This window comes from Clostridium subterminale, assembly GCF_039521425.1.
Classification (GTDB): Bacteria; Bacillota; Clostridia; order Clostridiales; family Clostridiaceae; genus Clostridium_J; species Clostridium_J subterminale.
In genome coordinates, this window is sequence record NZ_BAAACI010000002.1 from 173,014 (window position 1) to 230,684 (window position 57,671).

Annotated in this window: 56 protein-coding genes, 8 tRNA genes and 2 riboswitches (2 of these 66 only partly in view); of the genes, 10 read left to right on the plus strand and 54 right to left on the minus strand. The window is 30.6% G+C overall.

The features are described from left to right. Together ABDZ93_RS06680 and ABDZ93_RS06685 are read left to right on the plus strand one after the other, a co-directional pair. A protein-coding gene (locus ABDZ93_RS06680) for a GIY-YIG nuclease family protein (RefSeq protein WP_343824872.1) crosses the window boundary here: on the plus strand, positions 1–183 show its 3' portion. Its footprint begins 57 nt before the window's first position; the window shows 183 of its 240 coding nt (coding positions 58–240); its start codon lies off the left edge, out of view; it ends in the stop codon at positions 181–183. A gap of 140 nt (positions 184–323) precedes the next feature. After that, positions 324–959, plus strand: a complete 636-nt coding sequence (locus ABDZ93_RS06685; protein ID WP_343824874.1) for a DUF2238 domain-containing protein — start codon at positions 324–326, stop codon at positions 957–959. Between the two features lie 68 nt (positions 960–1,027). On the opposite strand, the gene ABDZ93_RS06690 is transcribed toward ABDZ93_RS06685, so the two are convergent. The 6 genes from ABDZ93_RS06690 to ABDZ93_RS06715 all read right to left on the minus strand — a co-directional run bounded on the left by ABDZ93_RS06690 (position 1,028) and on the right by ABDZ93_RS06715 (position 5,769). Continuing rightward, complete coding sequence (locus ABDZ93_RS06690; RefSeq protein WP_343824876.1) at positions 1,028–2,179, minus strand: MGDG synthase family glycosyltransferase; 1,152 nt, start codon at positions 2,177–2,179, stop codon at positions 1,028–1,030. Between the two features lie 222 nt (positions 2,180–2,401). Next, on the minus strand, positions 2,402–2,932 hold the full coding sequence (locus ABDZ93_RS06695; protein ID WP_343824878.1) for a hypothetical protein: 531 nt from the start codon (positions 2,930–2,932) through the stop codon (positions 2,402–2,404). Positions 2,933–2,987: 55 nt separating this feature from the next. Then, positions 2,988–3,659: a hydrolase gene (locus ABDZ93_RS06700; RefSeq protein ID WP_343824880.1), complete on the minus strand. Its 672-nt coding sequence runs from the start codon at positions 3,657–3,659 to the stop codon at positions 2,988–2,990. 431 nt (positions 3,660–4,090) lie between these two features. Further along, positions 4,091–4,166: transfer RNA gene (locus ABDZ93_RS06705), tRNA-Trp, on the minus strand. 83 nt (positions 4,167–4,249) lie between these two features. After that, on the minus strand, positions 4,250–4,810 hold the full coding sequence (locus ABDZ93_RS06710) for a DUF3867 domain-containing protein (RefSeq protein ID WP_343825137.1): 561 nt from the start codon (positions 4,808–4,810) through the stop codon (positions 4,250–4,252). Between the two features lie 338 nt (positions 4,811–5,148). Then, positions 5,149–5,769, minus strand: coding sequence for a CBS domain-containing protein (locus ABDZ93_RS06715; RefSeq protein ID WP_343824882.1), 621 nt, complete (start codon positions 5,767–5,769; stop codon positions 5,149–5,151). A 296-nt stretch (positions 5,770–6,065) separates the two neighbouring features. On the opposite strand from ABDZ93_RS06715, the gene ABDZ93_RS06720 reads away from it, so the two are divergent. From ABDZ93_RS06720 to rimI, 4 genes are all read left to right on the plus strand, one after another. Next, positions 6,066–7,319 (plus strand): HD-GYP domain-containing protein, encoded by a 1,254-nt coding sequence (locus ABDZ93_RS06720; protein WP_343824884.1) that lies wholly within the window; start codon positions 6,066–6,068, stop codon positions 7,317–7,319. A 234-nt stretch (positions 7,320–7,553) separates the two neighbouring features. After that, complete coding sequence (tsaE, locus tag ABDZ93_RS06725) at positions 7,554–8,012, plus strand: tRNA (adenosine(37)-N6)-threonylcarbamoyltransferase complex ATPase subunit type 1 TsaE (RefSeq protein WP_343824886.1); 459 nt, start codon at positions 7,554–7,556, stop codon at positions 8,010–8,012. Next, entirely contained in the window at positions 8,009–8,716 is a 708-nt protein-coding gene (gene tsaB, locus ABDZ93_RS06730) for a tRNA (adenosine(37)-N6)-threonylcarbamoyltransferase complex dimerization subunit type 1 TsaB (RefSeq protein WP_343824888.1), read from the plus strand. Before tsaE ends, tsaB begins: the two co-directional genes overlap by 4 nt. Continuing rightward, positions 8,709–9,155 (plus strand): ribosomal protein S18-alanine N-acetyltransferase, encoded by a 447-nt coding sequence (rimI, locus tag ABDZ93_RS06735; protein ID WP_343824890.1) that lies wholly within the window; start codon positions 8,709–8,711, stop codon positions 9,153–9,155. The genes tsaB and rimI overlap by 8 nt, the downstream gene beginning before the upstream one ends. Positions 9,156–9,280: 125 nt before the next feature. Here rimI and ABDZ93_RS06740 read toward each other — a convergent pair whose 3' ends face one another. After that, on the minus strand, positions 9,281–9,910 hold the full coding sequence (locus ABDZ93_RS06740; protein ID WP_343824892.1) for an ECF transporter S component: 630 nt from the start codon (positions 9,908–9,910) through the stop codon (positions 9,281–9,283). Positions 9,911–10,222: 312 nt separating this feature from the next. Continuing rightward, a riboswitch (FMN riboswitch) is annotated at positions 10,223–10,336 on the minus strand. A gap of 276 nt (positions 10,337–10,612) precedes the next feature. Beyond that, positions 10,613–12,787: a Tex family protein gene (locus ABDZ93_RS06745; protein WP_343824894.1), complete on the minus strand. Its 2,175-nt coding sequence runs from the start codon at positions 12,785–12,787 to the stop codon at positions 10,613–10,615. A gap of 285 nt (positions 12,788–13,072) precedes the next feature. On the opposite strand from ABDZ93_RS06745, the gene ABDZ93_RS06750 reads away from it, so the two are divergent. Continuing rightward, positions 13,073–14,416, plus strand: a complete 1,344-nt coding sequence (locus ABDZ93_RS06750) for a M28 family metallopeptidase (RefSeq protein ID WP_343824896.1) — start codon at positions 13,073–13,075, stop codon at positions 14,414–14,416. Positions 14,417–14,421: 5 nt separating this feature from the next. Here the strand turns inward: ABDZ93_RS06750 and prfB are convergent. From prfB to ABDZ93_RS06825, 15 genes are all read right to left on the minus strand, one after another. Continuing rightward, positions 14,422–15,529, minus strand: a protein-coding gene (gene prfB / locus ABDZ93_RS06755; RefSeq protein WP_343824898.1) for a peptide chain release factor 2 whose coding sequence is annotated in 2 segments (ribosomal slippage) — positions 14,422–15,450 and positions 15,452–15,529 — 1,107 coding nt in all. Because the reading frame shifts where the segments join, the coding sequence is not laid out codon by codon here. 2 nt (positions 15,530–15,531) lie between these two features. After that, complete coding sequence (gene secA / locus ABDZ93_RS06760) at positions 15,532–18,033, minus strand: preprotein translocase subunit SecA (protein WP_343824900.1); 2,502 nt, start codon at positions 18,031–18,033, stop codon at positions 15,532–15,534. Between the two features lie 255 nt (positions 18,034–18,288). Then, positions 18,289–18,819 carry a ribosome hibernation-promoting factor, HPF/YfiA family gene (hpf, locus tag ABDZ93_RS06765; protein WP_343824902.1) on the minus strand — a complete coding sequence of 177 codons (531 nt, stop codon included), beginning with the start codon at positions 18,817–18,819 and terminating at the stop codon, positions 18,289–18,291. Between the two features lie 595 nt (positions 18,820–19,414). After that, positions 19,415–20,095 (minus strand): ComF family protein, encoded by a 681-nt coding sequence (locus tag ABDZ93_RS06770; protein ID WP_343824904.1) that lies wholly within the window; start codon positions 20,093–20,095, stop codon positions 19,415–19,417. After that, entirely contained in the window at positions 20,068–21,090 is a 1,023-nt protein-coding gene (locus ABDZ93_RS06775; RefSeq protein ID WP_343824906.1) for a hypothetical protein, read from the minus strand. The genes ABDZ93_RS06770 and ABDZ93_RS06775 overlap by 28 nt, the downstream gene beginning before the upstream one ends. A gap of 14 nt (positions 21,091–21,104) precedes the next feature. Then, positions 21,105–23,312: an SF1B family DNA helicase RecD2 gene (gene recD2 / locus ABDZ93_RS06780; protein WP_343824907.1), complete on the minus strand. Its 2,208-nt coding sequence runs from the start codon at positions 23,310–23,312 to the stop codon at positions 21,105–21,107. 238 nt (positions 23,313–23,550) lie between these two features. Beyond that, entirely contained in the window at positions 23,551–24,726 is a 1,176-nt protein-coding gene (metK, locus tag ABDZ93_RS06785; RefSeq protein ID WP_343824909.1) for a methionine adenosyltransferase, read from the minus strand. 97 nt (positions 24,727–24,823) lie between these two features. Further along, a riboswitch (SAM riboswitch) is annotated at positions 24,824–24,926 on the minus strand. 212 nt (positions 24,927–25,138) lie between these two features. Further along, positions 25,139–25,223: transfer RNA gene (locus ABDZ93_RS06790), tRNA-Tyr, on the minus strand. 5 nt (positions 25,224–25,228) lie between these two features. Continuing rightward, positions 25,229–25,303: transfer RNA gene (locus tag ABDZ93_RS06795), tRNA-Thr, on the minus strand. A gap of 41 nt (positions 25,304–25,344) precedes the next feature. After that, positions 25,345–25,420: transfer RNA gene (locus ABDZ93_RS06800), tRNA-Val, on the minus strand. Between the two features lie 3 nt (positions 25,421–25,423). Next, a tRNA-Tyr gene (locus tag ABDZ93_RS06805) sits at positions 25,424–25,508 on the minus strand. Positions 25,509–25,514: 6 nt separating this feature from the next. Next, positions 25,515–25,589: transfer RNA gene (locus ABDZ93_RS06810), tRNA-Thr, on the minus strand. 42 nt (positions 25,590–25,631) lie between these two features. Beyond that, positions 25,632–25,707 (minus strand) — tRNA-Val (locus tag ABDZ93_RS06815). Positions 25,708–25,710: 3 nt separating this feature from the next. Then, positions 25,711–25,795 (minus strand) — tRNA-Tyr (locus tag ABDZ93_RS06820). Between the two features lie 368 nt (positions 25,796–26,163). Beyond that, complete coding sequence (locus ABDZ93_RS06825) at positions 26,164–26,814, minus strand: hypothetical protein (protein ID WP_343824911.1); 651 nt, start codon at positions 26,812–26,814, stop codon at positions 26,164–26,166. A gap of 97 nt (positions 26,815–26,911) precedes the next feature. Between ABDZ93_RS06825 and yyaC the strand changes: the two genes are divergently transcribed. After that, positions 26,912–27,442, plus strand: coding sequence for a spore protease YyaC (gene yyaC, locus ABDZ93_RS06830; protein WP_343824913.1), 531 nt, complete (start codon positions 26,912–26,914; stop codon positions 27,440–27,442). A 449-nt stretch (positions 27,443–27,891) separates the two neighbouring features. Here yyaC and mreB read toward each other — a convergent pair whose 3' ends face one another. From mreB to ABDZ93_RS06905, 15 genes are all read right to left on the minus strand, one after another. Next, on the minus strand, positions 27,892–28,926 hold the full coding sequence (mreB, locus tag ABDZ93_RS06835) for a rod shape-determining protein (protein WP_343824914.1): 1,035 nt from the start codon (positions 28,924–28,926) through the stop codon (positions 27,892–27,894). Between the two features lie 96 nt (positions 28,927–29,022). Then, a complete protein-coding gene (spoIIID, locus tag ABDZ93_RS06840; RefSeq protein ID WP_035135408.1) occupies positions 29,023–29,277 on the minus strand; it encodes a sporulation transcriptional regulator SpoIIID in 255 nt (84 codons plus the stop codon). Between the two features lie 121 nt (positions 29,278–29,398). Beyond that, a complete protein-coding gene (locus tag ABDZ93_RS06845; protein ID WP_343824917.1) occupies positions 29,399–30,091 on the minus strand; it encodes a peptidoglycan DD-metalloendopeptidase family protein in 693 nt (230 codons plus the stop codon). 137 nt (positions 30,092–30,228) lie between these two features. Further along, complete coding sequence (gene spoIID / locus ABDZ93_RS06850) at positions 30,229–31,338, minus strand: stage II sporulation protein D (protein WP_343824918.1); 1,110 nt, start codon at positions 31,336–31,338, stop codon at positions 30,229–30,231. A 141-nt stretch (positions 31,339–31,479) separates the two neighbouring features. Beyond that, on the minus strand, positions 31,480–32,733 hold the full coding sequence (gene murA, locus ABDZ93_RS06855) for a UDP-N-acetylglucosamine 1-carboxyvinyltransferase (RefSeq protein ID WP_343824919.1): 1,254 nt from the start codon (positions 32,731–32,733) through the stop codon (positions 31,480–31,482). Between the two features lie 28 nt (positions 32,734–32,761). Next, the gene (locus ABDZ93_RS06860; RefSeq protein ID WP_343824921.1) at positions 32,762–33,466 is read right to left on the minus strand and encodes a hypothetical protein; all 705 of its coding nucleotides are present in this window, start codon (positions 33,464–33,466) and stop codon (positions 32,762–32,764) included. A gap of 267 nt (positions 33,467–33,733) precedes the next feature. Continuing rightward, positions 33,734–34,000 carry a F0F1 ATP synthase subunit epsilon gene (locus tag ABDZ93_RS06865; RefSeq protein WP_343824923.1) on the minus strand — a complete coding sequence of 89 codons (267 nt, stop codon included), beginning with the start codon at positions 33,998–34,000 and terminating at the stop codon, positions 33,734–33,736. 23 nt (positions 34,001–34,023) lie between these two features. After that, the gene (atpD, locus tag ABDZ93_RS06870) at positions 34,024–35,415 is read right to left on the minus strand and encodes a F0F1 ATP synthase subunit beta (protein WP_343824924.1); all 1,392 of its coding nucleotides are present in this window, start codon (positions 35,413–35,415) and stop codon (positions 34,024–34,026) included. Positions 35,416–35,649: 234 nt separating this feature from the next. Next, positions 35,650–36,513, minus strand: coding sequence for an ATP synthase F1 subunit gamma (gene atpG / locus ABDZ93_RS06875; protein WP_343824926.1), 864 nt, complete (start codon positions 36,511–36,513; stop codon positions 35,650–35,652). A gap of 32 nt (positions 36,514–36,545) precedes the next feature. Next, the gene (atpA, locus tag ABDZ93_RS06880; protein ID WP_343824928.1) at positions 36,546–38,060 is read right to left on the minus strand and encodes a F0F1 ATP synthase subunit alpha; all 1,515 of its coding nucleotides are present in this window, start codon (positions 38,058–38,060) and stop codon (positions 36,546–36,548) included. 35 nt (positions 38,061–38,095) lie between these two features. Next, a complete protein-coding gene (locus ABDZ93_RS06885) occupies positions 38,096–39,142 on the minus strand; it encodes a F0F1 ATP synthase subunit delta (RefSeq protein WP_343824930.1) in 1,047 nt (348 codons plus the stop codon). Between the two features lie 2 nt (positions 39,143–39,144). Beyond that, positions 39,145–39,624: a F0F1 ATP synthase subunit B gene (locus ABDZ93_RS06890; RefSeq protein WP_343824932.1), complete on the minus strand. Its 480-nt coding sequence runs from the start codon at positions 39,622–39,624 to the stop codon at positions 39,145–39,147. Positions 39,625–39,760: 136 nt separating this feature from the next. Continuing rightward, complete coding sequence (gene atpE, locus ABDZ93_RS06895; RefSeq protein WP_035135390.1) at positions 39,761–40,009, minus strand: ATP synthase F0 subunit C; 249 nt, start codon at positions 40,007–40,009, stop codon at positions 39,761–39,763. A 96-nt stretch (positions 40,010–40,105) separates the two neighbouring features. Further along, positions 40,106–40,786, minus strand: a complete 681-nt coding sequence (locus ABDZ93_RS06900; protein ID WP_343824935.1) for a F0F1 ATP synthase subunit A — start codon at positions 40,784–40,786, stop codon at positions 40,106–40,108. Between the two features lie 4 nt (positions 40,787–40,790). Next, entirely contained in the window at positions 40,791–41,165 is a 375-nt protein-coding gene (locus ABDZ93_RS06905; protein ID WP_343824937.1) for an ATP synthase subunit I, read from the minus strand. A 921-nt stretch (positions 41,166–42,086) separates the two neighbouring features. Here ABDZ93_RS06905 and ABDZ93_RS06910 point away from each other — a divergent pair. Further along, entirely contained in the window at positions 42,087–42,635 is a 549-nt protein-coding gene (locus ABDZ93_RS06910) for an NADH peroxidase (protein ID WP_343824939.1), read from the plus strand. Between the two features lie 172 nt (positions 42,636–42,807). Here the strand turns inward: ABDZ93_RS06910 and upp are convergent, their stop codons facing one another. The 9 genes from upp to ABDZ93_RS06955 form a co-directional block, all read right to left on the minus strand. Beyond that, the gene (upp, locus tag ABDZ93_RS06915; protein ID WP_343824941.1) at positions 42,808–43,437 is read right to left on the minus strand and encodes a uracil phosphoribosyltransferase; all 630 of its coding nucleotides are present in this window, start codon (positions 43,435–43,437) and stop codon (positions 42,808–42,810) included. A 21-nt stretch (positions 43,438–43,458) separates the two neighbouring features. Further along, positions 43,459–43,908 (minus strand): ribose 5-phosphate isomerase B, encoded by a 450-nt coding sequence (gene rpiB, locus ABDZ93_RS06920; protein ID WP_343824942.1) that lies wholly within the window; start codon positions 43,906–43,908, stop codon positions 43,459–43,461. A 14-nt stretch (positions 43,909–43,922) separates the two neighbouring features. After that, complete coding sequence (locus ABDZ93_RS06925) at positions 43,923–44,972, minus strand: L-threonylcarbamoyladenylate synthase (RefSeq protein ID WP_343824944.1); 1,050 nt, start codon at positions 44,970–44,972, stop codon at positions 43,923–43,925. Positions 44,973–45,000: 28 nt separating this feature from the next. Beyond that, a complete protein-coding gene (locus tag ABDZ93_RS06930; RefSeq protein WP_343824946.1) occupies positions 45,001–45,747 on the minus strand; it encodes a ZIP family metal transporter in 747 nt (248 codons plus the stop codon). Positions 45,748–45,792: 45 nt separating this feature from the next. Next, entirely contained in the window at positions 45,793–46,377 is a 585-nt protein-coding gene (locus ABDZ93_RS06935; RefSeq protein WP_343824948.1) for a hypothetical protein, read from the minus strand. 32 nt (positions 46,378–46,409) lie between these two features. Next, on the minus strand, positions 46,410–47,486 hold the full coding sequence (prfA, locus tag ABDZ93_RS06940) for a peptide chain release factor 1 (protein WP_343824950.1): 1,077 nt from the start codon (positions 47,484–47,486) through the stop codon (positions 46,410–46,412). A 74-nt stretch (positions 47,487–47,560) separates the two neighbouring features. Further along, positions 47,561–48,412 (minus strand): peptide chain release factor N(5)-glutamine methyltransferase, encoded by an 852-nt coding sequence (gene prmC / locus ABDZ93_RS06945; RefSeq protein ID WP_343824952.1) that lies wholly within the window; start codon positions 48,410–48,412, stop codon positions 47,561–47,563. Between the two features lie 22 nt (positions 48,413–48,434). Then, complete coding sequence (locus ABDZ93_RS06950; protein ID WP_343824954.1) at positions 48,435–49,343, minus strand: DUF1385 domain-containing protein; 909 nt, start codon at positions 49,341–49,343, stop codon at positions 48,435–48,437. Positions 49,344–49,419: 76 nt separating this feature from the next. Beyond that, a complete protein-coding gene (locus ABDZ93_RS06955; RefSeq protein WP_343824956.1) occupies positions 49,420–50,019 on the minus strand; it encodes a thymidine kinase in 600 nt (199 codons plus the stop codon). Positions 50,020–50,247: 228 nt separating this feature from the next. Between ABDZ93_RS06955 and rpmE the strand changes: the two genes are divergently transcribed. Further along, complete coding sequence (gene rpmE, locus ABDZ93_RS06960) at positions 50,248–50,457, plus strand: 50S ribosomal protein L31 (RefSeq protein WP_035135372.1); 210 nt, start codon at positions 50,248–50,250, stop codon at positions 50,455–50,457. A gap of 96 nt (positions 50,458–50,553) precedes the next feature. Here rpmE and rho read toward each other — a convergent pair whose 3' ends face one another. The 7 genes from rho to ABDZ93_RS06995 all read right to left on the minus strand — a co-directional run. Further along, complete coding sequence (rho, locus tag ABDZ93_RS06965) at positions 50,554–52,044, minus strand: transcription termination factor Rho (RefSeq protein WP_425544759.1); 1,491 nt, start codon at positions 52,042–52,044, stop codon at positions 50,554–50,556. 407 nt (positions 52,045–52,451) lie between these two features. Next, complete coding sequence (locus ABDZ93_RS06970; RefSeq protein WP_343824960.1) at positions 52,452–53,390, minus strand: sigma-54 interaction domain-containing protein; 939 nt, start codon at positions 53,388–53,390, stop codon at positions 52,452–52,454. A 76-nt stretch (positions 53,391–53,466) separates the two neighbouring features. After that, on the minus strand, positions 53,467–53,883 hold the full coding sequence (locus ABDZ93_RS06975) for a YwiB family protein (RefSeq protein WP_343824962.1): 417 nt from the start codon (positions 53,881–53,883) through the stop codon (positions 53,467–53,469). 115 nt (positions 53,884–53,998) lie between these two features. Beyond that, entirely contained in the window at positions 53,999–54,979 is a 981-nt protein-coding gene (locus tag ABDZ93_RS06980; RefSeq protein WP_343824964.1) for a tRNA 4-thiouridine(8) synthase ThiI, read from the minus strand. Positions 54,980–55,162: 183 nt separating this feature from the next. Then, positions 55,163–56,185: a D-alanine--D-alanine ligase family protein gene (locus tag ABDZ93_RS06985; RefSeq protein WP_343824966.1), complete on the minus strand. Its 1,023-nt coding sequence runs from the start codon at positions 56,183–56,185 to the stop codon at positions 55,163–55,165. 120 nt (positions 56,186–56,305) lie between these two features. Further along, positions 56,306–57,037, minus strand: coding sequence for a stage II sporulation protein R (gene spoIIR, locus ABDZ93_RS06990; RefSeq protein ID WP_343824968.1), 732 nt, complete (start codon positions 57,035–57,037; stop codon positions 56,306–56,308). A gap of 113 nt (positions 57,038–57,150) precedes the next feature. Beyond that, positions 57,151–57,671: the 3' portion of a Ger(x)C family spore germination protein gene (locus ABDZ93_RS06995; protein ID WP_343824970.1), read on the minus strand. Its footprint extends 658 nt past the window's final position; 521 of the gene's 1,179 nt are visible here — the last part of the coding sequence; its start codon lies beyond the right edge, outside the window — the gene reads right to left on this strand; its stop codon occupies positions 57,151–57,153.

The following is a 57,671-nucleotide window of genomic DNA, read 5'->3' on the forward strand; positions in this document are numbered from 1 at the left end:
ACTAATTTAGGTAGAAGGCTTAAATGCCATAATAGCGGTAAGGGCGCTAAATACACCAGATGCAGATTACCTGTAGAAATTGTATACTATGAAAATTTACCTGACAAATCTTCAGCTTTAAAAAGAGAATGTGAAATAAAAAAACTTTCTAGAGCAGAAAAACTTATTCTTATAGAAAAATAATACAACTAATTTAATTATATTAATTTCATATGTTATAATGTTAAATTAGCTTATATTTTTGTTATGTTTTTGAAATATTATATATGAAATATATTTATTCTTATTTTAGTTACTTTCAAAAATAACATGGAGGGAAACCTATGAAAAATACAAAACTTTCTTTTGCTTTATTTTTCAAGTGGATATTTAGAGCAATTTTATTAGTGCTATTTATTTATTACTCAATTGTAAAAGTGGGTAATAACGCCAATTATATTATCAATATTCTAATAATTTTTGTCACTTCTTTTATACCAGATATAACTTTAAATTTATTTAAAGTTAAAATGTCTAATTTACCTGATTTTCTATTACAATTCTTTATATTTTTAGCTCTACTTTTAGGCCGAATGTATAATATGTACTCAATACTACCTTGGTGGGACTTATTTCTTCATTTTGCTTCAGGTGTTCTTTTAGGATTTTTAGCTTTAGCTATTTTAAAGCCCCTTATAGGTGAAAGTAATCTTAAAATCTTACCACCATTATTTATAGGTATATATATATTACTCTTTACGATTTCTGGAGCTGCTCTATGGGAATTTTGGGAATTTGCGGGAGATCAACTGTTTGGGTTTGATTCTCAGCTTAATAGTCTTATGGATACTATGACTGATATGATAGTTGGTTCTTTAAGTGGAGTTATACTATCTATAATGGGATTTTTACACATGAAAAATGGCTCATTCAAATTTTTAGATGAATTTATTAATGCCGTTACAAAATTACACAAATAAGACTAACTACTTATAATTTAAAGCAAAAGACCAAGGCTTTAAAAACCTTGGTCTTAATTATTTAAGTTCTAAGCAATTTCCGAATTGCTTTCAGCCTCATTCTCTTTAATTAATCTTCTTATAAGTTCTAGTAACTCAATGGTTGAATTTGATTTATCAAAAGTCATACAATTTTCTTTAATCTCTTTTAACTTGTCTTTATCCTTAAGCAAAGCCTCTATAGCTTCAATACAATTATCACCGCTGCCTATAGATATGGACATTCCATGATCTAATAAAAACTTTGCATTTGCTTCTTCTTGTCCTGGTATTGCATCAAAAGTAATTAAAGGAAGATTTGCTGCTAAAGCTTCTGATACTGTCAATCCTCCTGGTTTAGTAATTAAAACATCTGCTAAGTTCATATATCTATGCACTTCATTGGTGAACTTAATAAGCTTTGTTTGTTTATTACTAAACTTAATCTGCTCTTTAATTTTATTATATAATCTTCTATTATTACCCGTTAGAATTATAATTTGAAAATCCATAGGAATATTACTTATATTCTTATAAATTTTTTCTATATTATATACCCCGAAGCTTCCAGCCATCACTAACACTGTCATTCTATTTTCGCATAAACCTAGCTCATCTAACAGTATTTTTTTATCTTCTTCATCTTGATGAAAAAAACCACTATATACAGGAATTCCATAAGGATGAACTTTTTCAGGTGCAACTCCTCTATCTATCATACCTTCTATCATGTCTTCACATGCTACACAATATTCATCTACATTAGGTTTTATCCATGTATTATGTGGAGCATAATCAGTCATTATACATATTGATGGCACTTTTATACTTTTATTTCCCTTTAATATAGAAATCATTTCTGTAGGAAAGGGATGGGTAGTAATGATTACATCCGGAGCAAATTCCTCTATTAATGGCAACAATTTTTTTGAAAATAAAAAAATTAATTTTGTCACTAAACATGTTAAAATGCCAGACTTGTCCGTTAAACTATATAAATTCTTATACAAGGCATTTAAATACTTTGCCAGTACTATATATCCTTTAGTTACTATTTTATTTATAAATGGATTAACATACTCTAAGGTATCTACTACTTTTATTTTAGCACCTAACTCATTTTCTAAAATATATGATTCTAAAGCTTTTGATGCTTTTAGATGTCCTCCACCAGTAGATGCAGATAAAATAAGAATATTCATATTTACAATCCTCTCTCTATTTACTTCACATGGTTTTATGTAGTAAATTTAACTATTCCATTTTACCACACCTATTATACTTTAGTCCAATTAATTAAATCTAACATAATCCACTTAAAATCATAAATATTTCATCTACTATTCATCAATTCATACAAATTTCATACTACTTTCATTAAAAAACATCTGGGAATAGAATATACTAAGTATAAATGATTAATATTACTTATATTTTTCTTTAGACAACTCTAATACTATAGATAAAATGTTCTTTTCTATTGTATTCAAAACTTCTATCAAAGTATCTACACAGGATTCTATTTTTTCAGAAGTAGTACCATAATTTTCTCTATCTTTTAATTCTACTACTATTACCTGGGATAATTTAAGCACATTTTGTGCATATTCATTTATCTTTTTGTCATTAATATAACCATTTACAAATTTATAATTATTTATAATCTCTTCAAATTCTATTATAAATTCGTCTCTATAATAACTTTCTACATTTATCCAATTGGGAATTGTGTTATTTCTAATTTTATCTCCAAAGATCTTAATTTTTTTATTCAGTTCAAATAGTTCCTTATAACTTTTTATTTTATCATTATTAATATCTATAGCACGTTCTTTATTAGATTTTTTTCTCTCTTCCATAATTAGTTTTCTCATTATCAATAGAGATATACATCCACCAAATGCTGCAGATATTAATGGCACTATTATTCCTAACATCCAAGTTGCTTTGTCCATAAATAAATCACCTCAAATATAATATTCGTTTCAAATATTATATTTCTTAAGAAAATTAGTCTTCATATCTTTTTCTATGACTAATCATTATTTCATTTAATATATCACTTGTGCTTTGTGGCGTGTATGTTATAGCATTAGCCCCAGCAAGTATAGTTTCACGTATACTCTCATCTGTAGGCCCTCCTGTTGCTATAATAGGAACGTTCGGGTACTTACTTCTTATATGTCTAACAATGTTAGCAGTTTCTTTTGCTCCTGATACATTAAGTATAGTTGCCCCTGCAGCTATTCTTCCATCTATATCATCATGCTTAGAAACCACAGTAACTACTATAGGTAAGTCTATAGTTTCTCTCATCCCCGCAATAACATCATTGTCTATAGATGCGTTAACTACCACTCCCATAGCTCCCTTAAATTCAGCATCTAAGGCTAAATTTATTACTCTCTTACCTGTAGTAATAGCTCCACCTACTCCACAAAATACCGGAATATCGGATGCTAGTAATAGCGCTTCAGTTATTCTCGGTTGAGGCGTAAATGGATATACTGCAATAACAGCATCAGCATTAGTATTTCTTATAACTGCTACATCAGTTGAAAACACTAAAGATTTAATTCTCTTTCCAAATATAATAATTCCTGTAGCATCCCTAATAACCTTAGGTAGTTCAATCATGTGACTTCTTAGTAAACCTTTAAATTCTGGCACACGTTTTTCCATTAATATTTCTCCTTTCACTACATTAAGCTATGTTTTCCTATAAAACATAGCTTAAATCACGCCTCACATAAATAACTTTAACTTACATATATAAATTTATCCGATGACTACCAGCTCTAATACTCCATCTTCTTCAAAGTGGGGGTAAAGAGCAGTTACGTCCCTGGATAATGATTTCTAACCTTCAGTGGGAGTAAAAACTCCCTCTGAAGCAAAGAACTTTGTTTATAATGTAATTAATAACTTATTTGATTTTCTTAACTTACAGATTATATCACAGGCATATTATTTCCTCAATAAATTTATTTAATTATTTTTATGGAATTTTATAGTATGATATCCTCTTACTTATTTTCATTAAATCCTTGTTTCCTAGTAATAAATTAGGAAAATAAAAAAACCTAGTGATTAATAAAATCACTAGGTTTCTATGGCAGGGGCACGAGGACTTGAACCCGGAACCAACGGTTTTGGAGACCGCTACTCTACCAATTGAGCTATACCCCTTCGCTACTCGTTTATTATATTATATAATAGGCACAATTGCAAGAGGTTTTCTATAAATTATTCACCATATTCTTGAATATATATTAGTATAAATAAGTTGAAGCATTCTCACATATTGAGATATTTAGCATCTTATTATTCATTACCTTTTTATAGGAACATAAAAATTCATTTAATTCATTATCAGCTAAATCTATTTTCCCATAACTTTTTAATATAACATTCTCCTCTTGGAGCATTATCTCTATATCATTCTTCTCATTCTTAATGCTATATACATTTACACTTTTAACTTTGAGCTTTCCTTTATACTTTTCTTGAAATCCAATAATTTTTCTTGCATCTTCATACTCATTGCCTAATCCACTTAAAGGAGTCTCTATGCCCATAGACTTCATTTGGCTTTCTACATCTTCAGTAGAAATTCCATACCTCTCCATAACCTTCTTCTGGATATTCATAAATTTCTCTTGAGATATGTTATTCTCCTTCATATACTTAAATATTTCCCTGCTCATCTCTGCCATAGATAGCTTACCTTGAGCCATTGAATAATACATAGAGTATATATAATCCTCAAACTTATCTACATCTTTATCTGTAGCCTTATTTTTTAGTTCATTAAAATCTATTACATCACTAATTTAAATCAGCTCCTTGAATACAATATTTCTTCTATTACATTGTTTATTTTATCCCATAAATTTTTATTTTAGTATCTTATTTTTTATTTAATCTGATTTCTAATCACTTTTATTTCCCATATTCTAAGAATATAGGAAATAAAAGTGTCACGAACTTACATAAGTATAACTTAGTCCAAAAGATTATGAATTCAAGAAATATGTTTATAAATTAGTATATTATAAAAGTATTCAAATTGCTACTGTGTTAACTACGGATTTAAAATATATTAATCTTTTCTTAATATATAATTATGTACTGTTGAGTATGTAGATCACCTACATACTCAACTATAAGCTTACTGTATCTTGAATCCAGCTTCTTTTACTTTTTCAAGAATTTCATCCATATTATCTGTGTTTAATCTTATTACTATTTCTTTGACTTCTGTTATACTCTTAGGGTCAACAACTACAAAGCTTATTATTTGTCCTTTGTTTTCAGTAATTATTTTTGACAATTTAGATATTTGTCCAGGTATGTCATAAGCAATTACAGCTAATCGTTTACCTTTATTTAATCCAAACAATTCTGTAAATTGATGAAATATAGCATGATGTGTTACTATTCCTTGCATTTCTCCATTTTTATTTATTACTGGTACGAATGAAACGCTCTTAGTTTCTAAGAAATGTGCAGCCTCTTCAATTTCGTTAAATGGAGTTATGGATGGTACATCAGTTCTCATTACATTTTCAACTAGAAAATCTGATAGTAAACATTGTCTCTCTATAGATTTTTCATAGTAGTATGTGTATATCTGCTCTTTTGAAATTACTCCACAGAATTTATCTCCTTCTACTACTGGTATGGATAAAAATTTATTTTCTCCCATTACCTTAAGAGCTTCACCTATGGTTACCTTTGGTGTTACTGTCGTTAACTTTTCTCTGGATAACATCAAATTATTTACAAACATAATTTATCCTCCTCTACTTATTTGTTATTCTATATTATACCTTATTTTAGTATACTAATGTTAGTACTTTAATATATTTCATTATTAATATATTGAATATTTTTTGATTATTTAATATATTTTTGCTATTTTATATATTTGAAATATAGCTCCTATTTATATTTCCAAAATATAATACGTAAAATATATAAATTTGTTTATTAAAATATATATTTACTTTAACAATATATAATACCATTTCGTTCCCCAATATGCTAAAATTTTATATAGATAAATGATTTACTGTGGAGGATAACATGAATATTAGTATAAAGAATATAGTTTCCGCTCTATCATTATCCTTAGATCTTACAGATAATAATTGGGGTAAATTTGAGGACGTTATAACTACAACACACGACAAAAATATTTCAAGGAATCAATTTTCTAATCACTCCAGATGCACTTCATATATAGCTTTAGAAATTGCTCGTGTTATGAAACTGGATGAAAACTCTTACTATAATTTATATATTGCTTCCATGATTCATGATATTGGAACTCAAAATATATTTGATGAGTCACATACCTCAAAATGGTATATAAAAAAGCATTGTATTGCTGGCTCAGAAATGATTCAACGTATTCCATCCTTAATACAGGTATATGATATAATACGTTACCATCACGAAAATTATGATGGTAGTGGGTGCTTAAAATTAAAAAATTCACTAATTCCTATAGAAGCACAAATTCTGAGAATAGCTGACTTAATTGAAATTCAGATGGATTATTCTAAACCTTACTATATTCAAAAGGATATTCTTATTGATTGGGTAAAACTACATAATGAAACTTTATTTTCACCACAGGTTGTAAAAGCTTTTCTCATGATATCTGATAAAGAAGAGTTTTGGTTAAACCTTTTAAATCTACCTAATATGAACTTTATCCTTGATAATATAATACCAAAAAAAGATATTCTAATCTCTCTATCCGAATTTGAAGCGATTGCTGATGTATTTGCAAGCATTATAGATAATAAGAGTTCTTTTACTGCTGAACATTCTAAAGAAATTGCTACTTTAGCTTATAGCGTTTCTAAGCATTTAGGTTATGATGAAGAAAAGTGCCTTAAAATGAAAATTGCAGGATTACTTCACGATATTGGAAAACTAGCTATTCCCATTAGTATATTGGACAAGGATGGACCTTTAACAGAAGAAGAGTTTTTTGTCATTAAATCTCATACATACTATACTAAATTAATTTTAGATAAAATAGACAACATATCTGATATTAGTTTATGGGCTTCTAGTCATCATGAAAAATTAAATGGTAAAGGCTATCCAAGAAGACTTAAAGCTGAAGAACTTAGTGAAGAATGCCGCATTATTGGTGTATGTGATATCTATCAATCTTTAACTGCTGATAGACCCTATAGAAAAGGTATGTATATGTATGAAGCATTTGATATATTAGATGATATGGCTAATAGAAACTTAATTTGTAGTAATGCAGTAAAGTGTTTTAAAAATACTTTAATATCCCAAGTGGAAAAGAAACCTTAATTTATTTATTATAAACTTATTTATTCGATGACTATCAGCTTTTTACTCCCATCTTCTTCAAAGTGGGAGTAAAAAGCTGGTATGTCCCTGGATAACGATTTCCCCTAAAGGACAACGACTTCTAAGTATCAAAAATACTGATACTTAGAACTCTGTTTATATAATGAAAAGTAATTTTACTATTTGCTTTTCATTTTTTTTCTTTTAGGCTAAAATATTAATGAGGTGAATCAGATGGAATTTATAGTTAGTAATATTGATGAATTAGATTCCCTAGGTGTACAGCTAGGAAGAATGTGTAAAGAAAATGATATTCTATGCCTTATAGGCGATCTCGGTACTGGTAAGACTCATCTTACCAAAGGAATTGCAAAAGGTCTTGGCATAGATGAATGTATAACTAGTCCTACCTTTACAATCGTTAACGAATATGAAGGTAGATTAAAATTATATCACTTTGATGTATATAGAGTAAATGATCCCGATGAAATTGCTGCCATTGGCTTTGATGAATATATATTTGGAAATGGAGTTAGTGTAATTGAATGGGCTAACTATATCGAAGAATTAATACCTGAAGAAAGTTTAACTATAAATATAGCTAAACTTCCAGATTTAGGTGAAACTTATAGAAAGATTACTCTTTCTTATACTAACAATAGATATGATTATATAAAGGAGTTGAAGCTATGAAGATTTTGTCCCTAGATTCTGCAACAGAATGTGCAACTGTAGCTATTATTGATAATGATAAGATTTTAGGAGAAACTATCATAAATTACAAGAAGCAGCACTCTGTAATTATGATGCCTATGATAGATAATCTTTTGAAAAGCTGTAGTCTATCTGTGTCTGATATAGATGGCTTTGTAGTTTCCAGTGGTCCTGGTTCTTTCACTGGTCTTAGAATTGGTATGTCTACTATAAAAGGTCTTGTGCAAGCCACTAAAAAACCTTTTGTCACTATAAACTCTCTAGATGGTCTTGCAAATAACTTATTCAATACACAAGGTATTATTTGTCCTATAATTGATGCTTTAAGGGGTAATGTATATACTAATTTTTATAGATTTGAAAATAATAATTTAGTAGCTTTAAATGAGCCACAATTATTATCAATGGAAGAGGTAATAAAAAAATGTAGTGACTTTAATGAACGTATTACCTTCATAGGTGATGGTACATTAAAATTTAAGGATAATATACTAAATTCCTTAACAAAAGCTTTCATAGCGCCTAGTCATCTTAATGTTACAAAAGCCTCTTCTATAGGATATTTAGGATATCTGAGATTAGCAAATAGCGAGGGGGATAATGTACTTAACAGTTCTCCTTTATATCTTAGACTGTGCCAAGCAGAACGTGAATACGAAGAAAAGGTAAAAAATCATGACTGATGTAACTGTTGAAAGAATGAACTCATTCAATATACTAGGTGTTAAAGAAATTTCTGACTTAAGCTTCTCTAGTCCTTGGTCTCTCCTATCTATGGAAAAAGAGCTAATTAATAAAAATGCTGTTTACATAGTAGTAAAGCTAGGTAGTAAGGTTGTAGCCTTTGGTGGAATGTGGATTATATTTGACGAAGGTCATATAACCAATATAGCAGTTCATCCTGACTATAGAAGAAATAATTTCGGAGATGTGGTAGTAGAAAACCTTATTTCAATTGCTAAAAATATGAATATGGCTTCTCTGACTCTAGAGGTCAGATCATCTAATATAGCTGCAATAAATCTTTATAAAAAACACCATTTTTCTGTAGAAGGTATAAGAAAAAATTATTACCAAAGTCCAAAAGAAGATGGATACATTATGTGGAATCACAATATATAGATAATATATTTTTCAAATAAAAAGACGATAAAAGATTTTTTTCTCTTATCGTCTTTTTATTAATTATCTTTAAAAAGTTAAATTTTATTCTTAATTTTTTAAAGAAATGACTTTGTACATTTTTATTAAGCACCTTTTTTCATAGATTGTTCAGCTAAAATATTTTCTCTATTTAATAATGGTGATATTCTCTTATAAGATACAAAAGTTATAAAAGATACTATGGCTCCTTTTATAATATTAAAAGGAGTTATTCCTAGAACAATTATACCTGTTAAACTAGAAATATTAGAGTTTCCTTCTGCTGATGCTCCTATAACATTAGTCATACCACCCATTATTGTAGCGTATAATGGTATTAATACAAAGTAATTAAACACTGCTCCTACTATAGTCATTACTATAGTTCCTGAAATTAATCCTATAATTGCATTCTTTTTAGTTTTATTTTTATGATAAATATATGATGCCACGAAGACAAAGGAACCTCCAACTAAAAAGTTAGCAAACTCTCCAACTCCACCTGTGTAAGTGCCATGGAATACTAGGTTTAATATTACTTTTCCACCTTCTATAATCACTCCTGCCACTGGTCCCAATGCAAATCCACCTATAAGTGCTGGTAAATCACTAAGATCAAGTTTTAAGAATGGTGGAAATCCCGGTATTGGAAATTCAAATAACATTAATATAAATGCTATTGCTACTAATAAAGAGATTTTTACTAATCTGTTTACATTTTTAGATGTGTTCATTATTAATACCCCCTAAATTTACTGCAAACTTCATAGGGTGAATTTATCCGATGACTATCCACTCTAATACTCCCATCTTCTTCAAAGTGGATGTTAAGAGTGTCTACGTCCCTGGATAACGATTTCTAACCTTCAAAGAAGCTAAGAACTCTGTTTATAGTACCCTAATGCCTTCAGATTTGTTATTTCTCTAATGACTATCTCATTAATACTGTTCATTGGAACTTAATTGTTAAAAATAATACATATAACAAATCTAAAAAAGCCCTGATTAAAAATCAGGGCTAAAACAAGCATCACTAAAATACTATATACCTACTTCTTTCATCCAGACTATACTGTCGGCTTCGGAGTTTCACCGAATCAGCCTTTCGGCTCGCGGGCTTTACCGCCGGTGGGGAATTACGCCCCGCCCTGAAGTGCATTATTAACTTTTATTACATCTTTATCTTACCATGAAAATCATTACACATCAATATATTTTTCAATATTCATAGGAAAAATAGATATTTTTTTAACGGTATTTTTAAACTTATATCCTACTTTTTAAATGTTCTTCCACATAAACAGAGTTCTTTGCTTCAGAGGGAGTTTTTACTCTCTAAAGCTTAGAAATCCTTATTCAGGGACGTAACAGTTCTTTACCCCCACTTTGAAGAAAATGGGGGGTATTAGAGCTGATATTCATCAGATAAAATGATTTTATTTTAACTCTACATCTTTTTTCATTGATAAAGATATTCTATTTCGCTTCTCATCAATGTCTATTACTGTAACCTCTACCACATCTCCTAGTTTAACTACATCTAGTGGATGCTTAACAAATCTATCACTTAATTGGCTCTTATGAACAAGGCCATCTTGATGTACTCCAATATCTACAAAGGCACCGAAATCAGATACATTTCTAACAGTTCCTAATAATTTCATTCCCTTTTTAAGCTGTGACAGTTCCATAACACCAGTTTTAAATATTGGTTTTGGCATCTCTTCTCTAGGGTCTCTTCCTGGCTTTTTAAGTTCCTTTATGATATCTAAAAGAGTCGGTTCACCTATTCCTACTTCTTTAGCTAAATTAGCTACTCCTACCTCTTTAACTTTTTCATCTATACCATCTATGTTCTTATTACTTAAATCTTTATTATCATATCCTAGAATAGTCATAAGCTTTTTACAAGCTTCATAGCTTTCTGGATGCACAGAGGTACCATCTAAAGGCTCCTTGCTATTATCCACTCTCAAAAATCCTGCACATTGCTCATAGGCCTTAGCTCCTAACCTCTTAACCTTTAAAAGTTCTTTTCTTGATTTAAACTTTCCTGTTTCATCTCTATAGGCTACTATGTTCTGAGCTATACCAGAATTTATTCCAGAAATATAAGATAAAAGCGCTGGTGTTGCGGTATTCAAATCTACCCCTACATTGTTAACACAATCTTCAACTATATTTTTTAGAGATTCATCTAATCTTTTAACTGTAACATCATGCTGATATTGACCTACTCCAATAGACTTAGGATCTATCTTTACTAACTCAGCAAGGGGATCCTGAAGCCTTCTTCCTATTGATATAGCTCCTCTTACCGTAACATCTAAGTCTGGATATTCTTTTGTTGCTAGCTCCGATGCAGAATAAACTGATGCACCAGCTTCAGACACTATTACATAGTATATATCTTTGCCTGTTTCTTTCTTTATCTGCGCTATAACTTCCCCTAATATCTCTTCTGACTCTCTACAAGCAGTACCATTTCCAAGGGAAACTACATCCACATTATGTTTTATCATCATCTTCTTTAACATTTCTTTAGCCTCTTTAACTTTAGCTTCACTTGCGGCTGTAGCATGAACTGTAACATACTCTAAGAATTTACCCGTATCATCAAGGATTGCTACCTTACATCCTGTTCTAAAACCTGGGTCGAATCCCATTACAGTTTTCCCCTTTATAGGTGGAGACATAAGTAGTGCTTTAAGATTTTCTTTAAATATCTTTATAGCTCCATCTTCTCCTTTTTCCGTAAGCATATTACGTACTTCTCTTTCTATAGATGGATATATCAATCTCTTTATAGAGTCATCTATACTCATATTAATATATTCATTACACTTCATATTATCAGTGTTCATAAATTTACTTATATAGCTTTTTATTTTATCTACATCACATGTAATCTTAACTGATAGAACTTTTTCATTTTCTCCTCTATTTATAGCGAGAATTCTATGAGAAGGTATAAACTTTACTTTTTCACTATACTCATAATACATTTCATATTGAGTTCTCTCTTCACTGCTTCCTTTAGTTTCTATAACGCCATTGTTTACCACATAATCTCTTATCCACTTTCTAAACTTAGCATTATCACTAATCTTTTCACTGATAATATCCATAGCTCCTTGTAATGCTTCGTCTGTGGATACTACCTCCTTATCCTCATTTATAAAGTCTTTAGCATACTCCTCAGCGGCCTTTTCGCCTCCTCCAGATAGGATATACTCACTTAAAGGTACTAAGCCCTTCTCTGTAGCTATTATAGCCCTCGTTCTCTTTTTAGGCTTAAATGGTCTATAAATATCTTCTACTTCTGTTAAAGTTTCAGCTTTATCTAAAGAATTTCTAATTTCATCTGTTAATTTTCCTTGCTCATCAATTAATCTAATAACATCTTCCTTTCTACTTTGAAGATTTCTTAGATATGTAAGTCTTTCTGAAAATTTTCTTAAAATTACATCATCAAGACCACCTGTTTTTTCTTTTCTATATCTGGCTATAAAAGGTACTGTATTACCCTCATCTAATAATTCTATTACATCCTCCACTTGAGACTTGCTCATAGGAAACTCTTTAAGTAATTTCTCGTTTATAATTGACATCTTTTCTCCTCCTGATTGTTACTAAGGCATCTGAAAATAAATAATAAATCAAAGATGAGAAGTATATTTTGAGTTAGACAAGGAAACAGGTTCCGCAGATAGTAGCACTATCAAGAGTTCTATTGACGCAGTATAACACAAAATAGACGAGCATTCCGACTTATTTATTTTTTGAAGATGCCTAAGCATCGTATTCTTTAATTTTATCACATTATTAACAAATTTATCATAATCAAAATAAGTTTTTCATACATATAGTAATATAGTAATGTTTAAGGTGATGCCATGAAAAAGTTTATAGTTTCTTCTCTTCTAACCTTTTCCCTAATCCTTTCTTCCATCAGTTATAACAGCTTTATGCTAGCTAATAACTTCAATACTGGGGAAGTAAAAGAAACTATCCAATATCTATCTTCTGATGAGTTTAAAGGTCGATTAAGTGGAACCTTAGAAAATGCTTTAGTTGCTGCCTATATAAAGGATGAGTTTGAACACATAGGATTAGAACCCCTAAGTAATGGCTATTACCAAAGCTTTCAAGTAAATTACCCTAAGAGTTTATCAGATGAACCCATGATTGCAATTATTGATAAGGATAGGAAAATACATAAGATTTTAGAATACGGTGTAAATTACAAAGAAGATTTACTTAACTTTAGGAATACAGAGATAGAGTTTGATAACTCAGATATCTCATCTAAAAACAATGATGCAATATCAGTTTCCAATGACATGGGAACAGCGATATTTTATACTTCTTCTAATAATACCCTTGGGTTTAGAAGCTCTTTTTACGAAGAAAGTAACAAAGGGCTATTTGTTACGGTGACAAAGGAAACTCTAACAGAAATAGAAAATTATCTAAGTGAAGGTTTTTCAATTTACACCTATATACCTTATTCTATAGAAGAAGCAAATATCAATAATGTAGTAGGTGTGATTAAAGGTAAGGACTCATCTCTTCCACCTTTAATCTTAGGTGCTCACTTCGATCATATAGGAACTGATTTAGGTGGAACTGTATATGATGGTGCTTTAGATAACGCTTCTGGAACATCTTTTCTTTTACATTTGGCTAAATATATAAAAACCTTAGGTGTTCCAGACAGAGATATAATCTTTGTTTCCTTTAATGCTGAAGAATTTGGCCTTAAAGGCTCTAAAGCTTTTGTAGATGAATATAAAGATTTAATATCTGGAAGTAGAGTTTATAACTTCGATATGATTGGAAGCTATGACGGTACTCCTCTTTGTATTATGGCTGGTAAAACTAATACTGCTAAAACTCCTATAGTAGAAGAATTAACCAAGGTATTCCAGAATGAAAAAATATATTTTAATTACCTTTTTGAGAATTCTAGTGACCATGGTCCATTTGTAGATGCCGGAATTGAAGCTGTTACGCTTTGTGACCACGATTTATCTAGAATCCATACTCCAAATGATAAAATAGAATATATTAGTGAAGAGGCAATCGATAGATGTTTTAGTGTTATGAAAACTCAAATATTTAGAGATAGTTATTCTAGCAATGTGCTATATAATAATTTAGAGTTAATTCTCGTCCTATCCTTAGGTGCTTCTATAATCTTCAGTGCTGTTTATTACAGCATAAAAAAGAGTAGTTAATTAAACTACTCTTTTATTTGTTTTAGATATTCATTTATAAACATATCTATATTTCCATCCATTACTGAACTTACATTAGAAGTTTCAGCTCCAGTTCTATGGTCCTTAACTAAATTATAAGGGTGGAATACATAGGATCTTATTTGGCTTCCCCATGCATTATCCATTATCTCCCCTGTTATATCTTCAATTTTATCCTTATGCTCACGAATTTTAATGTCTATAAGCTTAGCTTTCAACATTTTTAAAGCATATTCCTTATTAGTATGCTGACTTCTTTCATTTTGACATTGCACTATGATATTAGTAGGTATATGAGTTATTCTTACTGCAGAATCAGTAGTATTTACATGCTGCCCACCTGAGCCACTGGATCTATAGGTATCTATCTTTAAATCCTCTGATCTAATTTCTATGTCTTGGTTCTCAGTAAGCTCTGGTAAAACTTCGCATCCCGCAAAGGATGTTTGCCTTTTTCCACTAGAGTTATATGGTGATATCCTAACTAATCTATGAACACCCTTTTCTGATTTTAAATATCCATAAGCAAAGTCTCCAGTAACTTTAATAGTAACTGTCTTAATTCCAGCCTCATCATCTGCCACATAGTTTAAAACTGTAACCTTAAAACCATGGGCCTCGCACCATCTAGTATACATTCTGTATAACATATTAGTCCAGTCCTGTGCATCGTTACCTCCAGCACCTGTATGAAGCTCCAGTATAGCATTATTTCTATCATACTCCCCACTTAGAAGGGTTTCTATATTAAGATTTTCTATCTCTTCTCCTATGGACTTTAATTCACTTTTTATATCCTTGTAAGAGGAGGAATCTTCCTCCTCCAAACTCATCTCTATCAATATTTGAACATCTTCTGTTCTAACCTCTAAATTTTTGAAATTATCCAGTTTATCTTTTATGGATTTTGCATTTTGAGTAACTTCTTGTGCCTTATTTGTATCACTCCAAAAATCCACTTCTTGCATCTTAAACTCAAGTTCAGATAATTTCTTTTCTTCTTCTGCTATGTCAAAGAGACACCTTTAATTCTTGTAATTTTTCATTGATGACATTTACTTCATTTAAGCATTCTTCTAATTGTAATATCACTTTTATTCTCCTCTTCCACAACAGTTCTTATATTTATGTCCTGATCCACATGGGCATGGGTCATTCCTATTTGGTTTAGCTTGTTTTTTTACTGGCTCTTTCTTTAAAGATTTATCTTCGTTAGTCGAAGTTATTTCAGCTACTCTTTCTCTTTCTGGAGCCTTCTCAACTTTAACATGGAATAGGTACTTAACTGTTTCATGCTTAATATTTTCAATCATTTCTGCAAACATTTCGCTACCTTCCATTTGATATGCTTGAGCTGGATCTTGTTGCTTGTATGCTCTAAGTCCTATACCTTGTTTTAAGTGATCCATGCTATCAATATGATCCATCCACTTAGAATCAACTATCTTAAGCAGGATAACTCTTTCAATTTCTCTCATTTGCTCTTCGCCAAATTCAACTTCTTTTTCAGCATATAATTCTGTTGCCTTATCTAATAACAAATCTATAATTTCATTATTAGATAACTTAGAAATTTCCTCTGCAGTTACTTCTCCCTTAGGTAGATATATATCTTCCATGTACTTTATTAATTTATTTATTTCATCATCAAAGGTATCATCTACACCACTAATATGAGTTGTAACTGAGCTTTCTATAACATCCTTTATCATTGCTTGAATTTGATCTTTTATATTAGCTCCCATAAGAACTTCTTGTCTTTGTTTGTAAATAATTTCTCTTTGTTTATTCATTACGTCGTCGTATTTAACAACATTCTTTCTAACATCAAAGTTATTTCCTTCAACTTTCCTTTGTGCACTTTCTATAGCACCACTAACCATTTTACTTTCAATGGCATCCTCTTCTTGAAGTCCTAATTTATCAATCATACCTCCAAGTCTTTCTGAACCAAATATTCTCATTAAATCATCTTCAAGACAAATATAGAATCTAGATTCACCTGGGTCTCCTTGACGACCAGAACGTCCTCTTAACTGGTTATCTATACGTCTTGATTCATGTCTTTCTGTACCTAATATCTTTAAGCCTCCAAGTTCTACTACTCCTTCTCCAAGTTTAATATCAGTACCTCTACCAGCCATGTTAGTAGCAATAGTTACAGCACCCTTTTGTCCTGCTAATGCTACAATTTCTGCTTCTCTTTCATGGTACTTAGCATTTAATACTTGGTGTGGAACACCTTTTTTCTTAAGCATAGCTGAAATCACTTCAGACTTATCTATACTTACTGTACCAACTAAAACTGGTTGACCTTTTTTATGAGTTTCTACTATCTCATCTACTAAACACTTATATTTTCCTTTAATAGTCTTATAAACCACATCTGGATTATCTACTCTTGCTATTGGCATATGAGTTGGTATTACTATTACGTCAAGACCATAAATCTCTCTAAATTCAGCTTCTTCAGTCTCAGCAGTACCAGTCATACCTGCAAGCTTAGTATACATTCTAAAGTAGTTTTGGAATGTTATAGTTGCAAGAGTTTTAGACTCTTTTTCAACCTTTACGCCCTCTTTTGCTTCAATAGCTTGGTGTAATCCATCACTATATCTTCTACCTTCCATAAGTCTTCCTGTAAAGTCATCAACAATAACTACTTCACCATCTTTTACTATATAGTCCTTTTCATTCTTCATTATATGATTTGCCTTTAGTGCTTGAACTAAATGGTGTTGAACATCCATGTTTTCAGGATCTGCATAGTTCTCTAAATGGAAGTATTTTTCTGCCTTTGCTATACCTTCATCAGTAAGTATAACGGAATTTCTCTTTTCATCTACTAAATAATCTTCTTCATATAATCCTTTAACGAAAAAGTCTGCAATTCTATAAAAATCGGTAGACTTATCTCCTTGACCTGATATTATAAGCGGAGTTCTAGCTTCATCTATAAGTATTGAGTCAACCTCATCCACAATAACATAATTTAATTCTCTTTGAACTTTTTCTTCTTTATAAACTACCATATTATCTCTTAGATAGTCGAATCCAAATTCATTATTAGTACCATAAGTAATATCACAATTATACATTTGTTGTTTTTCTATTTGAGTTTGGCCATGAACTATAACTCCTACTGTAAGCCCTAAAAATTCATGAACTCTTCCCATTTCATCTCTATCTCTCTTAGCAAGATAGTCGTTAACTGTGATTATGTGCACACCCTTACCAGCTAATGCATTTAAATAAGATGGAAGAGTAGCTACTAAAGTTTTACCTTCTCCTGTTCTCATCTCTGAAATTCTGCCCTGGTGTAATACAACTCCACCTATAATCTGAACATCGTAATGTCTAAGACCGAGAACTCTTTTAGATGCTTCTCTAACTACTGCAAAAGCTTCTGGAAGAATATCATCTAAAGTCTCACCCTTCTTTAACCTGCCTTTAAATTCTTCTGTCTTCAGTCTTAATTCTTCGTCACTTAATTTTTCTATAATTTCCTCAAGAGAATTAACCTTTTTAACTATTGGCATAATTCTTTTAATTTCCCTCTCACTGTAGGTACCAAATATCTTGTTAAATATTTTCATCTAAAATCATCCTCACTCTTTCTATCTAAGGTTTGTTAGCTATAATCATCACATAAATACTAATTAAGATTATATCAGTTATTCTTTGTCACTTCAACTTTATACCTATAACTTTTATCCAAAATAAGTAAATCCATATCCTATTTTAACATAGAATTAATAATTTCTTATTGACATAAAAAACTCTATAGCTGATGCCATAGAGTTTTTATTAATATAATAAGTATATTTTTAACTTTTTCTTTGAAATCAACTTTAGAAATCCTGTTCAATTAAGCCATAATTTCCATCTTTTCTTTTATAAACAACATTTACTTCGTCTGTATTCCCATTCATGAATACGTAGAAGTCATGTCCTAAAAGCTCCATTTGTAATACAGCTTCTTCTTGGCTCATAGGCTTTATAGCAAATCTTTTAGTCTTTACTATCCTAGGCTCTTTTTCCTCATCATAGTCAGCATAGCGTTCTATATTATTAAATCTTAATGAATTATCATAATTTCTTCTCTCAAGCTTAGTTTTTTGTTTTCTAATTTGACCTTCAAGCTTATCAATTACAGCATCTATTGCATTATACATATCTCCATTTCTTACTTCTGCTCTTAATAATGCACTGTTAAACGGAATTATTACTTCAATTTTGTGTATATTCTTCTCTACACTTAGTGTAGCTGTAGCGTTCTCGGCATTTACAAAGAATTTATCTAGTTTTGATAACTTCTTTTCAATTGCAGCTTTTAGTCCTTCAGTAACCTCGATATTTCTTCCTATAACTCTAACTTTCATAATTCCAGCTCCCCTCATATTAAAAAGGATTATTGTACTTCCTTTTAATATTTCTATTTTGTAATTATATTTTAAACTTTACCTTAACTACTTGCAAGAATACTTTACTCAATATTCTGAAAAGTTCTCTTTTTATTCTTTCATAGCTTTCTTTTCCTCTATTCTACAACTTATATCGTCTTTATATAGTATATGAATTTTTTCATATTATATGTTATAATAAAATTACATGTGCTGGATATCATATAATAAAAATATAAATATTGTTTATACATATTAAAAAATTTAAAATATCATTTCATAACTAAGGTTAAATAATAACTTCAATATACTCTAATAAAAAAATAGCAGTCATAAAAGACTGCTAATTAGCACCATTAAGGTACTTATGTCGGTTGACCTGGTCTTTGACCCCACACTCGCCTACTGGAGCTTTTGCTACCCAGAATTACCCTCTCACTACTAACCCTCTCGCATCAACACGGTAGGACTTACCTCTAAGCCGCACCATGCTCATTAAACATTTTATTTAACTTACGTGGATCGTTTCGCCTGCGACTGGCATCGACTTTCAACCACAAACCCGACTCTTATATTATACTCTACTTTTCGCCACTGTCAATATAAAAACCTCATCGCTATTTATTTCCTTAATAGCTTTTGCAGCATAAAAAGCTGTAGCTCCAGATGTAATTACATCATCAATAATGAGCACTCGCTTTCCTTCTATATATTTTTTATTTTTTACCATAAAAGAATCCTTTATATTTTCCCATCTTTTTATATTATCTAATCCAATTTGATCTACACTATCACTTGCTTTATAAAGTAATTCCTTATAAGGTATTTTGCAGCTTTTACTTATATATTTACAAAGCACTTCACATTGATTGAATCCTCTACTTTTCAAAGCGGATTTACTACTTGGAATAAAGGTTAATATATCCACCTTATCCTTTAAATTTTTTAATATAAACTCACTCATATAACTTGCTAAAATTTTTCCTGCTAAAAAACTCTTATTATATTTAAGTTTTAAAATCAACTTCTTTAATTCATAACCGTAAAATCCTAAGGAGTAGCTTTTTAATTCCTCATCTTCATGAATTATTGAAGATTCTATATTAATTATATTAATGCTCTTTTTACATTCTTCACAAATATAATCATTTTCTTCATATTCCTCACATATTATACATTTTTCTTCTATCCCATAGATAGTAGATAATATACTATCTACTATCTGATTTATAATTTCAAAACTCCTTCTTCCCAAGCTCTCTTATTTAACTCCCTTAAAATATTTTTACATCTATCCATATGCTCAGTTTCACTATTGCAAAGAAAAATAACCTCTTCTCGATCTGCCATAGACCTTCTATTTATCTTGCTAGACATATAAACCAAATCCTTATAATTAAAGTTATCGTTGTCTGCAAAAAATATCATAACATTCAATGGATGTACTCCATAATAGTTCTCATTAAAATCATCAGTAACCAATATACCATATTCTGCTAGTAAGAATTTAGATAGCTCTGTCTTGTTACCATTTACTGTTATATATTTAAAAATATTTTTTGTAAGCTTATGGTCAATATTAGAAAGATACTTATAAATATTATCAGTTTTCTCATCATCCGGTGCATATATTATAACTTTCTTATTGGTATTTATTGACCATTCTAGATATTCATATACACTCATAGGTATTTCTTCTTCTATATTTACTCTAGTTATCATAATCCTAGGTTCAGCAATAGGAACTTGTTTATCTTTTCTTAAATTATATAAGATGAGTTCATTATGGAAAATTGGCTCCACGGAATAACTAATCATAGTTCCATAATTATTACAAATATAGTTCATTAGTTTCTTTATAGATTCATTACTATATCTGGGCCTAGAATTTATTTCATCATATATAATAAGATCAAATTTCCCCTTTAAAAATAATGCTCTACTATGGGTACATACATTAACTTTACCTGTATATGCTATATCATTCTCACCTTCAATACAATTTATAAAACTTTTATTTATTAATCCTAATATCTTTATCTCTTCTATATCTGCATTTATTATATATAGTATCTTTTTATTTTCTTTAAAACACCAGTTAAATACCTTATTAAAAATTTCCTCTTTATTATTTAAAGCAGAGATTATATTAATCTTGTGTAACTTCTGCTTAGCTCCGTCTAATATCATATCTTCTATAGATTTCTTTGATACCTTCACTACCTCTCTATCGCTTTTTATTAATGACATAAAATCTCTCCTACCTACATATGAATTATCTCTCTTATTCTCCATTTAAGTCCTGAATATCTCTCAAAACTCCTATTGTTATCTTTCATAAATTCAACTACTTTAGAACTTCCTACTAATACAACTAACTTCTTTGCTCTCGTTATTCCAGTGTAGAGTAAATTTCTATTCATAAGTAATGGTGGTCCCATAAACATAGGCATAATAACTACAGGAAATTCACTTCCTTGACTCTTATGAATAGTAACTGCATAAGCTAAGGTTATCTCATCTAAGTCACTTTCCTCATATTCTACGATTTTATCATCTTCAAAGCATACAATAATCTTATCTTCGTCTTCATTAATTTCTGTTATGTATCCTACATCTCCATTAAATACGCCCTTACCTTCTTCACTAGAATTACTTTTGCTCCACTTTAGAGTATAGTTATTTTTAATTTGCATAACCTTATCCCCTACTCTAAAAATCATATCCTTAATTTCGACCTCATCCTTATCTTTATTCTTAGGATTTAACACTTGCTGAAGTTGTATATTTAAATTATCTATACCCATAATTCCCTTACGCATAGGTGATAATACCTGTATATCTCTAACACTATCCCACTCCACATTATACTTGGGAAGTCTAGTTTTAACTAATCCAATGATTTTTTCTAACATTACTTCACTATCTACAGCTCTTTCAAGATAGAAATCACTGTTCTTAGTATTTAAAATAGGCATCCTACCTTCATTTATTAAGTGGGCATTTTGAACTATCATACTTTCTTGACCTTGTCTAAATATCTCATTAAGTCTTACTACTTTTATAGCATCACTTTCTATGATATCTCTAAGTACATTTCCTGGTCCTACTGATGGTAGCTGATCCACATCTCCCACTATTATCAGTCTAGTTCCCACCTGCATTGCTTTTAAAAGAGCATTCATAAGGCTTATATCTATCATAGACGCTTCATCCACTATTAAAACATCACATTCTATGGCAGATGTTTCATTTTCTATTTCATCTACCTCTTCTTCGCTATAACTTCCTATCTCCAAAAGTCTATGGATAGTTTTTGCTTCTCTACCTGTAGCTTCAGCCATCCTTTTTGCTGCTCTTCCTGTAGGTGCAGCCATATATACCTTAAGTCCTAAACTCTCGAAAATACTTACAATACAATTTATAATTGTTGTTTTTCCTGTTCCAGGGCCTCCCGTTATAACCTCTATACCATTTAAAAAGACACCCTCTATAGCTTCTTTTTGAGAATCAGCTAATTTAATATTTGCTTTACCTTCAAAGTCTTTAAATTCATCATCTACATTTAAATTTAATTTATCATACTTAGTAGTGGCCAACTCTATTATTTTACGTGTTACAGACATCTCTAGATAAAGATAGGACATACTATATACCGCATCTATATTATCTACTACCTCTACCTTAATCTTTCCATCGATTATTAGTTCATAAACTCCTTCATCTAATTTCTCATCGCTTATCTCCAGAAGTTTAATTGCCTTATCCCTTAATCTATCCATAGGTATAAATGTATTTCCTATAACACAAAACTCATTAATTATATATATAATTCCACTTTTAATTCTAAATAGAGAATCCTTCTCTATTCCTAAGCTCTTGGCTATAGAATCTGCTGTCTTAAATCCAATTCCACTTATGTATTCTGGTAATATGTAAGGATTATCTTTAACTATATTTATGCAGTTAGTTCCGAATTTCTTATAAATCTTCATGGCCATATTAACAGTTATACCGTAACTTTGAAAGAAAATAATAATATCCTTAGTAACTCTCTGCTCTAAATAAGATTTCATAATTGTGTTTATTCTCTTTTTACCTATGCCAGGAATCTCTTCAAGCTTCTCTATATTACTATCTAATATCTTTATTGCATCTTCTCCAAAAAATTCTACTATTTTTTTTGCTGTAACCTTACCTATACCTTCAATAACTCCACTAGCTAGATATTTTTCGATACCACTAGTAGTGGTAGGTATTATTTCATGTATAGCTTCTATTTTAAACTGCTTACCAAACTTAGGATGAACAGTCCACTCTCCTTGAACACTATATTCTTGGGATTCATTTATAAATGGTATTACTCCAACAATGGTGACAACTTCTTTATCACATTTTAGTTTACATATTGTATATCCATTATCCTCATTTCTAAATACAACTGTTTCAACTATCCCTTCAATGGTTATCATAAAATCTCTCCTAGTACCTATTATTATCTATTTATAATTATTATACCAAATTAAATCTCATATATATTAAAATATAATAAGATTTAGTAATATGACACAGTTTAAAGTAAAAATATTTATCCTTGTTAAATTTCATACTCTATATAAATTTAATTATAGCCTTTTTTAAAAAAATCCACACTAATATATCATAGTATTAGTGTGGACTCTTGTTTATAAATATATATCTTTTAAATTTTTATATATATTTCTTTATTTCTTCAACCTTATTTAATTGCTCCCATGGTAAATTTAAGTCATTTCTTCCAAAATGTCCATAAGCAGCAGTTTGTTTGTATATAGGTCTTCTTAAATCTAATTCTCTTATAATAGAAGATGGTCTTAAGTCGAAAACTTTATTAACTATATCAACTATCTTATCTTCTGAAAGCTTTCCAGTTCCAAAAGTATCAATTTGTATAGATACTGGTCTAGCAACACCAATAGCATATGCAAGTTGTATTTCTAATTTATCAGCAACACCAGCAGCTACTAAGTTTTTAGCTACCCATCTTGATGCATAAGCAGCAGATCTATCTACCTTTGTTGGATCTTTTCCTGAGAAAGCTCCACCGCCGTGTCTACCAGATCCACCATAAGTATCTACTATTATTTTTCTACCTGTAAGACCTGAGTCTCCTTGAGGTCCGCCAATAACAAACCTACCTGTAGGATTTATATAGTATTTTGTGCTTTCATCTAATAAATCAGCAGGTACTATAGTAGCTATAACATGCTCTTTTAAATCCTTCTCGATTTGTTCTCTTGTAACATCTGGACAATGCTGAGTTGAAATTACTATAGTATCTATTCTAACTGGCTTATTGTCTTCATATTCTACAGTTACTTGAGTTTTTCCATCTGGTCTTAAGTAAGATAAGGTTCCATTTTTTCTTACTTCTGTTAATCTTCTTGATAATTTATGAGCCGTAGCAATTGGAAGTGGCATATATTCTTCTGTTTCATTCGTAGCAAATCCGAACATCATACCTTGGTCTCCAGCACCTGTAGCCTCATCATTATTCATTTGACCTGCTTTACTTTCTAAAGCCTCATCAACTCCCATAGCAATATCGCGTGATTGCTCATCTATAGATGTTAATACTGAACATGTATTGCAATCAAATCCATATTTTGCTCTATTATATCCAATCTCTTCAACTGTTTTTCTAACAACCTTTTGGAAATCTACATAGCAGTTTGTACTTATTTCTCCCATTACAATAACCATTCCTGTAGTAGTTGCAGTTTCACAAGCTACTCTAGCATTTGGGTCTTTTTCTAATATAGCATCTAGTATGGCATCAGATATCTGATCACACATTTTATCTGGATGTCCTTCAGTTACTGATTCTGACGTAAATAATCTTTTCATTGAATTTTCCTCCCTAAATATTAAAATATTACCGGCACTTAAAATTAAAACCTCTTCTTGTCAGACAAGAAGAGGTTAGTACTTTTCAAACTAAACTTTCTTATCTTGCAGAAAACACCGCAGGAATTGGCACCATTGCTTTTATTAGCCGGTTGCTGGGTTTCATTGGGCCTTTGTCCCTCCACCACTCTTGATAAGAGTTATATTATTAATTTATACATAGATAATAGCATAGGGGAATATAACTGTCAACATACTTAACAATTAATATCATAAGTTAATATTTACCATCCTATTAACTTCGTATATGCCATTAATTATATTTTGAGCTTAATAAAAACATTTATCCAATTCTTAATTTATATTTTATTAAAAAATAAAATAAGATACTAAGTTAACTTAGTATCTTATTTGGTGGAGGAGGACGGATTCGAACCATCGAAACGAAACGTAACAGATTTACAGTCTGCCCCCTTTGGCCACTCGGGAACTCCTCCATTTATGGAGCTGGCAATAGGAATCGAACCTACAACCTGCTGATTACAAATCAGCTGCTCTACCGTTGAGCCATGCCAGCATATTATATAGTCTTGAAATTTAATGAATTATAATTCATTATGGTGGTCGCAACAGGGATCGAACCTGTGACCCCCTGCTTGTAAGGCAGGTGCTCTCCCAGCTGAGCTATGCGACCTTATGGTGGAGGAGGACGGATTCGAACCATCGAAACGAAACGTAACAGATTTACAGTCTGCCCCCTTTGGCCACTCGGGAACTCCTCCACTTTATGGAGCTGGCAATAGGAATCGAACCTACAACCTGCTGATTACAAATCAGCTGCTCTACCGTTGAGCCATGCCAGCATATTATATAATTTGTGCAGTTTAATGAATTTAAATTTACTATGGTGGTCGCAACAGGGATCGAACCTGTGACCCCCTGCTTGTAAGGCAGGTGCTCTCCCAGCTGAGCTATGCGACCTTATGGTGGAGGAGGACGGATTCGAACCATCGAAACGAAACGTAACAGATTTACAGTCTGCCCCCTTTGGCCACTCGGGAACTCCTCCATAATTGTAACAAAATTAGATTTTCACACTACCTTGACCTGAGTCATTTTCCAATCTTTTACACAAATAAAAATGTCACTAAACTGACAAGACTTAGTATACAATTATATTGATTTTTTTTCAACCCCTTTTTTCAATATTTTTATAAAAATTTTATTGTTTTTCTCTCGTTAAATCTTAAATTCCTAATTTTAGGCATTTTGTCACTTAAATTTAGCTTATTATACTAATTAAAAGCACTAATACATAACTATTATTTCAATATATTTAATTCATTTCTTACATAATAATCCCTGAAATCCACATGAATGCAACAACTATTGGCATATGTTTATATATAAATAGTTTCTTAATATATATTTATATAATTAATTTCCCTCTACCTTATCCATATCTATATATTTAGAAAATATCTCTTTTAATTCTTCTATTTGATCTTCATCTACCTTATTCTCTATTACATTAAGAGTTCTTAATACAGCTAATCGTTCATCATTATAAGTAAGAAATTCACTTATCTCTGAATAATCTTCTTCACTTAATTCTTTACATATACTCATTATTTTTGCTTTTTCTGAAAATGTCAATTTGTTTACTAATTCTTCTGCAGGAACCTTCATTACTTTGCTTTTTTCCTTAATTTCCTTATTATATTTCTCAAACTCAATTTCATCTGCTTTAACTATTTCATTATCACTCTTATAAATTTCATTGGGTTTATTTTGTCTTTCTCTATTAGCTTGAATTCTTCTTCTCACTAAATCTTCATCTAATACTACACTTTCTTTAGTCTCATCACTTTTAGCTGAATCCTGCGAAGTATTTGCATCTATATACTCCTTTTGTATGTCAGTAGGAATTTCTTTATTATAATTTTCATCTTTTTCATTGCTTTTAGCTATAACCTTATTTTCCTCTTTGTAATTTGAATTTTCATTACTTATATTTAAGCTCATTAAAGCTGTTATATTTACTATTGTATATAGAATTATGGTCACAGAATATCCCTTTCTATTCATAACATATCCTCCTTAAATAAAAACTATCTAAATTATTCCATATTTTTTAGAATTTATACCGAAGTTGCTTCATATAAATTCATATGGAGGTGTTTCTGTGAGCAAAGTTAAGATTCATTACAAAGATTCATTAGGTTATTATACCTTATCCAACTTTCTAAAAGATGAATTAAATACAGACACAATTATTGTTTGTATAGGAACCGATAGATGCATTGGAGACTGCTTAGGTCCTCTTATTGGTAGTATGCTAGAAGAAAAATTTTTTCCATTGCCAGTCTATGGAACCATAGCTAATCCTATACATGCATTAAATTTAGATAGTAAACTATCCGATATAAAATCAAAACATCCAAATTCTAAAATTATTGGTATTGATGCTTGTCTTGGTCCTCCTAATAAAATTGGTGAGATACAAGTTCGAGATTATCCAATTAATCCTGGAAAAGGTGTTGGCAAATCACTTTCCCCTGTAGGAGATATTTCAATAATAGGTATTGTTGATTCTAGTGATATTGATGAACCCTTTACAAGTAGAAATATACGATTAAATCTAATTTTAGAAATATCTAAAGTCATAACTCAAGGACTTGTTCATGGGTATTATCTCAGTTCATTATGTGATTAATAATGAACAATTCTCATCTAGATATTATATAAGGTACATGTACTTATTTAACTATTTATAATATTAAACACCATTCAATTAACCTTTAATTTCAAAGGGAGTATTATAATCTTTATTAACTCCCACCTTCATATAAGATTAGATGATTACAATGAATAGACATGAGATAAAATAAAATATACCTACTATACAAATATTTATTTGCATAGTAGGTATATTGAATTACATTTTAAAATTTATCCGATGACTACTAGCTCTAATACTCCCATCTTCTTTAAAGTGGGAGTGAAGATCTGCTCCGTCCCTGAATAACGATTTCTAAAGCTTCAAAGAAGCTAAGAACTCTGTTTATATTTATATAACCTTTATTTTTAACTTTTATCGTTAGACATCATATAAACTTATTTACATAATTTAAAATATAGGTTTAATATTCTAACTTGTACATCTTAACTATTTATTGAAACATTATATCCTGTAAAAGAATCGTCTAACTTATCTACATAGTCAAGCATTTTTCCTGTTCCAATAGCTACACAAGATACTGAATCTTCTGCTACATATACTGGTACATTAGTAACTTGTTCAATAAGTTTATCTAACCCATCTAATAAAGCTCCGCCACCAGTCATTATTATACCTTTATCAGCTATATCTGCAGCCAGTTCAGGTGGTGTTTTTTCTAGTACAGAATGTGCACATTCAGCTATGGAAGTAACAGCTTCTTTTAATGCCTCCTCCATTTCACTAGAACAAACTGTGATATTTTTAGGTAGTCCAGTTATAAGGTCTCTTCCTCTTATTTCTGCTTTCGCTTCTTCTTCTTTTGGATATGCGCATCCAATGTTTATTTTAAGTTCTTCTGCTGTTCTTTCTCCAATCATTAATTTATGCTTTTTCCTTATGTAACGAATTATAGCATCATCAAAATCATCTCCAGCAACTTTAATAGACTCTCTTACAACCATTCCTCCTAGAGAAATTACTGCTATATCGGTGGTACCTCCACCTATGTCAATAACCATATTACCACTAGCTTTAGTGATGTCCAACCCTGCTCCTATAGCTGCTGCCAAAGGCTCTTCTATTAATAAAACCTTTTTAGCCCCTGCATTTCTTGCAGCATCCTCAACAGCTCTTCTTTCTACTTCTGTAGCTTCGCAAGGTACGCACATTACAACTCTTGGGGTTGACATCTTTCTCTTACCGCAAGCCTTCTTTATAAAGTGCTCTAGCATTTTTTCTGTAACATCATAATCTGATATCACCCCATCCCTAAGTGGACGAATTGCAACAATATTGCCTGGTGTCCTACCTATCATCTTTCTAGCTTCTTCACCTACTGCTAAGACTTTATTGGCACTTTTATCTATTGCTACAACTGAAGGTTCCTTTAGTATTATACCCTTACCCTTCGTGTAAACAAGCACTGTAGCCGTACCTAAGTCTATTCCCATATCTGTTCCTACACCGAAAAAAAACATCTTAAAATTCACTCCTGCTCTTTAGTATTTTCTTCTTATTGAAATACTATACAATATTTACTAAAACAATATACACTTATTATATTACTATTCTACCTAACCTTCAATTGTTTTATATTTCATTTTAGTAGCTTTTCCACCTCTAATGTGTCTTTCGGCTTTATTTAGATCTAAGATGTTTTTTGCTTCTTCTGCTATTTGAGCATTTATTTTAGGTAATCTTTCAGTCATATCCTTATGAATTGTACTTTTACTTACACCAAATACCGATGCTGTTTTTCTTATTGTAGCCTCGGATTCTATTATATATTTTGCTACTTCTAGTACTCTATCTTCAATATAGTCTTTCAAAGCGTTACCTCCTTAACCCTTCTATAATTATAAATATGCTAACTTCCTCATTTAAATTACATTCTTGCTAGCCTTTTACTTTAAAGTTTAAAAGCTAGCAAGAATATTAATTTTATGTTAGTTATTTCTTATAACTAACATATTTAGCTGGATCTACTTCTTTTCCATCTTGTAATACTTGGAAGTGAAGATAATCTCCATATTCCTCATATGCAAGGTTTGTAGTTTTTCCTACAGCTCCTATTTCTTGACCAGCTGTAATTTTGTCTCCAGCTTTAACTAAAACCTGCTCTTTAAGGTTTCCATATATTGTAGTTAGTCCATTTTGATGGTCTATTTCTACATAGGTACCTTCTGTACTTACATCTACTTTTTTAACCACTCCAGCACTTACTGCTACAACTGCTGATCCTTCTGCAGCTTTAACATCCATAGCCAAGTGATTTTTATAACTCTTAGTTGTTGCCCAATATACTGGATCTTCAGAATATGCTCTACCTAAAGTACCTTCTACTGGATTTTTAAAACTAACTTCAGTTTGAGATGAAACTGCTGCAGTATCATCATTCTGAACTGTTGGTACTGACTCAAGATCATCTTTAACTTGTAGTGCATTTTCAGGTTTTTCTGGTTGAGTTACAACTTCTTTTTCTGTTTGTTCTAATGCTACTTTATCCTCTTCAGAATTCTTACTGTTATTTCTTCCAGCTGTTACAGCTGCAACTGTAGCAACAGCACATAGACAAACAAATAAAATTACATAGAAGCCTTCTTTTTTGAAAAATTGCTTCACTTTGTTAAATTTATTGTTCATAAAAACACCTCCATCAGTATTGTGGACGTTTATTGGGAAATTAATACACTATAAGAAAAATTTTTTCTTATTTACCCCACTTTTTGCGTATTTTTTTGCCAAAAACTAAAAAATAGGGCAAAAGCCCTATTTTTTCTCTAATTTCCATTAATATTTTTTATTTCAATACCTGTATAATAGTGTTTTAAGATCTCTTCGCAACTCTTGCCTTGGCCACCCATTACATTAGCTCCCCATTGACTCATGCCTACTCCATGACCAAAGCCATTACAATTTATAGCTATTTGATTATTCAAAAATTCTAAAGAAAAATTAGCAGAATTCAATCCAAATAACTGTCTAAATTTAACTCCCGTTATAGTAACATTTCCAAGAGTTATTTCTTTCACTGATCCACCATCTGTATAATTATTTATTTTAACTTGATTTTGTAGATTAGCAGGTGATAAATTTGCATCGCTATAACTACTATTCACTATTTGCGCAAATCTGTTTACGTCTATAGTTTCTGTACTTTTATATCTAGGTGCAACATCTTCTCCTAAACTTTCAACACTTCTAAGATAAGGCAGTGCTGTTGAAAATACATCTTCAACATTTTCAGTTTTCCCACCACTTGTAGAGAAATAGTATGCTCCCAATACTAATTCATTATTATATGTTAATACCATGCCTTTAGTCTCATCCACCACATCTTCGACTAGCTTCCACTTACTTTCTCCTCCTACACCTAATTGAGCTATTTTTTCTTCTTTAGGTGTATATACCTGACAATGAACTGTATCACACAAATCCGCTCCTCTTCCATTAGCACATCCACTTGATACAGCTTTTGTATGTGCTAATGTGTATGTCCTTGCTGCTATAGCTTGTGCCTTTAAGGCCTCTTTATTAAAGTTTAATGGCATTTCACTACATACTACTCCTTTAATATATTCTTCTAAAGGCACCTCTACAATCCTATTTCCCTTTGTCAAATAAACCTTTATTGTATCTACATCTATATTAAATGGAACATCCTTGTTTGACGCTGTAGCTTCGTTCTTAGCTTGCATTACCTCTATAGCATCTGGTGAATCATTTACTTTTTGACCTATCTTACTCCCTTCACCTAATATCAACTTATAAGATAATATTAGAAATCCTAGTAATACCGCTGAATATATAGCCACTGTCAATATTGGTTTAACAATAGCTAAAGCTTTATCATAATTTAAAGTAATTTTAATCCTCCCATAGTACTTCACTTTTCTTCCTCCTAATAAATATATTTTTCTGCTGTACTAGATGACATAGTTATATTTATTATTATATTTATAGTAATATGCATATAATTTTATATAAAAATGCTCAGCCTTTAACAAAAAGCTGAGCTATATCAAATATTATTATATTCTAGTTATTTGTGCACCTAGTGCAGTAAGCTTATCCTCTATAGTTACATATCCTCTATCTATGTGATGTATGTGATCTATTATAGTTTCACCCCTAGCACATAAACCTGCCAAAATCAGGCCCGCTCCTGCTCTTAGATCTGGTGCTACTACCTCTGCTCCTGTAAGCTCTTTGACACCTTCTATTGTAGCAATTCTTCCGTTAACATTAATCTTAGCACCCATTCTTCTTAATTCTGCCACTTGCATAAACCTATTTTCAAATATAGTCTCTGTTACACTGCTTCTGCCTGGGGTGATACTTAGCAATGTCATCATTTGTGATTGCATATCTGTTGGAAATCCTGGATGAGGCATAGTCATAATGTCTGTAGGTTTTAATTCTACGTCTCCATCTACAACAATTTTATTTCCTAGCGCATCAATCTTAACACCCATTTCACGTAATTTAACTATCACTGACTTTAGATGTTCTTCATCAACACCTTCTATAGTTATTTTACTCTTTGTAATTGGTGCTGCTATTATAAATGTTCCTGCTTCTATCCTATCAAATATAGGTGTATATGAAACTCCATTTAACCTTTTTACTCCTCTTATGCATATTTTACCACTTCCTGCTCCTTCAACCTGAGCTCCCATTTTATTTAAAAAGTTAGCTAAATCTACTATCTCTGGTTCCTTAGCTGCATTCTCTATATAAGTATCCCCTTTAGCAAGGGTTGCAGCCATCATTAAGTTCTCTGTAGCCCCCACAGATGGAAAGTCTAAATAAATTGTATTACCCTCTAATTGTTCTGCAACCACTTCAACATATCCATATTCTTCTTTAATGGTTGCACCTAAAGCTTTTAGTCCCTTCAAATGTAAATCTATAGGTCTAGATCCTATTTTACATCCTCCCGGCAAAGAAATTTTTGCCTTTCCAAATCTAGCTACCATAGCACCTATAACTAGAAAAGATGCTCTCATTTTTCTTACTAAGTCATTATCTATACCTTCATATTTTAAGTTTTTTGTATTTATATTAATTTTATTATTATTCCTATCTATATTAACCTCTGCTGAAAGGGACCTTAATACCTCACATAGTACAAATACATCTTCTAGCATAGGTGATCCATTGATGGTTGATACACTATCTGTTAGTATAGTGGACACTAGTATTGGTAATACAGCATTCTTAGCTGAACTTATGTTTACACTCCCTTTTAATCTACGGTTTCCATTTATATAAAACTTACTCATGTTAATCCTCCATTTAAAATGCTATTTTTTAGTATGTTATCCTGATTACAGGTGTCCCCATTATTAAATAGCACCCTGAGGAATATCTAACTATAGCACAGTTAAAATCTATCTCCTCACCTAGTATTATCTCTTTATCATATAAATTTGTATTGCTTATAATACTATATCCATTACTTATTTCTACTTCATCAATATTTTGTGCTTTATTTAAATTTAATTGCTTTAAAATCACATCTCTTGTTTCATCTATTGTGCCGTTTAAGATTTTACTTTTTACGTATAGTGAGTATTCCACCCTACTACTAATTGGGGATAAAATTTCTTTAATTTTGTTTTTTACAGTTTTTTCTTCATCAATATCTAAATTAGGTTTGCAAATTGAAATTCTTAGTACAACGTCATACCCTTCACCATAATCAGCTATTGAAATTCTTCCATCATATTCTCCATGGTTATAATCTATTTTAAAACTTAAGTCATTATTAACCTCTTGGTAAACTTGTCCCATAGTCTTTTCTATATTAGCAGTTATAGTTTCATATATATTTTCTTTACTTTCTTGACTATAAAACCTACCCTCCACTACATATTCCTCGGTAGAAGCATTTACACTATTTAAAATTCCACTAAACATATCCTCTTTACTCTTTCCATAAAAGGTTTCATCCCTTATAGTTAGTATGCTTAATGTGAACATGATCATAATTAATAACTTACTATATAACTTCATATATATACCACCTTAATATAAGAATAAATCCACTTATATTAAATGATTAACTATTTTACTTTTTTTATTCATACTTACATATAATGTAATAAAGTTATATTTTTATTTATACTAATAATATATAGTAATATTAAAAATGTGTTCATGAAAAAAAATTATTTTAACAAAATGTAGAAAATAAAAAGGAGCATATTAAATGACTTTATTAATCATTTAATATGCTCCTTTTAGTTTATATAAATATTTGAAATATATGGTACCGAAAACTTATTCTACCCATTGTGCTATAGTACAAAGTATACTAACATTATTCTTTCTCACCTTTAAGATTCCATCAGAAGTATTAACTTTGTACTTCTTTCCATCAGCATCTTCAAAGGTAGTTATTGTTGGTACAAGTCCTGCAATTATAGCAGAATGGTCTGGAAGAATTCCTAACCTTCCTTCTGTGGTTTCGCAGTTTAAAGAAACTGCATCTCCTTTAAAAAACTCACTCACCGGAGTAATTATTGTAAGCTTAAAGACCTTTTTCATATTTTATCACATCCAAAATAGTATTAGCCCAAAGCCTTAGCCTTCTCTATAACATCATCTATTGTTCCTGCAAACAAGAATGCTGACTCTGGTAAATTATCATATTTACCCTCTAATATTTCCTTGAATCCTCTTATCGTTTCTTTTATAGGAACATATTTACCCTTAAATCCAGTGAATTGCTCTCCTACTGTAAAAGGTTGAGATAAGAATCTTTGAACTCTTCTTGCTCTATTAACAAGAACTTTATCTTCATCTGATAATTCATCTACACCTAATATAGCTATAATATCTTGAAGTTCTTTATATCTTTCAAGAATATATTTTACTTGAGTAGCTATTTCATAATGTTCTTCTCCAACAATTCTAGGGTCTAGTACTCTTGAACTTGATTCTAGAGGATCAACAGCTGGATATATTCCAAGTTCTACTATAGATCTAGATAAAACTGTAGTAGCATCAAGGTGAGTAAATGTAGTAGCTGGTGCTGGGTCTGTAAGGTCATCGGCAGGAACATATACTGCTTGAACAGAAGTAATTGAACCACTGTTAGTAGATGTTATACGTTCTTGTAATGCACCCATCTCTGTTGCTAAAGTTGGTTGGTATCCTACAGCACTTGGTATTCTACCTAATAATGCAGAAACCTCTGAACCAGCCTGAGTAAATCTAAATATATTATCTATAAATAATAATACATCTTGACCTTGATCTCTGAAGTATTCAGACATAGTAAGTCCAGTAAGTGCAACCCTCATTCTAGCTCCTGGAGATTCATTCATTTGACCAAATACTAATGCAGTTTTATTAATAACACCTGACTCTACCATTTCATTGTATAAGTCATTTCCTTCTCTTGTACGTTCTCCTACACCAGTAAATACTGATAATCCACCATGTTCTTTAGCTATATTGTTAATCAATTCCTGTATAAGTACAGTCTTACCAACTCCGGCACCACCGAAAAGTCCTATCTTTCCACCCTTTTGATATGGTGCTATTAAGTCTATTACTTTTATACCAGTTTCAAACATCTCAGGTTCCACAGATTGTTCTGCAAAACTTGGAGCTGGTCTATGAATTGTATAATATTTACTAGTTTCAAGAGGACCCTTTTCATCTTTAGGTTGACCTAATACATTAAATAGTCTTCCAAGTACCTGTTCTCCTACAGGTACTTCTATAGGTCTTCCTGTATCTACAGCCTTAACTCCACGTTTAAGTCCATCTGTTGACTCCATAGATATAGTTCTAACTATATCATCTCCTATATGTTGTTCAACTTCAGCAACTATAACTCTACCATCCATCTTTATTTGGATAGCATTATAAATGTTAGGCAATGAATCTGTATCAAATTTTATATCTATTACTGGTCCAATAATTTGAACTACCTTACCAATACGTTGTGCCATATTAATCTGCTACATATAACTATGTTACAATACAAGTTAAATGTAACTCCTCCTATCTATACTTTTTATAATATCAAGTGAAACTAAGCTTTTAGATGGAGTTTGATCGCCCTCTGAAGCTTAGTTGAACTTATCTAGGGTCTAATCACTGTAACACTTCCATCTTAATAAAAGCCAGAAGTGTTACAGTAGCTAGACATCAGATAAATTATTTAGGTTATATATAATAACTTATTAGCTTTGTGCTTGTGCTCCGCCAATAATTTCAGAAATTTCTTGAGTAATAGCACCTTGTCTAACCCTATTATACCTTAACCTTAAAGAAGCTATTAAGTCGTCTGCATTTTGAGTCGCACTATTCATTGTTTCCATTCTATTTCCCTGCTCTGAAGCCTTAGAATTTATCATTGCATTAAGTATCATTGCATTACAATAGGATGGAACTATTGACTCTATAAGCTCTTCCTTATTCCCTTCTATATCAAATTCATCTTCACCAATATGGTCTTGTTCACTTTCTTCAAAAGCAAGAGGTAGTAATCTATATTCTTTAGGTTCCTTTACTATAGGATTTTTAAACCAAGTATAAAGTATAATTACCTCTCCGACTTTTTCTTCTCTAAACATATTGAAGCTATATTCAAAGATACTCTTAGCTTCACTAGATGTAGGTACATCAGAAATAGTTTGATTATACTCATCTAATGTTTTAAGTCTATGTCTTTTAACTAAGCTTTTACCTTTTTCACCAATAACTGCTATTAAATAATCTTCTTCATGGCCTTTAGTTATTTCTTCAAGCTTATCTATAACATTATTATTATAGGCACCACACATCCCCATATCTGAAGTTATAACTATAATTAATTTCTTTTCACTTCCATTAGATTGCATATATCTATTTTCCTTTGGTAGTGACGGAATTATTTCATTCATAATTTCTTTATAGTTTCTAAAATATGTGTCATTTGTATATAAGGATACTCTTACCTTTTTTAGCTTAGATGTTGCTACTAAAGCCATAGCCTTAGTAAGCTTTTTCGTATTCTCTATGGATTTTATTCTCTTTTTTAAAATAACTAATCCTGCAACGCCCATATTGTCACCTCCTAAAAATTTAGGTGATATCTCTAAATTCCAGCCAAAAATACCTTTTTAAATTCAGCTATGGCCATATTAAGTTTTTCTTTTATTTCTGAATCTAATTCTTTTTTCTCTTTTATAGCATTCGGAATATCTCTATGATGAGTATATATATATTCTAAGAATTCCTTCTCAAAAGCTTTAATCTTATGAACTGGAACGTCACTTAAGAAATCATTTACTCCACAGTATATTATTATTACCTGCTTCTCTACATCCATAGGAGCATATTGCTCTTGCTTTAATATCTCTATAAGTCTCTTACCTTTTTCAAGTCTCTTAACTGTTTCCTTATCTAAATCTGACCCGAATTGAGTAAAGTTTACAAGCTCTCTATATTGTGCAAGCTCTATTCTAAGAGTTGATGATACTTGCTTCATAGCTTTAATTTGCGCATTTCCTCCAACCCTAGATACTGAAATACCAGCATTTACTGCCGGCCTTTGACCTGCATGGAATAAGTCAGCTTCTAAGAAAATTTGACCATCTGTTATTGATATTACGTTTGTAGGGATATATGCTGTAACATCTCCTGCTAAAGTTTCTATTATAGGAAGGGCAGTTAATGATCCTCCTCCTAAGCTGTCAGAAAGCTTTGCAGCTCTTTCTAAAAGTCTTGAGTGAAGATAGAATACATCTCCTGGATAAGCTTCTCTTCCTGGTGGTCTACGAAGTAATAATGACATGGTTCTATAAGCAACAGCATGCTTAGACAAATCATCATATACTATAAGAGCGTCTCCACCTTTATACATGAAATATTCAGCCATTGAACATCCAGCAAAAGGTGCTAAATATTGAAGTGATGCAGATTGTGATGCTGTTGCAGCTACAACTATTGTATAGTCCATAGCACCTTCTGCTTTTAGTGTATTAACTATATTAGCAACAGTTGATTGCTTTTGACCTATAGCTACATAAACACAAGTTACATTCTTACCCTTTTGGTTTATGATAGCATCTATAGCTATTGCACTTTTACCTGTCTGTCTATCTCCTACAATTAGCTCTCTTTGACCTTTTCCAATTGGAATCATAGAATCTATAGCTTTAATTCCTGTTTGCATAGGACTTTTTACTGATTGTCTTTCTATAACCCCTGGAGCTTCTATTTCTACAGCCCTATACTCTGAAGCTACTATCGCTCCGTCACCATCGATAGGATTTCCTAGAGAATCTACAACTCTTCCTACAAGAGCTTCTCCAACAGGTACTTCTACAACTCTACCTGTTCTTTTTACTATATCTCCTTCTCTTATCCCTTCTTCGGAACCTAATAATACACATCCAACGTTATCTTGCTCTAAGTTTAGGGCAATTCCATATACATTATTAGGGAACTCTAGTAGCTCACCTCCTAAACAATTATCTAATCCATAAATTCTAGCTATACCATCTCCAATTTGAATGATGGTTCCAGAATCTATAGTGTTAATATGACTTTCATATCTATCTAATTCTCTTTTTATAATAGACGTTATCTCACCTGGTTTAATATGCATGATTCCACCTCTATTCTTACCACGATTTAAAGCTTCTACTCCATGTCATTTGTAACATATCTAAGCTTACTTTTTAATGTTCCATCAGTAATATCATTTCCTATTTTAACTAATACTCCACCAACTATACTATCGTCTATCTCTTCATGGATTACTATTTTCCTATCATAGAACCTTTCGAGTCCCTCTATTAACTTAATTCTTTCTTTTTCAGTTAGCGGAATTACCGTTCTAACTGTAGCATTAAGTATCTTACCCTTTTCCTCTAAATCTATAATACAATCTTCTGGCCTTACTCTTTTTATCTTAGTTCCCTCACTATTAACTATCTCATCAATTGTAGCTTTTGTAGTTACATCTTCACCTATGATAACTTTAATACCATCCTTATAGGACTCATCTACTATGTTATCTATAATGATTTCCCTATCATAAAATTCCATTAACCAGCCTCTTATTTTTTTTAGTTCCTCTTCATTTAGAGGTTTGTTTGTTATAACATCTGCTAATAATTGTTTATTAAGCTCATTAAAGTTATATCTACTTACATTACCTTCTGATATATTCTTAAGGTCCATAAGTTTAGTCTTAATAGTTCCATCAATTGTCTCATCTCCTACATTGATGAGTAATCCACCTATGAGAGTTCTATCTATTTCTTCTTCTATTATTATGTTCTTTTCATAGTGTTTTTCTAATTTATTTTTGATAGCTTCTCTCTCTGTATCATTTAATGGAATTACAGACTTAATTTTAGCTACAACAGTATTATTATTTTTAAGGTAAATTATTTTAAATTGAACATACTTTTCTTTTAAATATAGAATTCTTCCCTTATCTATAAGTAATAGTAAAAAACTTAAAAGTTCATCCTCTATCTTACCCTTAAATAACTCTTCAAATATTCTCTTTTTATTATGCTTATTAATTTGAGGATTTCTAATAATTTTTTTAAGTCCTTCATTATTATCTAGTTCCTCAACTATTTCACCTAATTCTTCTAAAACAGTTTCTACATTACCTGCTTCTTTACACGTTTCATAAAGTGCTAGAGCATATCTCCTATCTAAAAATTCATACATTTTTAAATACCTACCTTAGTTATAAACTTATCAATTAATTCTCTATGATTTTCTTCATCGATTTCTTTCTCTAAAGTCTTCTCTGCAAGTTTCATTGATAGGTCTATAATCTCTTGTTTAATCTCTTTACTAGCCTTTTCTCTTTCTCTTTTGATTTCCTTAGCAGCTCGTTCTTTTACGTTAACTGCTTCTCTTTGTGAATCTTCAATTACCTCAGCATAGATCTTATCAGCCTTTTGCTTATAACTCTCTACTAATTTCAAGCCATCATTTCTATATTTTACAACATCTTCATCGTATTTTTGCTTTAATAATTCTGCTCTTTCTTCTTCATCTCTAGCCTTTTTAAAAGCACTTTCTACTTCTTCTTTTCTAGAATTGATAACTGCCAAAGTTTTATTAAATACAAACTTTCTTAGTATTAAATAAAATATAAAGAAATTGATGGTTGATGGTATTATAATACCTAAATCAATATTCATAAAATTCATTCCATCCTATTTCATTAATTATTAATATAATAAAATTTAAACAAGCTTAATGCCTGATACTATTAAAAATATTAATTAATTAAGATATGGAATCTCACCCTCCTTCTCAATATTTTTTACTAAGATATTAGCCTTTTACTCCGAATAATATTAATAATAATCCAAGTAAAAATCCATATATAGCTGTAGCTTCTGATAGAGCTCCCCCTACTATTAAAGCACTCATTATTTTACTGCTCGCTTCTGGTTGTTTAGCTATACTTTCTACTGCTTTACCAGTAGCATTTCCTGTTCCTAATCCTCCACCTATAACTGCAAGAGCTGCTATACCTGCTCCTAATGCTGACATACCTGCTATAAAAGCTGCTGAATCCATTTGTAATTCCTCCTTAAACGTAAATATTATATATACTTATAATAATTAAATCTTAATTATTTATACTAGTATTTAGATAAAATTAAATTTTAAACTTTAGTGTTCCGCTGTGATTTTAATATTAATCATTGTTAACATTACAAAAATAATCATTTGTATAGTCCCATCAAATATATCAAAATAGAAATGGAACGGTATCGGTAAACCTATTGCAGCAATAAAGTTTATTCCTGTAAGAGCACCATACAAAAGTTCCATGATCATTGTTGCCGCAAATATATTTCCAAAAAGTCTCAGACTTAATGATATTGGAAGCATAAATCTCTCCATTATATTTATTGGTAACAATAATGGCACAGGAGATGCATATCCTTTGAAATAACCCGAAAGTCCTAGCTTCTTTATAGTATACCCCTGAATCACAAAAAAAGTTGTAAGTGCAATTCCCAAAGTTACACTGTAATCTGAAGTAGGCGGTTTTATTCCAAATAGCCCTACCATATTTAATAAAAATAAATAAATTCCTAAGGATCCAATGTAAGGAATAAAGGCACTTGCCCCTGGCCCCATATTGTCTTTAACTACGTTAGATAAAAATTCTATTCCCATTTCTACAACACTTTGTATCTTCCCTGGAACTCTTTTAACTTTTCTACTATATAGAATAGATAAAACCAATGCAATTGCAATGACTACCCATTGGATAAATAATGCAGACGTAACTTGATATTCATACCCAAATAGATTAAGTGCAAACAAAGGTGCCATCTCCTCCATAACATCACACTCCTTCCTGGCTCTTTAAGCTAAATCCATAGCATAACACAGCTAATAGCTGAGCCGTATATCCTGCAATAAAAATAAAAAAGCTCACCTCACTTTCTTTAATGATAGCGAGAGATATTCCACATACAAGTCCAATTCTAACTGTATAAGACAATAATATTAATAGGGCTTTAAATCTCTTATCCTTCATTATAATAGTCTCAGTTGTAAATGAATTAATAATAAAATTCACCAAACTACAAACTATACCCAATAAAAAAAACCATGATATCCAGCTGAAAAAGAACATTAAAATTAATGAAACTATAATTCCTATGATAGAATCAAATAAACCAACAATCTTAATAATATCTAAGCATTCTTTATTCATTAAATTGGACCACCTCGCTTTTGCATATATGATATTATACATCTACAGTGAAATCTTCTAAAACCTAAATTTTCACCGAATTAGGTCAAATTACTCCTAAACAGATAGATATTCAATAATAGTACAAGTTATCTCTGCTTTACTACATTTTTTGAGGTTTTACAATAAAAGGAGTAAGTTGAAAAACTTTTATTCATTTGTCTGTCAAAACTGAAAATTTACAATAAGGAGTCAAAAGAATTTAAAATATCAATTTTCTTCTTAATTAAAAGAGTTCTTAGCAAAATAAGCCTTAGTAGATGATAATAATTCTACTAAAGCCCTTTAAATACAATTTTTATCCACAAAATGTATAAATGTATATTCATAATATACAAATTTTTATTCATTATAATTATAACAAAATTAGCTAGTTAGTACAACATTACTCAATATTGATTAAATGAATATTAATCCATTCAAAATTCTAACTAATTAAAGATATATAACCCTATATAAGCACTATTACATAATAAATTTTCTATATTTATTCTTCTATAATTGTTTTTAGTGTATCTTATTCCTATCTTTTCTATACCTAATTTAATTAAAAACTTTTAAGTTACATGTATCATATATCTTTCATTTTTATTACTAAGTATTTTTTATCCAATAACATACCTTAAATATATATTAATAATTCCTATGCCTTAGAAAAGTTTGAACTTTATATTAAAATACTGTACATACCATGACTTTAATTTTATTAAGTAATATAATAATTTTATAGTATTTTTTATTACTTAAAAAAAATAATAAAAAATAATAATTTTCTCTTGATAATTATTATTTAATAGTATATAATAAGTTCATAAGATAAATACAGCAAGAAAAATTAAAACAAAAATTAATATAATAAGAAGATTTAAGGAGGAAATATTTATGAAAAAATTTGTATGTACAGTTTGTGGTTATATTCACGAGGGAGATTCAGCTCCAGAATTTTGTCCAGTATGTAAGGCAGGTGCTGATAAATTTATAGAAAAATCAGAAGGAAACCTTACTTGGGCTGATGAGCATAGAATTGGAATTGCAGCAGAAGTTGATCAAGAAGTAATCGAAGGATTAAGAGCTAACTTTACTGGAGAATGTACAGAAGTTGGAATGTACTTAGCAATGAGTCGTCAAGCAGACAGAGAAGGATACCCTGAGGTAGCTGAAGCTTATAAAAGAATAGCTTTTGAAGAAGCTGAGCACGCAGCTAAATTTGCTGAATTATTAGGAGAAGTAGTTGTAGCAGATACAAAAACTAATTTACAAATGAGAGTTGATGCTGAGCATGGTGCTTGCCAAGGTAAAAAAGACCTTGCTACATTAGCTAAAAAATTAAACTTAGATGCAATCCATGACACAGTTCATGAAATGTGTAAAGATGAAGCTAGACACGGTGCTGCTTTTAACGGTTTATTACAAAGATATTTTGGTAAATAACCCCCATTCCCCCAGTATAATGGAATTTGCCTAAATTATATAGAGCTCTAGCATTAGCTAGGGCTCTTTTTTCATATACAATCTAATATATTCATAATAATGTCTTTCATAGAAAATACCCTGACTAGGTATCTAAATCTAATCAGGGTTATGTTACAAATCAAATAATATACTATTTAGTTCCGAATAAACGATCTCCAGCATCACCTAATCCTGGAACAATATATCCATGTTCATTTAATTTTTCATCTATTGAAGCTAAATATATGTCTACATCTGGATGTGCTTCCATGACAGCTTTTATTCCTTCTGGAGCACCAACAAGACACATAAGTCTTATATTTTTAGCTCCTCTTTTCTTAAGCGCATTTATAGCATCTATAGCTGATCCTCCAGTTGCAAGCATTGGGTCAGTTACTATAATATCTCTATCTTCTATATCCTGAGGTAACTTACAGAAGTATTCTACTGGCATTAAAGTTTCCTCATCTCTATACATACCTATATGTCCAACTTTAGCTGCTGGTATAAGCTTAAGCATTCCATCAACCATTCCAAGCCCTGCTCTTAATATAGGTACTATTGCCATTTTCTTTCCTGCAAGAACTTTGCATTTTGTAATTCCTATAGGAGTTTCAATTTCAACTTCTTCTAGTTGCATATCTCTAGTAACTTCATAAGCCATAAGCATAGCAACTTCCTCTACTAATTCTCTAAAATCCTTAGACCCCGTATTTACATCTCTCATGAATGCTAATTTATGTAGTATTAATGGATGGTCAATTTGTGTAACTTTACTCATATGTTCCTTATCCTCCTAATATTATTTATTATATTTTTTTTCTATTTCCATTATCTTGTTAACCCTATTCTCGTGTCTTCCACCTTCAAAGGTTGAACCAAGAAATGCATCAACTATATCTAAAGCAAGTCCTGTCCCTACAACCCTTTCTCCCATTGCTAATATATTGGCATTATTATGTTCTCTAGTTGCATGTGCACTAAAGGTATCACTACATAGTGCTGCTCTTATTCCTGGTATTTTATTAGCAGATATACTTATTCCAATTCCTGTACCACATATTAAAATTCCATAATCATACTCTTTAGCCACTACTGCTTCAGCCACTTTTTCAGCAAACTCTGGATAATCACAAGAATCTTCTGTGTATGTACCATAATCCTTTACTTCTATGTTCTTTTTCTCTAAGTGTTTAATTACTTCTTTTTTCAATCTTAAACCACCATGATCACTACCTATTGCTATCTTCATACTTTTCCCTCCAATTATATTTTTAATATGTTAAAGCCTGCACTTTTTTTAAGTCTATTCATTACAGCAGTACCTACTCCACTCTCTTCAAAAGCTTCACAAAGAATTATATCAATATCTAAACTATCAAAACTTCTTAAAACTCTAAATAAATTTTTACCTACATCTTCTATATCACATCTTGATCCAATTGAAACAACAGCCCCTTTATTGTATAGAGATTTTGTTTCATCAGTTGCAATAATTCCAACCTTTTTATTTTGTTCAATATAATTTAATACTATTTCATTAATTTTTGCAACAACTTTATCTATATCACCATCTACTATCTTCACTGGAGCCTTAGGTGCATAATGTCTATATTTCATCCCCGGTGCCTTAGGTTTAAAATCTTCTGTAGGTTTTGATAATATAGATGGATCAATATAAACCTGATTATCTATTTCCCTTAACATCTCTAAAGTTATAGCTCCAGGTCTTAATATACATATAGGAGAAACTGTACAATCTACTATAGTTGATTCTACGCCTACAATACTATTTTCACCTCCTAATATATAGTCTACCTTTCCATCTAAATCTTCAACACAACTTTTCATATCTGTAGGACTAGGTCTACCAGATATATTAGCTGAAGGTGCTGCTATAGGTACTCCAGAGGCTTTTATCAAACTTATAGCAATGTTGTTTTGTGGCATTCTAATTCCTACAGTAGATAATTTTGCGCTAGTAACCTCTGGAACTAACTCAGTCTTCTCAAGTATTATAGTTATAGGTCCCGGCCAAAACTCTTCTATTATTCTTCTTGCTACAGTTGGTATATTTTTAACATATGGCTCTATATTATGATCACCTACATGAATTATTAGAGGATTATCCTGCGGCCTGCCCTTAGCCATAAAAATTTTAGCTACTGCTTCACTATCTAGTGCATTAGCACCTAATCCATATACAGTTTCAGTAGGGAAAGCTACAAGTCCACCATCTTTTATAACTTTTCCTGCTTCCTTTATTACATTTTCATCTGGAGTTTTCTCACTTAACATCACAACTTTTGTTTTCATACCTATTAACACCCACTTCAACAATCCATTAAAATAAATTTATCATTACAAACCCAAATATGATTCCAAATATAATCCACATTGCATTTGTATAACTACTATGCAATTCATTACTTTCTGGAAGCATCTGCCCAAAAGCTACATAAAGCATAATTCCACTGGCAAATGCAATGCTATAACCTAAAAATGCAGATGATATAGAATTTATTAACATCCCTATCCAAGCTCCTATAACAGTTGGAAATGCTACTAAAAAACTATACCATAAAATTTTAGATGGCTTCTTACCGGCAGCTATTAATGGCGTAGCCATGGCAATTCCTTCTGGTATATCATGAATAGATATTAATACACTCATCTTTATCCCTAATCCTGAACCTTTAATAAATCCAAAACCCATTATAATACCTTCTGGAAAGTTGTGCATCATTAGCCCTAAAGCCATTAATATTGCAACCTTTGTATGATTTATCATGCTTGGATTTTTATCATTACTGTGGCTACTTACTTTAATTAAACAATCTATAAAATATATAACTATTATCCCAATAATTATAATTATGAGACTTCTAATAAAGCCTATTTTGTCAATTGATTCTGGTATAAGTTCTAAGAAAATTATAGATATAATTATACCTGTGGCAACCGCTAATAAGATTCCTAATAACTTTTCAGTAGGATTTTTTAAGGATACCCCAATTAATGCACCAACCATAGTTCCAATTAAAGATACTACAGCAGAAAAAATTCCTATTATAAATATAGTACTATTCATAATTCCTCCTTGAAAATTATTGATAGTAAAATATATTTATAAATCCTATGTTTTATTCTGTTTTCTATATTCTTTTATATTTACTATAGAATTTTCAGTAAAAACTGCAGTTACACAATACTTAAAAAGAAGATCTAATAGGATATATTTCTTTACCCCACCTCTTTTTACTACAAAGTAATAGTAATCACCATCATTAGGCATTTTTACTTTAATATAATATTTGCCTATACCTTGGAATCTCTCTATCACTTTATCTGTAACAAGCCTCAACCTCTTATTTCTAAACTTAGACTTTGTTATTATCAATATATCAAAGTACCTTTCTTGAGGTATTGTATGAATAATTGCTACCTTGCTATAGTGAATCTTATATTTTATCCTACCACCTAAAATAGATATTAGTATTTTATCCTCATATAATTGAAACTTTAAATATTCCTCATTGTATCTCATAAGCACAGAAAATAATATTAAACTTTCAATAACACAAAGATATATTATAAAGAATATATTTATTTGTTTAGCTATAAGCAATACTATAGGCAATATTATAAAAATAAAGCCCATAGATAGCATAAACCTTTTGTAAGATTTTCTTTGCTTCTTTAGGACTTTATCTATATCCATCAAGTAATCCTCCACCTTACAAAATTTAACACCTAAATACCATTTCCCATTGCCTTCATTTTTTCAGCTTGGTCAGTAGTTATTAAACCATCTAACATTTCATCTATATCTCCATCTAGGAAAGCTTCAAGCTTATAAAGAGTTAATCCTATTCTATGATCTGAAACCCTTCCTTGAGGATAGTTATAAGTTCTAATTCGTTCACTTCTATCTCCAGTTCCAACTTGACTCTTTCTGTCATCAGCAATTCCTTTAGCTCTTTCTGCTTCTGCTGCTTCATATAGTCTAGCTCTTAATATTTTCATAGCCTTTTCCTTGTTTTTAAGCTGTGATTTTTCATCTTGGCATGAAACTACAAGTCCTGTTGGTAAGTGAGTCATTCTTACTGCTGAATCTGTTGTATTAACGCACTGTCCACCATTTCCTGAAGCTCTAAATACGTCTATTTTTATATCATTCATATTTATGTCGATATCTACTTCTTCAACTTCTGGAAGTACTGCAACAGTGGCTGTAGATGTATGGATTCTACCACTTGATTCCGTGTCAGGTACCCTTTGAACTCTATGCACTCCACTTTCATATTTTAATTTACTATAAGCCTTATCACCTTTAACCATGAATACTACTTCTTTAAATCCACCGATATCAGTTTCATTAGCACTCATTATTTCTACTTTCCATCTGTTACGCTCTGCATATCTTGTATACATTCTAAATAAATTGGCTGCAAATAAAGCTGCTTCATCTCCGCCAGCTCCACCTCTTATTTCTATAAATACGTTTTTATCATCATTAGGGTCTTTAGGTAGCAATAATATTCTTATTTCTTCCTTAGCACGCTCACATTGCTCCGTTAATGTCTTTATATCTTCTTGAATCATCTCTCTCATTTCTCTATCTGATTCTTCATTTAGCATTTCTTTATTTTCAACTAATGCATTTTCAGCATCTCTGTACTCTCTATACTTTCCTACTATTATCTCTAACTCTGCATGCTCTTTACAAAGCTTTTGCCACTCCTTTTGGTTAGCCATAATACTAGGATCACTAATTTTATTTGATAATTCATCATATTTGTTCTCTAAAAAATCTAATCTCTCTAACATATATTAACACTCTCCGTAATTTAATCATAAATCTTAATTTTTTACATCATTCCATTATATCATAAAAATATGATTTATGGTAACTTTCCAATGACAACGCGGTAATTTCCACTCAAATCCCTTAAACTATATATATCAACAAATCCTTCATTTTTCATAATAGATTTTACTTCCATTTCCTGATCATTACCTATTTCAAAGCATAAATATCCACCAGGAGACAATACATCTCTTCCTTCTTTGCATATTCTTCTATAGAACTCAAGCCCATCTTGACCTCCTGAAAGAGCTAGATGCGGTTCATAGTCTTTAACATCTTCCATAAGTGTAGGAATTACTTCATCCCTAATATATGGTGGATTTGATACTATCATATTAAACTTTAAACCTTCTCTTATTGGTAATTGAAATAAATCACTTTTATTTACATTGGTCTTTTCTCCTAAATTTAAATTTGAAATATTTTTTTTAGTTACACTTAACGCTATATCACTTATGTCATATAACCACACTTTGCTATTTTCTACATAATGTCCTATGAAAATTCCAATAGCTCCACTTCCACAGCACATATCACATATATCATTTATACTATTTCTCTTTATTATAGAAATACACTCTTCTACTAAAATTTCTGTATCAGGTCTTGGTATCAAAACTCCCTCTTCTACGTAAAAGTTAATACCCATAAACTCAACTTTCCCTAGAATATATGCCATAGGTTTTTTTTGACTTCTTAAATCTACAAGTTCAAAAAACTCTTGCTCTTTATCTAAAGTTAATATTTCTGACCTGTTCATAATTATATACAGTTTTTCTACATTTAAAACCATACATAATAGAAGCTGTGCATCTATTATGTATGATTCAATATCACTATTTTTCAATATATTATATGCTTTTATTAACGCTTCGTTTATATTCATATTATTCCTCATTCACTATAATTCATTCTAAACCCTCTGCCGCCTTTAATGAAGTTATTGCAACTTCTAGCATAGATTCATCTGGTTCTTGTGTTGTTATCTTTTGCAAAAGTAGCCCTGGCCATGCAATGATTTTTGATATTTTACTATCACTCTTTCCTAGCCATTTTATAACCTCATAGGTTACTCCAGATACTATTGGTAGTAACAATACCCTTGAAATCACTCTTTGACCAATGGATTGCCATCCTGTGAATGAAAATATAATTATACTAATTACCATAACTAAAAATAAAAAATTAGTTCCACATCTCGGATGGAGTCTTTCAAACTTCTTCGCATTTTCTGCTGTTAACTCTATACCACTTTCATAGCAAAATATAGTTTTATGCTCAGCTCCGTGATATTGATATACTCTTTTTATGTCCTCTAATTTGCCAACAATAAATATATAGCTTATAAATATAATAACTCTTATTATTCCTTCTATAATATTTAAAACTAATACATTAGATGTTATTGTTTTTTTCACCAAACTAGTTAAGGCCGTTGGTAAAATAAAAAATAGTAATATAGAAAAACCTATGGAAAGAACTAATGATATGCCCATAAGCACGCTATTTCCTTTATCCTTAAAAATTTTATCAAACCATTTATCAAATTTAGATTCTTCCTCCTCCTCATCTTCAAAGAAAGAAGCCGAATATTCTAAGCTTTTTATACCTATAACTAAAGATTCTATAAGGGATACAAATCCTCTAATTATAGGAAACCCTAAAAATTTATTTTTCTTAGTCAAACTTTCACTTGTTTCTTTTTTCACTTCAATACTACCATTAGGAAGCCTTACAGCAGTAGCGAGTCCCTTAGAACCTCTCATCATTACACCCTCTATAACTGCCTGTCCCCCGACCGTTGTCTTCTTTTCCATTCTAACACCTGCCTTCTACTCATTATTTCTAACTTCATAATATTATCTTAATATAAGTATCCTATTATCTTAGTTGCTATTTACCACTTGATGCTTCCTCTTCATACTTAATATAACATTCTGCACAAAGAGACTCGTACTCTACATTATCTTCATTATCAATAGCAACTTGATTACCTTCAAAGACAAATTTACCATTAATCTTTCTTCCATTTAGTATAGCTTTTTTACCACATTTACAAATTGTTTTGAGTTCCTCCAAACTATGACTTATTAGCAAAAGTCTTTCACTACCTTCAAAACCTTCCATCTGAAAATCTGTTCTTAACCCATAACATATCACTGGTATATTTAATTTAACAGCTATCATAAACATTTCATCAACTTGATTTTTTGTAAAAAACTGAACCTCGTCTGCTAGTATGCAGTGAATTTGTCCATTTTTCTTTATATACTCTTCTACGGTAGTAAAAATATTCTCGCCTTCAGCAAAACTTAAATCTACTTCCTTTGTAACTCCAAGTCTAGATACAATTTTATTTCCTCCCTTTGTATCAGTATTGGGTTTAATTATTATTACTTTCATTCCTCTTTCTTCATAATTATAAGCTACTTGAAGAAGGTTTGTAGACTTTCCACAATTCATTGCTCCATATCTAAAATACAGTTTACTCATAGTAATATTCCTCCAAAGTCAATTGATTAATCATATAATATTATTTTAGTAGAAAAAACTTCATTAATCAAATTAATATTATGAGTACATTTTCAAAAATATATATTTCTTATATACTAATAATATATAATACAATTAATAATCATATTGACCTTATACTATCTCTATGTTATAATCTAGTAGTTGATAATACGGGTATGTATGTTATATCGAAAGAGGTGAAATGAAATGCAAGAAGGAATACATCCAAACTATAACGATGAAGCTGTAGTTAAGTGTGCTTGTGGAAATACTTTTGTAACAGGTTCTGTTAAGTCAGAATTAAAAGTTGATATTTGTTCAAAATGTCATCCATTCTTTACAGGTAAGCAAAAGAATGTTGACGTTGGTGGAAGAGTTGACAAGTTTATGAAAAAATTCAACCTTAAAAGCGAATAATCATATATATTTTTATGTAGGAGAAGGTTACTTCTCCTATTTTTTTATATTCAAAAACCATAGGTATAAACACCACCTATGGCTTTTGAATATAATTTATTTTAATATGTCTTGATTTTTAGATACAATTTCAAAAAATTCTTCATTATTGTCAGTTTTTGATAAGATTCCTATAAGTTTTTCAGTAACTGCTTGAGGATTTCCTGTTTTATACATAATCTTTCTTATGTTATAGCTAACTTCAAGTTGTGATTTTGTAAGAAGCAGATCTTCTCTACGAGTTCCTGACTTATATATATCTATCGCTGGGAATATTCTACGTTCTTGTAGTTGTCTATCAAGGTGTACTTCCATATTACCTGTACCCTTAAACTCTTCAAAAATCATATCGTCCATTCTACTTCCAGTTTCAACCAGGGCCGTAGCAAGAATTGTTAAACTTCCGCCTTCCTCAACATTTCTAGCTGCACCAAAAAACTTTTTAGGCATAAGTAAAGCTCCTGTATCTAATCCACCTGATAGAGTTCTACCTGTTCTAGTTATTGTTAAGTTGTAAGCTCTAGCTAATCTAGTTAAACTATCTAAAAGAATTATTACATCTTGTCCTTGTTCTACCATCCTCTTTGCTCTTTCAAGTACCATATAAGCAACCTTAGCATGATGCTCTGGCTCTTCATCAAAGGTTGAATATATTACATCACCTTTTATAGACCTCTGCATATCTGTAACCTCTTCTGGTCTTTCATCAATAAGAAGTACTATAACCTTAACTTCTGGATGATTCACTGCTATACTATGAGCAATTTTCTTTAAGATAGAAGTTTTTCCCGCTTTAGGTGGAGCAACTATTACACCTCTTTGCCCTTTTCCTATAGGTGATAATATGTCCATTAATCTTGTTGATAAATCTTTTGAATCCTCAGTTTCTAACTTTAATCTCTCTGTAGGATATATAGGGGTTAGTCTCTCAAAAGATGTTCTGCCAACAGCTTTCTCTGGATTTTCACCATTTATTTTTGTTACTTGTAGAAGAGCTTGATATTTTTCCCCTTCTTTAGAACTTCTTACCTTACCTTCTACTTCATCACCAGTCTTAAGATTAAATCTTCTAACTTGAGATATTGAAACATATATATCATTATTTCCACTTAAATAGTTATTCATTCTAAGCAATCCAAAATTAGCATTATCACTTAATTCAAATACACCTTTAGATGTTTCAGATTCGCTTATCAAACTCTTTAATCTTTCACGTTTTTCTTCTATACTATCAATCTTTTCTTCCACTACAACTTCCTTAGTCTCCTTTGATTCTTCATTTTCTAAACCATTACTAGTATCTCTATTAATGCTATTATCTTCTACTACTTCTTTCTTAGTAAGTTTCTCCTTAAGAATTATACCTTCTTTTTTTATTTGAGCAGGTTGCGTTTTTTCATCATCCTTATAATGGTCTTCTTCATTTTTAGTCTCATTAGATTTTAAAAATACTCTTTTAATTTCTTCAATTAATTCACTCTTTTTAAACCTAGTAACATTTTTTATTCCTAATTCCTTTGCAATACTCTTTAATTCTATAACACTCATGCTATGTAAATCTTCACTATTCAAAGGATCACCTCCTAATTGTATATTTCATTTAAATGTAACTTTGGGGAATAATGTTTATATGTTCAATATAAGTTGTTATTGTTTATAAATGATAGAAGTTTGAAGCTTTCTTTTAAAATGTATTAAACTTTTTATTTATATTGTTTATTAAATCTATTGATATAATTACATATATAATTAAATTTGTTGTAGTTTAGATTTTACTATATAAGTATACACCATATTTTTAAAAAATCTATCTAACAAGTAAAAATATTTATTCTAACGTCAATAAATAATCTGATTTATATCGCAAAATTCTAACCTATTAATTATAATTTTAACCAAATATATCTATATATATACAGGTTTAAAATATCTAAGTAATCTATTATGATCTTAAACTACTTATAATTATCTATTAAATCCATTATATTATACTTAGCAATTTTATATTGAAGTGTTTGCCTTGGTATATTAAGAAATTTACTTGCTTTACTTACATTATTGCTATAAATAATTAACGCTTCCTTTATATATTTACTTTCCATATCTTCAAGCTTTTCCTTAAGAGATAAACTCTCAATAGTGTTTCCCAATTGCAAATCAGACATTTCAATGATCCCATGTCTTTTACAATTTAAAGCGCCTTCGATTATATGTTCTAACTCTCTTATATTCCCATCATAGTCTTTTTTCATTAAAACTTCTAATGCATAACTATCTATTCCACTAACACTAGTACCTAATCTTTTATTGTGCTTTTCTATAAATATTGATACAAGTAAAGGTATATCTTCTTTTCTTGCATTTAATTCAGGCATATTAATTCTTATAACATTAAGTCTATAATATAAATCCTTTCTCAATTTATTACTCTTAACTAAAAAATCAGGATCCTCATTTACCGATGCTATTATCCTTATATCTGTTTTTCTAGTGTTAGTTTCACCAATTCTTCTAAATTCACCTTCTTGAAGAACCCTTAAGAACTTACTTTGGAAAACTATATTCATAGAATTTAACTCATCTAAATACAAAGTACCACCATTAGCTGCATCAAATAGACCTTCTGACTCTATAGCTCCAGTAAAACCACCTTTTCCTACTCCGAAGAAAATACTCTCTAATAAGTTATCTGGAATCGCAGCACAGTTCTGTGCTATAAAAGGCTTTTTTCTTCTTATAGAACTATTATGTATAGCTTGTACTATTAATTCTTTTCCTGTACCAGTATCACCGTAAACAAAAATTGGAGATTTTGAATTACATACCTTCATAGCTAATTCCTTAACTTTTTTTATTTCTCTACTATTTCCAATTATATCTTCAAAGCTATACAAAATTTACAACCCCTTTTATAATAGAAGCTATGCATTATATAATTCTGCATAGCCTCTAAGTAAAATATATTTATATTTATTTAACATTTATGGTAGCTACAAGCTTAGTATTAATAATTTGGTCCTTGGCTATTATCACATCATAGTCAACTTTTACTTTTCCACCAGCTTCATTTATATCTATGTTTACATCATTAGTTTTAATTCTAATAGATAATCCACCATGAGGAGTATTATAAAGAATAGACGAACTACTCCCATTTTTAAACTCCATATTAGTATTTACGTCGCCTTCTCTTATAAGATTAAAATAATTTTTTCCTATTCTAAAAGTAGTTAATGTATCCCCTAAACCTGAAAGTTCCGTTTCCTCATAAGTAACAACATACTCATCATCTTCTTTTAAAAATGACCCTGGACTAACAATTTCAATGCATTCATCCTCATCATTATTCTGTATACTACTTACTCTAATTATAGCATCCTTATCCATAATACTTCCCTCTATTCTTCCTTAGAATCTTATTTAAAATATATTTAAGCTCTAAGATTAATATAAACTCTTGAAAAATAATAAGCTATCTTAACTTATTTTACTAAAAACTTTTCTATATAAGATAAGAATTTATTTCCTCGTCAGTTGCACAAGTCTCTTCTATAGTACTATGTTCTTTACTTCCAAACTCTGAATATCTAACTGTCGCCTTTGGTTCATCCTTACCTTTACTATATCTTATAGCAATCTTAGCCGCAACAGATATTACTTCTCCTGTGGCTTCTCCTACAATTATTATCATGGAACCATTGAAGTCCTGAACTAACAGTATTGTATCCCCTTCTTTAAGAAGACCTTTAATCATTTCTCCTTCTTCTTGAGTTCTTGTAGATATAACCTTAGCGTTAGGTGTAACTCTAAAATGACGACCTATTCTAAGTAATTCAAGCTCTCTTTCTGCTGGATTTGGATTATGAGATAAAAGTTCTTTTAGTCTAACAGAATAGTTTGGCTCTGTTAACTTACATCCCCCTGCTGGTGACGGATATTCCTTTATACCCCACTCTTCAGCAAGTTCCATTTGAACCTTTCTTCCTCTACCTTGAATATTTAAAAGTCTTTCTCTATCTACAAGTCCATTCTCTTCCATCTCTGTAGGCTTAAGATTTTTAGCACAAAGAGGACGAAGAATTTTACTTCCTATCCCACTTTCATTCTTAACTTTGTCTAATGCACTTCTATTTTGAGACATAGGTCTTTGATTTAAAACCTCTCCAGTAATAATAAAATCTGCATTTAATTTTTCTAAAAGCTCTCCACAATACTTCATCATCATAGCATGACAATCAATACACGGATTCATATTTTTACCATATCCATTTTTAGGATTCTTAACCATCTTAAAATGTTCTTCCTTAAAGTCTACTACCTCTAAAGGAATATCTACCTGTTTTACCATTCTTCTTGCATTTTCTTCGTTAAAGAAATAAGATTTAAAACATATTCCAATAACATCAATTCCTTGATCCTTAATTAACTTTGCTGCAAGAATACTATCTAAACCACCTGAAACCATAGCCAATGCTCTTGTCATTTTTTCTCCACCTAACTCTCCTAGTATTCTTTATTCTGTATCTTTTACTCTAATCTATAGTATATTAATCTATTTGTATCACATTAACTTATATAACTATTTAAAATAAGACATACAATAATTTTACTATTTTATTTTATTACTATCAACTTGAAAGTAATGGCTAATAATAATTTTAATTTACTAACCTCTCTCAATTGCAAGTTCAATTAACTCATCTATAAGATTACTATACGATAATCCAGTAGCCTCCCACATTTTAGGATACATACTTATACTTGTAAATCCCGGTATAGTATTTACTTCATTTAGATATACTTCTCCGCTTTCCTTATCTACTAAGAAGTCTACTCTAGCCATACCTGCACAATCCAATTTTTTATAAATCTTAACAGATAACTTTCTTATATTATCCATTTCTTCTTCATCTAAATTAGCTGGAATTAGAAGTTTAGATTCTGCATTGGCATACTTAGCTTCATAATCATAAAATTCCTTAGCCGGAATTATCTCTCCTGGAATGGATGCTTTAGCATCATCATTACCAAGTACTGCAACTTCAATTTCTCTAGCATTTAGTCCTTCCTCTACAAGAATCTTTCTATCATGTTTTAAGGCCTCTATTAATCCATTTTTAAGACTATCTCTATTATGGGCTTTAGTTATTCCTACAGAAGATCCACTATTTGCTGGTTTTACAAAACAAGGATATCCCAACTTATCTTCAATTTCATTTATAAATTTCTCACTACTTTTTCCATAATCAAAGGCATTTACCACTACGTATGCTGCTTGTTTTATGCCTTCATGTTCTAAAAGATATTTCGTATAAACCTTATCCATGCATACAGCTGAACTCATAACTGAAGGACCTACACATGGTAATTTCATTAATTTACATAGACCCTGAATAGTTCCATCCTCACCATACATACCATGAAGTACAGCAAATACTACATCTACCTCTTTATTTAATAATAATTTAATTCCATCTTCAACTTTATTCTTATGATCATCTTCCCATTTTCCATTTCCTATATTCTCTATATCACCTTTGTAAAGAAACCATTTTCCATCTTTAGTTATACCTACTGGAAATATACTATATTTTTCTTTATCTATATGATTCAGAACAGAAGTTGCTGATACTCTAGACACCTCATGTTCTGTTGATTGTCCTCCAAATAGTATTGCTACCTTCTTCATATTTATCACTCCTAACAATAATTTTATCCTTGGTACAATCTATTCACTGTAAAAATAAATAGTGAACATAAATAAATTATACTCCTTATATTTTATATATGTTCACTACCATATTCAATATTATTTAAACAGATTTTTCAATATATCTTCTATTTTAAACTTTATTACGATATTATCATCTTCAGTATTATCAGCTATAGCCTCACTAACAACTTTAATTTCCTCTATCTTTTCACTATTAATATTTTTTGAATTAGTATTATCTACCATATTGAATTCTTCGTCATCTAGAACTTTTTTCATTTCTTCTTCTGTTTCCTCATAAGCAACTTCACCTTTAGTTATATCTACAAAACATATGGGAGGAAACATAACACACCACCAATTTTGACCTTCACCAGTTCCAATTATTATTCTATATGCTTCATATTCTCCTTGTGGTAAAGTAATATTACCATAGGTTTTAACAGGGAAATTCTCCTTACCTAAAGTAGATTCTACAGAATAATCATAACCATTTTCTTTTATAACCACTCTAGCTATCTCAAGAATTTTTTCATTTTCCTTATTCAAAATTTCTCTCGATTCTTCTATATTCTTACTATCTTTTAAAAGTGGTTGTACATATTCTAAAACCTTATCTCTAACTTTAAGCTTTAGGCTTTGATCCTTTTCACTATCACTATTAGCAATAACGTGAAATCTAATTAACTTTCCTGATATATCTTCTGTTGAAACATTATCTTCCATCTTACTTTCAGAAACAGAATTAACTGCTTCAACTCCCTGCACCTTAACTAAAAGTACAACTATAATAAATATGGTAACAATTGTAGATATAATTTTTTTCATTACTTCTTCCTCCTAAAACTTAAAATCATATCTTAATTGTTACCATATGGACAAGTTATATTCACTTTTAGTTATATTTTCTATATTTTATAGTACATTAACTTATTCAATAATTAATTTGATAAACCTATATTTCTTATATCATTATTTACGATAATAGATATTTCTGCATTTTGAAGAGCTTCTGGCCAATTGTCCTTTACTTCGTCCCAGATTCCTTTATGAAACCTTCTAATATCACCGCCAATATCTAATACGTCTACCTTTAGGTTATTCCCGGTAAAATCTATAATCTCTTGGAAATCTTTTCTCATAGATTCATCAAATTGTTGTTCAATTTCCTTTATGACATCACTATCTAAAGTCTCCGCTTCAGTGTAATATCCCTTTAAAGACCCTTCTGTGTCAATGATATATTCCAACTTTAATTTATTGTCTTCGTAACCTATATGTAAATCTCTATCTACATTTTTTATATAGTAGTCTATATTATGCCCTTCTTTATTCACAGCTTTTCTACATGAACCAATATCTCCTCTAAGTATTTGAATATCTGTCATCTGATTATTATCTAAATAATCCTTTATGGTAAAACCTTTTATGACAGCCATACCTGTAAGCTGTATATCTTTTT

Excerpts from the sequence above, each read along its gene's own strand:
- ABDZ93_RS06685 (WP_343824874.1), top strand. The coding sequence starts at position 324 with ATGAAAAATACAAAACTTTCTTTTGCTTTATTTTTCAAGTGGATATTT.
- ABDZ93_RS06690 (WP_343824876.1), bottom strand. The coding sequence starts at position 2,179 with ATGAATATTCTTATTTTATCTGCATCTACTGGTGGAGGACATCTAAAA.
- ABDZ93_RS06695 (WP_343824878.1), bottom strand. The coding sequence starts at position 2,932 with ATGGACAAAGCAACTTGGATGTTAGGAATAATAGTGCCATTAATATCT.
- ABDZ93_RS06700 (WP_343824880.1), bottom strand. The coding sequence starts at position 3,659 with ATGGAAAAACGTGTGCCAGAATTTAAAGGTTTACTAAGAAGTCACATG.
- ABDZ93_RS06715 (WP_343824882.1), bottom strand. The coding sequence starts at position 5,769 with ATGTTTGTAAATAATTTGATGTTATCCAGAGAAAAGTTAACGACAGTA.
- ABDZ93_RS06720 (WP_343824884.1), top strand. The coding sequence starts at position 6,066 with ATGAATATTAGTATAAAGAATATAGTTTCCGCTCTATCATTATCCTTA.
- tsaE (WP_343824886.1), top strand. The coding sequence starts at position 7,554 with ATGGAATTTATAGTTAGTAATATTGATGAATTAGATTCCCTAGGTGTA.
- tsaB (WP_343824888.1), top strand. The coding sequence starts at position 8,009 with ATGAAGATTTTGTCCCTAGATTCTGCAACAGAATGTGCAACTGTAGCT.
- rimI (WP_343824890.1), top strand. The coding sequence starts at position 8,709 with ATGACTGATGTAACTGTTGAAAGAATGAACTCATTCAATATACTAGGT.
- ABDZ93_RS06740 (WP_343824892.1), bottom strand. The coding sequence starts at position 9,910 with ATGAACACATCTAAAAATGTAAACAGATTAGTAAAAATCTCTTTATTA.
- ABDZ93_RS06745 (WP_343824894.1), bottom strand. The coding sequence starts at position 12,787 with ATGTCAATTATAAACGAGAAATTACTTAAAGAGTTTCCTATGAGCAAG.
- ABDZ93_RS06750 (WP_343824896.1), top strand. The coding sequence starts at position 13,073 with ATGAAAAAGTTTATAGTTTCTTCTCTTCTAACCTTTTCCCTAATCCTT.
- secA (WP_343824900.1), bottom strand. The coding sequence starts at position 18,033 with ATGAAAATATTTAACAAGATATTTGGTACCTACAGTGAGAGGGAAATT.
- hpf (WP_343824902.1), bottom strand. The coding sequence starts at position 18,819 with ATGAAAGTTAGAGTTATAGGAAGAAATATCGAGGTTACTGAAGGACTA.
- ABDZ93_RS06775 (WP_343824906.1), bottom strand. The coding sequence starts at position 21,090 with ATGTCATTAATAAAAAGCGATAGAGAGGTAGTGAAGGTATCAAAGAAA.
- recD2 (WP_343824907.1), bottom strand. The coding sequence starts at position 23,312 with ATGATAACCATTGAAGGGATAGTTGAAACAGTTGTATTTAGAAATGAG.
- metK (WP_343824909.1), bottom strand. The coding sequence starts at position 24,726 with ATGAAAAGATTATTTACGTCAGAATCAGTAACTGAAGGACATCCAGAT.
- ABDZ93_RS06825 (WP_343824911.1), bottom strand. The coding sequence starts at position 26,814 with ATGAATAGAAAGGGATATTCTGTGACCATAATTCTATATACAATAGTA.
- mreB (WP_343824914.1), bottom strand. The coding sequence starts at position 28,926 with ATGTTTTTTTTCGGTGTAGGAACAGATATGGGAATAGACTTAGGTACG.
- ABDZ93_RS06845 (WP_343824917.1), bottom strand. The coding sequence starts at position 30,091 with ATGAACAATAAATTTAACAAAGTGAAGCAATTTTTCAAAAAAGAAGGC.
- murA (WP_343824919.1), bottom strand. The coding sequence starts at position 32,733 with ATGAGTAAGTTTTATATAAATGGAAACCGTAGATTAAAAGGGAGTGTA.
- ABDZ93_RS06860 (WP_343824921.1), bottom strand. The coding sequence starts at position 33,466 with ATGAAGTTATATAGTAAGTTATTAATTATGATCATGTTCACATTAAGC.
- ABDZ93_RS06865 (WP_343824923.1), bottom strand. The coding sequence starts at position 34,000 with ATGAAAAAGGTCTTTAAGCTTACAATAATTACTCCGGTGAGTGAGTTT.
- atpD (WP_343824924.1), bottom strand. The coding sequence starts at position 35,415 with ATGGCACAACGTATTGGTAAGGTAGTTCAAATTATTGGACCAGTAATA.
- atpG (WP_343824926.1), bottom strand. The coding sequence starts at position 36,513 with ATGGGCGTTGCAGGATTAGTTATTTTAAAAAAGAGAATAAAATCCATA.
- atpA (WP_343824928.1), bottom strand. The coding sequence starts at position 38,060 with ATGCATATTAAACCAGGTGAGATAACGTCTATTATAAAAAGAGAATTA.
- ABDZ93_RS06885 (WP_343824930.1), bottom strand. The coding sequence starts at position 39,142 with ATGTATGAATTTTTAGATAGGAGATATGCTCTAGCACTTTATGAAACG.
- ABDZ93_RS06890 (WP_343824932.1), bottom strand. The coding sequence starts at position 39,624 with ATGAATATTGATTTAGGTATTATAATACCATCAACCATCAATTTCTTT.
- atpE (WP_035135390.1), bottom strand. The coding sequence starts at position 40,009 with ATGGATTCAGCAGCTTTTATAGCAGGTATGTCAGCATTAGGAGCAGGT.
- ABDZ93_RS06900 (WP_343824935.1), bottom strand. The coding sequence starts at position 40,786 with ATGGAGGAGATGGCACCTTTGTTTGCACTTAATCTATTTGGGTATGAA.
- ABDZ93_RS06905 (WP_343824937.1), bottom strand. The coding sequence starts at position 41,165 with ATGAATAAAGAATGCTTAGATATTATTAAGATTGTTGGTTTATTTGAT.
- ABDZ93_RS06910 (WP_343824939.1), top strand. The coding sequence starts at position 42,087 with ATGAAAAAATTTGTATGTACAGTTTGTGGTTATATTCACGAGGGAGAT.
- upp (WP_343824941.1), bottom strand. The coding sequence starts at position 43,437 with ATGAGTAAAGTTACACAAATTGACCATCCATTAATACTACATAAATTA.
- rpiB (WP_343824942.1), bottom strand. The coding sequence starts at position 43,908 with ATGAAGATAGCAATAGGTAGTGATCATGGTGGTTTAAGATTGAAAAAA.
- ABDZ93_RS06925 (WP_343824944.1), bottom strand. The coding sequence starts at position 44,972 with ATGAAAACAAAAGTTGTGATGTTAAGTGAGAAAACTCCAGATGAAAAT.
- ABDZ93_RS06930 (WP_343824946.1), bottom strand. The coding sequence starts at position 45,747 with ATGAATAGTACTATATTTATAATAGGAATTTTTTCTGCTGTAGTATCT.
- ABDZ93_RS06935 (WP_343824948.1), bottom strand. The coding sequence starts at position 46,377 with ATGGATATAGATAAAGTCCTAAAGAAGCAAAGAAAATCTTACAAAAGG.
- prfA (WP_343824950.1), bottom strand. The coding sequence starts at position 47,486 with ATGTTAGAGAGATTAGATTTTTTAGAGAACAAATATGATGAATTATCA.
- prmC (WP_343824952.1), bottom strand. The coding sequence starts at position 48,412 with ATGAATATAAACGAAGCGTTAATAAAAGCATATAATATATTGAAAAAT.
- ABDZ93_RS06950 (WP_343824954.1), bottom strand. The coding sequence starts at position 49,343 with ATGGAAAAGAAGACAACGGTCGGGGGACAGGCAGTTATAGAGGGTGTA.
- ABDZ93_RS06955 (WP_343824956.1), bottom strand. The coding sequence starts at position 50,019 with ATGAGTAAACTGTATTTTAGATATGGAGCAATGAATTGTGGAAAGTCT.
- rpmE (WP_035135372.1), top strand. The coding sequence starts at position 50,248 with ATGCAAGAAGGAATACATCCAAACTATAACGATGAAGCTGTAGTTAAG.
- rho (WP_425544759.1), bottom strand. The coding sequence starts at position 52,044 with ATGAGTGTTATAGAATTAAAGAGTATTGCAAAGGAATTAGGAATAAAA.
- ABDZ93_RS06975 (WP_343824962.1), bottom strand. The coding sequence starts at position 53,883 with ATGGATAAGGATGCTATAATTAGAGTAAGTAGTATACAGAATAATGAT.
- ABDZ93_RS06980 (WP_343824964.1), bottom strand. The coding sequence starts at position 54,979 with ATGACAAGAGCATTGGCTATGGTTTCAGGTGGTTTAGATAGTATTCTT.
- ABDZ93_RS06985 (WP_343824966.1), bottom strand. The coding sequence starts at position 56,185 with ATGAAGAAGGTAGCAATACTATTTGGAGGACAATCAACAGAACATGAG.
- spoIIR (WP_343824968.1), bottom strand. The coding sequence starts at position 57,037 with ATGAAAAAAATTATATCTACAATTGTTACCATATTTATTATAGTTGTA.